The sequence below is a fragment of the Chitinophaga alhagiae genome (assembly GCF_003568665.1).
GTDB classification, from domain to species: Bacteria; Bacteroidota; Bacteroidia; order Chitinophagales; family Chitinophagaceae; genus Chitinophaga; species Chitinophaga alhagiae.
The window spans coordinates 1-57,671 of record NZ_QXMH01000003.1 but is presented as its reverse complement, the minus strand read 5'-3'; the positions used below and the strand labels follow the sequence as shown (position 1 = coordinate 57,671).

Annotated in this window: 52 protein-coding genes and 2 tRNA genes (1 of these 54 running past the window's edge); 23 read left to right on the top strand and 31 right to left on the bottom strand. The window is 52.2% G+C overall.

Annotated features, from left to right (window positions below):
* Window positions 1–1,041 carry the 3' portion of an ATP-binding response regulator gene (locus D3A97_RS16600; protein ID WP_119079649.1) on the top strand. It extends 852 nt beyond the left edge of the window, so 1,041 of the gene's 1,893 nt are visible here — the last part of the coding sequence; its start codon lies beyond the left edge, outside the window; the stop codon is at window positions 1,039–1,041.
* A gap of 94 nt (window positions 1,042–1,135) precedes the next feature.
* Window positions 1,136–2,149 carry a formylglycine-generating enzyme family protein gene (locus D3A97_RS16595; RefSeq protein ID WP_119080146.1) on the top strand — a complete coding sequence of 338 codons (1,014 nt, stop codon included), beginning with the start codon at window positions 1,136–1,138 and terminating at the stop codon, window positions 2,147–2,149.
* 21 nt (window positions 2,150–2,170) lie between these two features.
* Here D3A97_RS16595 and D3A97_RS16590 read toward each other — a convergent pair whose 3' ends face one another.
* On the bottom strand, window positions 2,171–3,007 hold the full coding sequence (locus D3A97_RS16590) for a universal stress protein (RefSeq protein ID WP_157986593.1): 837 nt from the start codon (window positions 3,005–3,007) through the stop codon (window positions 2,171–2,173).
* A gap of 267 nt (window positions 3,008–3,274) precedes the next feature.
* Here D3A97_RS16590 and D3A97_RS16585 point away from each other — a divergent pair, with 267 nt between their 5' ends.
* Window positions 3,275–4,363: a phospholipase D-like domain-containing protein gene (locus D3A97_RS16585; protein ID WP_232826000.1), complete on the top strand. Its 1,089-nt coding sequence runs from the start codon at window positions 3,275–3,277 to the stop codon at window positions 4,361–4,363.
* 46 nt (window positions 4,364–4,409) lie between these two features.
* Here the strand turns inward: D3A97_RS16585 and D3A97_RS16580 are convergent, their stop codons facing one another.
* Both D3A97_RS16580 and D3A97_RS24870 read right to left on the bottom strand, forming a co-directional pair.
* Window positions 4,410–4,652 carry a hypothetical protein gene (locus tag D3A97_RS16580; RefSeq protein WP_157986592.1) on the bottom strand — a complete coding sequence of 81 codons (243 nt, stop codon included), beginning with the start codon at window positions 4,650–4,652 and terminating at the stop codon, window positions 4,410–4,412.
* Window positions 4,653–4,671: 19 nt separating this feature from the next.
* On the bottom strand, window positions 4,672–4,851 hold the full coding sequence (locus D3A97_RS24870) for a hypothetical protein (protein WP_157986591.1): 180 nt from the start codon (window positions 4,849–4,851) through the stop codon (window positions 4,672–4,674).
* Window positions 4,852–5,078: 227 nt separating this feature from the next.
* Between D3A97_RS24870 and D3A97_RS16575 the strand changes: the two genes are divergently transcribed.
* A complete protein-coding gene (locus D3A97_RS16575) occupies window positions 5,079–6,140 on the top strand; it encodes a response regulator (protein ID WP_119079646.1) in 1,062 nt (353 codons plus the stop codon).
* Between the two features lie 77 nt (window positions 6,141–6,217).
* Complete coding sequence (locus D3A97_RS16570; protein ID WP_119079645.1) at window positions 6,218–6,982, top strand: LOG family protein; 765 nt, start codon at window positions 6,218–6,220, stop codon at window positions 6,980–6,982.
* 8 nt (window positions 6,983–6,990) lie between these two features.
* On the opposite strand, the gene D3A97_RS16565 is transcribed toward D3A97_RS16570, so the two are convergent.
* The gene (locus tag D3A97_RS16565) at window positions 6,991–7,824 is read right to left on the bottom strand and encodes a hypothetical protein (RefSeq protein ID WP_119079644.1); all 834 of its coding nucleotides are present in this window, start codon (window positions 7,822–7,824) and stop codon (window positions 6,991–6,993) included.
* A 152-nt stretch (window positions 7,825–7,976) separates the two neighbouring features.
* Here D3A97_RS16565 and D3A97_RS16560 point away from each other — a divergent pair, with 152 nt between their 5' ends.
* Window positions 7,977–8,816: a universal stress protein gene (locus D3A97_RS16560; protein WP_119079643.1), complete on the top strand. Its 840-nt coding sequence runs from the start codon at window positions 7,977–7,979 to the stop codon at window positions 8,814–8,816.
* 18 nt (window positions 8,817–8,834) lie between these two features.
* Here D3A97_RS16560 and D3A97_RS16555 read toward each other — a convergent pair whose 3' ends face one another.
* The 9 genes from D3A97_RS16555 to D3A97_RS16515 all read right to left on the bottom strand — a co-directional run bounded on the left by D3A97_RS16555 (window position 8,835) and on the right by D3A97_RS16515 (window position 16,895).
* Window positions 8,835–9,434 (bottom strand): hypothetical protein, encoded by a 600-nt coding sequence (locus D3A97_RS16555; protein WP_157986590.1) that lies wholly within the window; start codon window positions 9,432–9,434, stop codon window positions 8,835–8,837.
* On the bottom strand, window positions 9,431–9,832 hold the full coding sequence (locus D3A97_RS16550; RefSeq protein WP_119079641.1) for a hypothetical protein: 402 nt from the start codon (window positions 9,830–9,832) through the stop codon (window positions 9,431–9,433). The genes D3A97_RS16555 and D3A97_RS16550 overlap by 4 nt, the downstream gene beginning before the upstream one ends.
* Before the next feature lie 12 nt (window positions 9,833–9,844).
* Window positions 9,845–10,363 carry a flavodoxin domain-containing protein gene (locus D3A97_RS16545; protein ID WP_157986589.1) on the bottom strand — a complete coding sequence of 173 codons (519 nt, stop codon included), beginning with the start codon at window positions 10,361–10,363 and terminating at the stop codon, window positions 9,845–9,847.
* 10 nt (window positions 10,364–10,373) lie between these two features.
* Window positions 10,374–11,204, bottom strand: coding sequence for a universal stress protein (locus D3A97_RS16540; protein ID WP_119079639.1), 831 nt, complete (start codon window positions 11,202–11,204; stop codon window positions 10,374–10,376).
* A gap of 200 nt (window positions 11,205–11,404) precedes the next feature.
* Complete coding sequence (locus D3A97_RS16535) at window positions 11,405–11,845, bottom strand: Hsp20/alpha crystallin family protein (protein ID WP_119079638.1); 441 nt, start codon at window positions 11,843–11,845, stop codon at window positions 11,405–11,407.
* Window positions 11,846–11,985: 140 nt separating this feature from the next.
* Complete coding sequence (ppsA, locus tag D3A97_RS16530; protein WP_119079637.1) at window positions 11,986–14,361, bottom strand: phosphoenolpyruvate synthase; 2,376 nt, start codon at window positions 14,359–14,361, stop codon at window positions 11,986–11,988.
* A 6-nt stretch (window positions 14,362–14,367) separates the two neighbouring features.
* A complete protein-coding gene (locus D3A97_RS16525) occupies window positions 14,368–15,435 on the bottom strand; it encodes an AI-2E family transporter (RefSeq protein ID WP_232825999.1) in 1,068 nt (355 codons plus the stop codon).
* Between the two features lie 162 nt (window positions 15,436–15,597).
* Window positions 15,598–15,667: transfer RNA gene (locus D3A97_RS16520), tRNA-Cys, on the bottom strand.
* Window positions 15,668–15,671: 4 nt separating this feature from the next.
* Complete coding sequence (locus D3A97_RS16515; RefSeq protein WP_119079635.1) at window positions 15,672–16,895, bottom strand: sterol desaturase family protein; 1,224 nt, start codon at window positions 16,893–16,895, stop codon at window positions 15,672–15,674.
* A 150-nt stretch (window positions 16,896–17,045) separates the two neighbouring features.
* Here D3A97_RS16515 and D3A97_RS16510 point away from each other — a divergent pair, with 150 nt between their 5' ends.
* The 8 genes from D3A97_RS16510 to D3A97_RS16475 all read left to right on the top strand — a co-directional run bounded on the left by D3A97_RS16510 (window position 17,046) and on the right by D3A97_RS16475 (window position 24,461).
* Window positions 17,046–18,170 carry a hypothetical protein gene (locus D3A97_RS16510; protein WP_157986588.1) on the top strand — a complete coding sequence of 375 codons (1,125 nt, stop codon included), beginning with the start codon at window positions 17,046–17,048 and terminating at the stop codon, window positions 18,168–18,170.
* A 66-nt stretch (window positions 18,171–18,236) separates the two neighbouring features.
* The gene (locus D3A97_RS16505; RefSeq protein WP_119079633.1) at window positions 18,237–18,860 is read left to right on the top strand and encodes a Crp/Fnr family transcriptional regulator; all 624 of its coding nucleotides are present in this window, start codon (window positions 18,237–18,239) and stop codon (window positions 18,858–18,860) included.
* Between the two features lie 59 nt (window positions 18,861–18,919).
* A complete protein-coding gene (locus D3A97_RS16500; protein WP_119079632.1) occupies window positions 18,920–19,720 on the top strand; it encodes a sulfite exporter TauE/SafE family protein in 801 nt (266 codons plus the stop codon).
* Between the two features lie 67 nt (window positions 19,721–19,787).
* Window positions 19,788–21,200, top strand: a complete 1,413-nt coding sequence (locus tag D3A97_RS16495) for an MBL fold metallo-hydrolase (protein WP_119079631.1) — start codon at window positions 19,788–19,790, stop codon at window positions 21,198–21,200.
* 24 nt (window positions 21,201–21,224) lie between these two features.
* Complete coding sequence (locus D3A97_RS16490; protein ID WP_119079630.1) at window positions 21,225–21,788, top strand: YeeE/YedE family protein; 564 nt, start codon at window positions 21,225–21,227, stop codon at window positions 21,786–21,788.
* 10 nt (window positions 21,789–21,798) lie between these two features.
* On the top strand, window positions 21,799–22,299 hold the full coding sequence (locus tag D3A97_RS16485; RefSeq protein ID WP_119079629.1) for a YeeE/YedE family protein: 501 nt from the start codon (window positions 21,799–21,801) through the stop codon (window positions 22,297–22,299).
* A gap of 141 nt (window positions 22,300–22,440) precedes the next feature.
* Window positions 22,441–23,304, top strand: a complete 864-nt coding sequence (locus D3A97_RS16480; RefSeq protein WP_157986587.1) for a hypothetical protein — start codon at window positions 22,441–22,443, stop codon at window positions 23,302–23,304.
* Between the two features lie 338 nt (window positions 23,305–23,642).
* Window positions 23,643–24,461: a hypothetical protein gene (locus tag D3A97_RS16475; RefSeq protein ID WP_157986586.1), complete on the top strand. Its 819-nt coding sequence runs from the start codon at window positions 23,643–23,645 to the stop codon at window positions 24,459–24,461.
* Between the two features lie 480 nt (window positions 24,462–24,941).
* Here D3A97_RS16475 and D3A97_RS16470 read toward each other — a convergent pair whose 3' ends face one another.
* On the bottom strand, window positions 24,942–25,160 hold the full coding sequence (locus tag D3A97_RS16470; protein WP_119079626.1) for a hypothetical protein: 219 nt from the start codon (window positions 25,158–25,160) through the stop codon (window positions 24,942–24,944).
* Between the two features lie 194 nt (window positions 25,161–25,354).
* Between D3A97_RS16470 and D3A97_RS16465 the strand changes: the two genes are divergently transcribed.
* Window positions 25,355–25,594 (top strand): helix-turn-helix transcriptional regulator, encoded by a 240-nt coding sequence (locus tag D3A97_RS16465; protein ID WP_119080144.1) that lies wholly within the window; start codon window positions 25,355–25,357, stop codon window positions 25,592–25,594.
* A 62-nt stretch (window positions 25,595–25,656) separates the two neighbouring features.
* Here the strand turns inward: D3A97_RS16465 and D3A97_RS16460 are convergent, their stop codons facing one another.
* The 4 genes from D3A97_RS16460 to D3A97_RS25045 all read right to left on the bottom strand — a co-directional run bounded on the left by D3A97_RS16460 (window position 25,657) and on the right by D3A97_RS25045 (window position 31,755).
* Window positions 25,657–26,385: a hypothetical protein gene (locus D3A97_RS16460; RefSeq protein ID WP_119079625.1), complete on the bottom strand. Its 729-nt coding sequence runs from the start codon at window positions 26,383–26,385 to the stop codon at window positions 25,657–25,659.
* 93 nt (window positions 26,386–26,478) lie between these two features.
* Window positions 26,479–27,717, bottom strand: a complete 1,239-nt coding sequence (locus D3A97_RS16455; protein ID WP_232825998.1) for an MFS transporter — start codon at window positions 27,715–27,717, stop codon at window positions 26,479–26,481.
* Between the two features lie 142 nt (window positions 27,718–27,859).
* Window positions 27,860–30,256, bottom strand: coding sequence for a glycoside hydrolase family 31 protein (locus D3A97_RS16450; protein WP_119079624.1), 2,397 nt, complete (start codon window positions 30,254–30,256; stop codon window positions 27,860–27,862).
* 314 nt (window positions 30,257–30,570) lie between these two features.
* The gene (locus D3A97_RS25045) at window positions 30,571–31,755 is read right to left on the bottom strand and encodes a WD40/YVTN/BNR-like repeat-containing protein (RefSeq protein ID WP_198674036.1); all 1,185 of its coding nucleotides are present in this window, start codon (window positions 31,753–31,755) and stop codon (window positions 30,571–30,573) included.
* Between the two features lie 115 nt (window positions 31,756–31,870).
* Between D3A97_RS25045 and D3A97_RS16440 the strand changes: the two genes are divergently transcribed.
* Window positions 31,871–35,002 (top strand): ligand-binding sensor domain-containing protein, encoded by a 3,132-nt coding sequence (locus D3A97_RS16440; RefSeq protein ID WP_198674035.1) that lies wholly within the window; start codon window positions 31,871–31,873, stop codon window positions 35,000–35,002.
* Window positions 35,003–35,086: 84 nt separating this feature from the next.
* A complete protein-coding gene (locus tag D3A97_RS16435) occupies window positions 35,087–35,716 on the top strand; it encodes a response regulator (RefSeq protein WP_232825997.1) in 630 nt (209 codons plus the stop codon).
* Between the two features lie 53 nt (window positions 35,717–35,769).
* On the opposite strand, the gene D3A97_RS16430 is transcribed toward D3A97_RS16435, so the two are convergent.
* The 4 genes from D3A97_RS16430 to D3A97_RS24865 form a co-directional block, all read right to left on the bottom strand.
* On the bottom strand, window positions 35,770–37,905 hold the full coding sequence (locus D3A97_RS16430) for a c-type cytochrome domain-containing protein (protein ID WP_119079620.1): 2,136 nt from the start codon (window positions 37,903–37,905) through the stop codon (window positions 35,770–35,772).
* Between the two features lie 3 nt (window positions 37,906–37,908).
* Window positions 37,909–39,366: a DUF1501 domain-containing protein gene (locus D3A97_RS16425; protein ID WP_119079619.1), complete on the bottom strand. Its 1,458-nt coding sequence runs from the start codon at window positions 39,364–39,366 to the stop codon at window positions 37,909–37,911.
* Window positions 39,367–39,414: 48 nt separating this feature from the next.
* Window positions 39,415–41,700 (bottom strand): PSD1 and planctomycete cytochrome C domain-containing protein, encoded by a 2,286-nt coding sequence (locus D3A97_RS16420; protein WP_119079618.1) that lies wholly within the window; start codon window positions 41,698–41,700, stop codon window positions 39,415–39,417.
* 404 nt (window positions 41,701–42,104) lie between these two features.
* Window positions 42,105–42,260, bottom strand: coding sequence for a hypothetical protein (locus D3A97_RS24865; protein ID WP_157986585.1), 156 nt, complete (start codon window positions 42,258–42,260; stop codon window positions 42,105–42,107).
* A gap of 435 nt (window positions 42,261–42,695) precedes the next feature.
* Here D3A97_RS24865 and D3A97_RS16415 point away from each other — a divergent pair, with 435 nt between their 5' ends.
* The 4 genes from D3A97_RS16415 to D3A97_RS16400 are packed head-to-tail and all read left to right on the top strand — an operon-like array spanning window position 42,696 to window position 48,459.
* Entirely contained in the window at window positions 42,696–44,591 is a 1,896-nt protein-coding gene (locus D3A97_RS16415) for a DNA topoisomerase IV subunit B (RefSeq protein WP_119079617.1), read from the top strand.
* Between the two features lie 4 nt (window positions 44,592–44,595).
* Complete coding sequence (locus D3A97_RS16410) at window positions 44,596–45,489, top strand: DUF1835 domain-containing protein (RefSeq protein ID WP_232825996.1); 894 nt, start codon at window positions 44,596–44,598, stop codon at window positions 45,487–45,489.
* Window position 45,490: 1 nt separating this feature from the next.
* A complete protein-coding gene (locus D3A97_RS16405; RefSeq protein WP_119079616.1) occupies window positions 45,491–45,892 on the top strand; it encodes a hypothetical protein in 402 nt (133 codons plus the stop codon).
* A gap of 32 nt (window positions 45,893–45,924) precedes the next feature.
* Complete coding sequence (locus D3A97_RS16400; RefSeq protein WP_119079615.1) at window positions 45,925–48,459, top strand: DNA gyrase/topoisomerase IV subunit A; 2,535 nt, start codon at window positions 45,925–45,927, stop codon at window positions 48,457–48,459.
* A gap of 77 nt (window positions 48,460–48,536) precedes the next feature.
* Here the strand turns inward: D3A97_RS16400 and D3A97_RS16395 are convergent, their stop codons facing one another.
* The 9 genes from D3A97_RS16395 to D3A97_RS16355 form a co-directional block, all read right to left on the bottom strand.
* Window positions 48,537–48,992: a hemerythrin domain-containing protein gene (locus tag D3A97_RS16395; RefSeq protein ID WP_119079614.1), complete on the bottom strand. Its 456-nt coding sequence runs from the start codon at window positions 48,990–48,992 to the stop codon at window positions 48,537–48,539.
* Window positions 48,993–49,017: 25 nt separating this feature from the next.
* On the bottom strand, window positions 49,018–49,404 hold the full coding sequence (locus D3A97_RS16390; RefSeq protein WP_119079613.1) for a group III truncated hemoglobin: 387 nt from the start codon (window positions 49,402–49,404) through the stop codon (window positions 49,018–49,020).
* A 122-nt stretch (window positions 49,405–49,526) separates the two neighbouring features.
* Window positions 49,527–50,156, bottom strand: coding sequence for a VOC family protein (locus D3A97_RS16385; protein WP_119079612.1), 630 nt, complete (start codon window positions 50,154–50,156; stop codon window positions 49,527–49,529).
* A gap of 5 nt (window positions 50,157–50,161) precedes the next feature.
* A complete protein-coding gene (locus D3A97_RS16380) occupies window positions 50,162–50,641 on the bottom strand; it encodes a DUF1905 domain-containing protein (RefSeq protein ID WP_198674034.1) in 480 nt (159 codons plus the stop codon).
* A 56-nt stretch (window positions 50,642–50,697) separates the two neighbouring features.
* Entirely contained in the window at window positions 50,698–51,678 is a 981-nt protein-coding gene (locus D3A97_RS16375; RefSeq protein WP_119079610.1) for a hypothetical protein, read from the bottom strand.
* A gap of 26 nt (window positions 51,679–51,704) precedes the next feature.
* Window positions 51,705–52,823, bottom strand: a complete 1,119-nt coding sequence (locus tag D3A97_RS16370; protein ID WP_119079609.1) for a glycosyltransferase — start codon at window positions 52,821–52,823, stop codon at window positions 51,705–51,707.
* Window positions 52,820–53,773, bottom strand: a complete 954-nt coding sequence (locus D3A97_RS16365; RefSeq protein ID WP_232825995.1) for a glycosyltransferase family 2 protein — start codon at window positions 53,771–53,773, stop codon at window positions 52,820–52,822. The genes D3A97_RS16370 and D3A97_RS16365 overlap by 4 nt, the downstream gene beginning before the upstream one ends.
* Window positions 53,774–54,259 carry a DUF4199 domain-containing protein gene (locus D3A97_RS16360; RefSeq protein WP_119079608.1) on the bottom strand — a complete coding sequence of 162 codons (486 nt, stop codon included), beginning with the start codon at window positions 54,257–54,259 and terminating at the stop codon, window positions 53,774–53,776.
* Window positions 54,260–54,271: 12 nt separating this feature from the next.
* Window positions 54,272–55,540, bottom strand: a complete 1,269-nt coding sequence (locus tag D3A97_RS16355) for a dihydroorotase (protein ID WP_119079607.1) — start codon at window positions 55,538–55,540, stop codon at window positions 54,272–54,274.
* Between the two features lie 200 nt (window positions 55,541–55,740).
* On the opposite strand from D3A97_RS16355, the gene D3A97_RS16350 reads away from it, so the two are divergent.
* Together D3A97_RS16350 and D3A97_RS16345 are read left to right on the top strand one after the other, a co-directional pair.
* Window positions 55,741–55,814, top strand: a tRNA-Pro gene (locus tag D3A97_RS16350).
* A gap of 301 nt (window positions 55,815–56,115) precedes the next feature.
* Window positions 56,116–57,384 (top strand): site-specific integrase, encoded by a 1,269-nt coding sequence (locus D3A97_RS16345; protein ID WP_119079606.1) that lies wholly within the window; start codon window positions 56,116–56,118, stop codon window positions 57,382–57,384.
* Window positions 57,385–57,671: the final 287 nt, after the last annotated feature.

Genomic DNA, 57,671 nt, shown 5'->3' with positions numbered 1-57,671 from the left:
GAAGCCCGTATCAGAGAGATGGCCAGGAACCTGCATGCCACCAGCCATAATATACTGGAACTGGTGAACAGCGTGCTGGAACTGAGCAAAATAGAGGCCGGTAAAACAGACGAAGTGAAAATGAGCGATTTCTCCCTGCGGGAATGGCTGCACAACGCCGTTAATATTTACCAGAGCATAGCCAGCAAGAAATCCGTCTTCATCCACCTGGAAATAGACAGCCGCTTCCCGGAAATGATCATAGGAGACAAGCTGATGCTGGGGCAGGTGGTGAACAACCTGTTGTCCAATTCCATCAAGTTCACCCCCGCGGGAAAAAACATCCGCGTGCGCTGCTTCCACAACCTCCGCAACATGTTCATACAGGTATGTGACGAGGGCAGGGGTATTGCCGCGCAACAGCTCAATGCCATCTTTAAGCCCTTTGAGCAGGGAGACAGCGATGTGTACCGGGAGTTTGGCGGCAGCGGCCTGGGCCTGGCCATTGCCAAGCGAAAGGTAGAGCTGATGGGCGGTTCCATTGAGGTGAGCAGCCAGCAGGGAGAAGGTACTAATTTCCTCATAGCCCTGCCCCTGCAGGTCAGCACCGAGAACGGCCCGCAGGCCGCGGGAGAGCTGCCGCTGCTGCCCGCCGGCGCCAAAGTGGTGGTGATGGATGATAACGCAATTGACCATACCATCATGAAACACTTCCTGGCCCGCATCGGCATTGCCCAGGCCGGCTTTGCCAAAAATGGCCTGGAAGGTATTGAACTGGCCCGCCAGATGCAGCCAGACGTGATCCTGATGGACCTCCATATGCCGGTAATGAGCGGCCGCGAAACATTCTTCAACCTGCGGCAGGAAGAGCTGCTCAAGCATATCCCCATCGTAGCCGTATCTTCAGACGCCTTCAAGGAGCAGGAACAGGAATACATTGCCATGGGCATGGACGGCTATATCCGCAAGCCCGTTGAAATAAGGGTGCTGCACGGTGTGCTGGAAAAGCTGTTGTACAGGGCCCCCAATGCGGCCAGGGGTGCGCAATCTCATGCGTGCTGACCGGATAATTGCCGCCGTCGCCAATATTTGTTTGTTTTTTGCGGAAAAAGTTATTTGTTTTACACAGCCGCCCGCTCACCCGAAAAACATCATCATGCGTTTAATTCAATTTGTATGGCCAGTGCTGGCACTGGCTGCCTGCCAACCACGTACCACCACAACGGAAAAGAACAACACAGACAGCGTAGCCACTGTAAAACCAGCCAATACCGGCTCTACTGAAGGTATGGTGCTCATTAAAGGCGGCGCTTTTGAGATGGGCTCAGACGAGTTCCCTGACAGCCGGCCCGTACACACCGTTACAGTCAGCGATTTCTGGATGGACGAGCACGAGGTCACCAATGCCCAGTTTGCGGCGTTCGTAAAGGCCACCGGCTATAAAACCGTGTCGGAACTGCCGCTGGACCCCGCAGACTACCCTGGCGTTCCCACAGAAAAGCTGGTGCCTTCTTCCGCCGTGTTCACCCCACCGGCCCAACCGGTTTCCCTGGATAATCCCCTGCAATGGTGGGAGTATGTGCCCGGCGCCAACTGGCAGCATCCGTTCGGGAAAAGCAGCAGCATTGCCGGGAAAGATAATGACCCGGTAGTACACATTGCCTATACCGATGCCGCCGCCTACGCTAAATGGGCCGGCAAACGCCTGCCCACGGAAGCGGAATGGGAATATGCCGCCCGTGCCGGTGCGCAACACGCAAAATATTACTGGGGCAATGAGCTGAAACCCGGCGGTAAATGGACGGCCAATATTTTCCAGGGCAACTTTCCCTCCGGTAACACCACGGAAGACGGCTACGCCGCCGTGTCCCCTGTAAAAAGTTTCCCGCCTAACGCTTTCGGCCTGTATGACATGGACGGCAACGTGTGGGAATGGTGCGAAGACTTTTACCGCCCTGATTATTACGCCCGCAGCGAAAGCCAGAACCCCAAGGGCCCGGCAGACAGTTACGATCCGGACGAGCCCGGCGCCGTAAAGCGCGTACAGCGAGGCGGGTCTTTTCTCTGCAGCGATCAGTATTGCATCCGCTACCGCGCCGGCAGCAGGGGAAAAGGGGAGGTCACCAGCGCCAGCAACAATCTTGGGTTCAGGTGTGTGAGGGATAAATAGTTCGTGGACTGAATGGATTTGTTATGGATGGGTGATGAACACCGGGATGTTAATAGTGCTCAATACACTGTCCGCATCACTGCGGTGAAAGAAGTTGGATAGCCCGCTTCTGCTGTATGCTCCGTATGTAACAACACAATCGTTCCGGTAATATAACATGGCAAGGAACTCCGTGGCAGGGTCTCCTTCCAGCACAGTATATCTGATATCGTCGTAATGCGCTGCCAGGTATTCCTGCAACAGTGTTTCTCCGGGAATACTTTTGTTCCCATTCTCTATAACATAAACAATGTTAACGGGCATGTCCGAAAGCTCGGGGAAGAGCTGTGTAAACTGACGGATGGCATACATTGAAGAGGAAGACCCGTTGTACGCAAATATTATTTCTTGAATGCGGATAACTTTATCGGGCAGTATCATAACCGGGCATTCCGCGGCAGCCAGTACATTTTTTACAAATCTTGGAGGGTTGCTGTCGGAAACAGCGGAAAATGAAGTGGTGTGGTGGAGCATGATCAAATCTGCGAACCGGCTTTCTTTCAACACCTCCTGTACCGGTGAGCCAGGGTTGTTATGGAGGGCAACGGCCACCCCTCTTTTGATGTAATAGTCGCGGACGTGCTTCATATTATCCGAAATTTTCTTTCTGCGTTCCTCCAGGCTTCTTGTGAAGAGTTTATCGTAGTCCATAAAACTGGCCCCCGGGGTGTTGCTCATCAGCGGCACCGGATCGCCGGTGATGTCTTCGAGCATGGAAATTGTCAGTGAACCGTGCGTCTTTTCTATGATATAGCTGAAGTCTGAGAGCGAGTTCTCTGAAAACTCAAGCCCGTTTATAAAGGCAATTATTTTTTTCATAAAGCATATTTTAAGCACCAAGCTATTCCCTTGCCAATGAATGGAAAATGACGGCTCTCTGATGTTGGATGACCATTGTCATTGAAATGGCAGAATGTTGTGGAGATATTTGTCTATAAAAAGAAAATGATGACCGAGCGGGTTCCTGTCGGGATGTTGCCGGCCTTGCATGCGGGAGATCACAGGCATGCGGGCGCGTATACAGCCTGCAACAAAGCGGAAGTTATATGGAGCGGGAGGCCGTATTTCAGGCTCCTGGAAAAATTGTTGAACGGGGCCAGGGAAACCGTTCACCTGCAAACCTATATTTTCGGGAACGATGCAACCGGCCAGCAGGTAGCGGATGCCCTGATAAGGGCTGCGCAACGGGGCGTTCAGGTATACCTGCTTACAGATGGTTATGCATCCCAGCACCTCAACGGGCAGCTAAAACAAAGGCTGATTGCCGGCGGGGTACATTTCCGGTGGTTTGAGCCCCTGTTCCGGTCCCGCAGATTTTATGTGGGCAGAAGGTTGCACCATAAGGTTACTGTGGTTGATGGCCGGTATGCCCTGGTGGGAGGTATTAATATCGGTGACCGGTATAACGATGTTCCGGGAGATCCCGCCTGGCTGGATGCCGCGCTTTATGTGGAAGGCGAAGTATGCGCCGGCTTATCCGCAATTTGCTGCAAGATGTGGAACGGCAGCTACTACGGCCGGCGGGAATTACCGGCAATTGTACCGGATGGCGCTTTTTTTCCCTCCCTCCCTCCCGGAGAAAGGTGTTCTGTCAGGGTCAGGCGGAACGACTGGGTGGGACGAAAGGCGGAAATATGGAAGAGTTATTTCCATATGTTCAGCCAGGCCTCGAAAGAAGTTATTGTGATGTGCAGCTATTTCCTGCCCGGGTGGCGGTTTCGCCAGCAGATGGCCAGAGCTGTGAAGCGGGGCGTGAAGGTGAAGGTAATCGTAACAGGTCCGTCGGATGTAATGCTCGCAAAATCAGCCGAACGGTATTTGTACCGCTGGATGCTGGAAAACGGAATATCGGTATTTGAATATGCCAACGATGTGTTGCATGCAAAGCTTGCTTTAAGAGACGGGCGCTTTATGACCATTGGTTCCTATAATGTCAACAATTTCAGCGCCTACGCCAGCATTGAACTTAATCTTGACGTGAGAAACCGCCCCCTTGTGCGCGCGGTACGGCAGCGGATCGAAACCATTATCGATAAAGACTGCCGGGAGATAACGGAAGAGTACTGCCAGCGTTCCTATGGCGTTATACAAAAATACTGGCAACGTTTCGCTTATGAGATCGTTAAGGTACTGCTTTATTTTTTTACCGTCCGCTTACGCCGGAAGGGTAGATGAAGGAGTGCGGAGCTGTTGTTTGCACTGCATAAGGGGGTGGCTGTCTTTATCTGCTCAATTGATACATGCGCTGGATCTCCGACGCCAGCAAATAGAGAAATTGCGGGTCAAAATCTTCCTGGTGGTTGATGGCGCGCAACCCGTTATGGTCATCCCGTGCAAAACAGATCTCTTTTTCCTCTACCCTGGCACTGATCTTGAAACCTGCTCCCAATTCTTCCACCTTTACCGGGAGGTTCCACTTTTTACCCTTGTGGAACAGCTGAACAACGTATGACTCGGTTTTCATCATTCAAGATTTTAAGGAACTAATGTACAAACAGGAGGAACCAGTCGTAAATTCTTTCCAGTATGAAAATTAATAATGCCCGTAAATAAGGCAGTCCCAGCCAGGCGGCCACAATGGTGATACCCCAGGCAATTTCATCGGCGGTGAGCATTGGCTGCTGCCGGCGTGCGGTGCTTTCGCGTGGATAAGTGAGTTCCATATGGCAGATTTTAGAGGTGAATGATACCGCTAATTTCCGGTATAACAGGCATACAGGCAATGACCTGGCTGAAGGCATGCCATGATCCCCGTCATGAATTTCCCACCGCCAGAATAGAATAGCGGGGTCAAAATGCGCAAAATGCTATAATTTAGTAAAAGAAATCCCATATCCCGGAACGAATCCCAGGCTTATTAGACATTCATCTCACGCGTAATTTTTTTCTTATGTATGCAACTATTCTCGTTATTGACGACGCGGCAGAAATAAGGGAAAATATCTCCGAAATCCTGACAATGGATAATTACCGCGTTCTTACCGCCGCTAATGGCCGTGAGGGCGTTCAACTTGCCCTTGATAAACACCCGGACCTGATCATTTGTGATATTGTTATGCCGGTGCTTGATGGTTATGGGGTGCTGTACACGCTACAGAAAAAGGGTTTTTCGAGCCATACGCCTTTTATTTTCCTGTCAGGCCGCACAGAACGAGCAGACATGAGAAAAGGCATGGAGATGGGGGCGGACGACTACCTGCCGAAGCCATTTGACCCCGTGGATCTGCTTCATTGTATTGAGGTACGCCTGAAAAAGAGCCGCCAGCTCAAAAAAGGCTTTGCACCGGATATTCAGGGTTTATACTCCCTCATGCAGACGGTGAGCCCAAAAGATGCGCTAGACGGGCTGTGGCGGAACAAACATACAAATATGTATGGCAATGGGCAGCATATTTATGCTTCGGGAAATTACCCGGATTACCTGTACTACATTGTAAAGGGAAAGGTCAAGACAAGCCGCCGGAACGAAAGCGGAAAAGAAATTATCACACGTGTTTACAACGAAGGAGAATTTCTTGGTTACAAGGCATTGCTTGAGAACAGTAAATATGAAGACGATGCGGAGGTTATTGAGGAAGCGCACCTGGTGCTGATCCCCCGGAAAGATTTTGAGTTGCTGCTCTATAACAATATGGAAGTAACGAAGGCGTTTGTACGGATGCTGACAGCCAATATTGACGAGAATGAGAACCACCTGCTGGGACTGGCGTACAGTTCCCTCCGGAAAAAAGTGGCTGAAGCGCTGTTATACCTCTATGGGAAATACAATCCCGCTAAATCCCCCGGGTTCAGCCTTGACGTTGGCCGGGACAACATTGCCGCCATAGCCGGCGTGGCAAAAGAATCCCTGATCCGTACATTAGGCAGCTTCCGCGACGAACGGCTGATTACGATCCGGGAGGGGATGATCTCGCTTGAGGATACCCGGAAGTTGGAGCGGATGCTGAATTGACGGCAATCATGCATGATTATGACAGGCACTCTTTTCTTGCCCCGATATAGCAGCTACCTTCCCGAAAAATTATAATAATGTCAGTTACCGTTCAGTCTCCCCCGGCCGGCGCGCCGCAAGAAGAAGCGTTGCATAAAGAGGAAAAGTATTTCCTGGAAGGACCCAGATCGCGGTTGCGTGAGTTTTTTTTCCTGTTGCAGATCATTTTCGAGTTTATACGCGGGTTCAGGGTCTTCCACTTCGTGCGGCCATGTATTGCCGTATTCGGCTCCGCGCGGGTGAGGGCGGGAAGCGTTTATTACAATAATGCTGTGGCCATGGGCAAAGGCATTGCAGGACTTGGGTTTGCCGTGATGACGGGAGGCGGCCCCGGCATTATGGAAGCTGCCAGCCGCGGTGCTGTGGAGGCTGGCGGCACGGCCGTAGGATGTAATATCCGCTTGTTGCACGAGCAGCAACCCAATCCCTGGCTAAACGCCTATTTCAACTGCCGTTATTTTTTTGTAAGAAAAGTGCTGATGTTCAAATATTCTTACGGGTTTGTTATCATGCCCGGCGGCATTGGCACGCTGGACGAATTTTTTGAAGCGCTGACCCTCATCCAGACGCAAAAAATATTGGATTTCCCGATTGTGCTCATGGGCTCCGACTACTGGCGTTCCATCACGGATATGTTGGATACCATGGTCAGGGAAAGAATGATCTCGCCTGCAGACCTTAACTACATTCTTGTAACGGACAGCCCGGAAGAGGCCCTGTCTCACCTCCGCCATCATGCCTCCATGAAATACCAGGCCAAAAGAAGGAAGACCTTCAAGCGGTTCACCTTGCTGGGAGAATAAAGATGCTCTTACGGATGGGAAATGAAGAAATAGGCATGCCCGAGCTCCAGCAGGTTATCCGCCTGGCTCTCCCTGAAAAATCGGGAGGCCCGGCTTCTGCCATAGGCGCCAAGGGTTATGATCACGTTCTTCCTGTATTGAAGGCATAATTTAAGGGAGGCCGGGGGGGTGCCATGCAATACCTGGAATGTCAGCTTCCGGCAAATACCTTCAAGATACAGCCGCAGCAGCTTTTCATCTGGTATGGTATCATTTCCGCTCTCGCTGACGTGCATAACAGTTACGTTTCGTAAACCCAGGGCGGGGAATAATCTGAAAAAATTCCGGATGGCGAGCATAGAAGAGTGGGTGCCGCTATATGCCAATATGGTCTCTTTAATAGGCTGCATGCTGCCGGGAAGCGTCAGCACCGGGCACTCGGCCTTTTCCAGTATTTGCCGGATGGCGCGTGGCGGCTCACTGTCCCGGATGCCTGATAGTGATAGCGTATGCGGAATAAGCAGGATATCTGCAAAACGGCTCTCCCGTACCACCGTTTCAACGGGATCGCTGGTAATTGCGGTGAATGTAAATTCCAGCCCTTTCGCTGAAAGTGCGGCTTGCAGTTCCTCCGCATGCTGCCGCACCTCCTGCTGGCGCTCCGCTATATGTTCCACCGCGGCCTCGTTACTGTAGTACATGCTGTCAACAACGGCCGGCAGCAACGTAGGAAGGGGAGGAGGGATAACGCCCAGCAGCATGACCCTCAGTTTTCCCCGCGCCAGCCGTGCAATATATTCAACAGGCCCCACCTGGGAAATGGAGAAATTAAGGCCATCCAGAACAACCAGAACGTTTGTCATATGAGGTGTTTGATGGTGTAAATGTAGGATATGCCGGCGATGAAAATGCAAAGTGCATGCTATTTATGTAACAAGCTCAATCACCGGGTGGTATGACAGCCATCATCGGCCGGAAGCCCGCAGAAGTGTAACTTTTATAAAATGTTTGCACTATGAAAAAGATACTTTTCCTGACGGATGCCATGAAACCGAACATCCGTGCCATTGACTTTGCGGCATTTGTCTGCAATATGCATCATACGACCCTGACCTGCCTGCTGCTGGGCAACGCCCAGCAAGGGGAGCGGCCTGCTGCTGTAGTGAGGAATGATATAACCTGCGCGGGAATGCAGGTTACGGAAGACAGACCTTTTGAAGAACAAGTGCTGGAATGCATGCAGCGCAATATTCAACGGGTGGAAGACGGGTGCGAATGCCGTGAAGTGGCGCATGAAACTATATTGATATCCGGCAAGATTACGGAACGGGTGCTGATGGAAGCAAGATACGCTGATATGCTCTTGCTGGACGCTTCTTTTTCGTTCGGTAACAAAGGTGACGAGGTACTTTCCGATATAGCCCATCAAATACTTCATAACGCGGAGTGCCCTGTTGTACTGGTGCCTGACCATTTTGAAGGACTAGACCAGGTCGTTTTTGCTTATGATGCCAGCCCTTCGTCTGTATATGCCATCAAACAATTTACGGCCGCGTTCCCCATGTTGTCAGACAAGCCTGTGGTGGCTGTCACGGCAAACGGCTCCCGGGCCGTTCCGCTGGTAGAAAAACTGAAGATGAAAGGCTGGCTTGATCTTTATTATCAGAGCACGGCATTTCATCAAATAGAGCACAACAGCTACGCAGGTCTGCTGAACTATGTACTGGGAAAAGACAAAATCATGATGGTAATGGGGGCTTACGGAAGGAAGGGGCTTTCGGCGCTTATTTCATCAAGCCATGCAGATATGATCGGGAAATATGTTTCATGGCCTGTTTTTATCAGCCATATCTGAATGGATGTGTTCCGGTGATTATTGCCGGGACACAATGCCGTGCTTACGCAGTTCCCTGGTTATCACTTTGCCGTATTCATGCGCCATTTTTTCCAGGGATTCGGGATCGAATGTCATTGTTTGGGTGGCAAACAGCCGCCCGCCTTTTTTTACGTTGTAGAAGTTGCTTTCAAAAAGGTACTGGTCCGCCTCTTTATAAAATTCAGGAGCAAACAGGCGGAAATAGTCCTTTGCGTATTGATCTGACAGGAGATAGTAAAGGCTGCCCGGAAGAAAGAAACCTTCGGTGCTTTTGTTCAGCAGGGAGATGGTCAGTACGCCGTCTATCCCGGCTTCCGAAAATTGCCGCATTACATCCTTGTCTTCTGTACTGATGAAGGAAAATATATCAAACCCGGCTCCCGCTGTTATGGCGGGAATGCCCATGTCAGTGAGGTCTCCGGCAACATGGGCTTCCATTCGTCCCCTCAGGAGTGAATCAGGCATCATGCCTACTACCAGTATTTTCTGATAGGTTTGTCGGGTAAGTACCGGTGATGTCCAATAGCCGGTAGGCCTGGTGGAATAACATCCGGCCATGAATAAAGCTGTACCCAGCAGCAATATTGAATATTTCATGTTTGTTCGTTTAGGTCGGTTTCCGGGATCTCCGGCCCGGCTTGCACCTGGGCCGCCAGCGCTTCCAGTTCTCCAAGGGTACGGTCGTCAGTTGCGGTGGTTTCCAGCCATACTTTACCGGAGCGCCTGAAAACCTGGGCATTAAGCCCCAGCAAGTGCTGGAACTGTCGTTCCAGTTGCCTGGCTGTTACTTGCGGCCCTACGTCGATCCAGCCGGCGGAATGAATGTTACGGATCTCGTCTATCGGTGTGCCTGCGGGCAGCAGCTCGGATGGCAGGCTTCCTTCATAAGGGGCATGAGGGTTCTTGAAGAACAGGATCTTCAGGTTCGGGTAAATTGCCCTGAACTCATTCTGGATGGACTCCAGCAGAAACTCTTCCGTAATGAATATTTTCATGATGATACCGTATTAGTGTTGCAGTTCCGGTTGAAGGTTATGGAGCTCATTCAGAATGGGCTGGATATGCTCCCTGGATACGCTGTTATAATCTTTCGTATTGATATTTTCTCCTCGCCACTTTGCCATACGGGAACCCATTGTGAGCAATAGCTTGTCCATTAAAGACAGCTTTTTGAATCGCAGGCTGCCGGGTAAAAAATGCACGCCTGCCTGGTCCCTCAACAGCGCGGGTACGCCGCCTTCGTAGTAACTTCTGAGCTTCTCCGTTTCGTGAAGCGGAGTGCCGGCTACGATGAAGAAGATCAGCTTTTTCCCTTTCAGCCACGCCGCATGCTGCCTGAGCCAGTTGGCGAGCTGGAGTTTCCCGATGTACACGCTTGTTCCAATAATTACGTAGTCAAGCCCGGAAAGGTCTTTTTCGCTGACAAATTCGGCTTTGATGGCTTGCGTGTTCAATGCGGCTGCTACCCAGATGGCGTACTGCATGGTGGCGCCGTATTTTCCTTTGAAAAGTACTATCCCTTTCATGATCGCGGGTTTATGGATGTGTAATGAACAAGGGGATGTCGGCCGTTCGCAAAATGCTGTCAGCATCGCTGCGGTGGAAGAAACGGGAGGCCCTGCTGCGGCCATAGGCGCCGAAGGTCATTATGCTGTCTTTTTTGTGTATCACGGTTGCCAGCAATTCGGCCGAGGGCACGCCCTGCAGGGTCTCAAAAGTTATGTTCTCAAAATGATGGCGCAGATAGCCTTTGAGCAGTTTCCCCTCCGGTATCTGAACCTGGCCCTTTTCAACTACATATATCACCCTGACCGGAACATCGCTAAGTTCTTCAAAGAGCTGTGAAAACTGGCGCAGGGCATATGTTGACGAATCAGAGCCATTGTAGGAGAATATGATCTCACGGATGTAATGTACATGTTCGGGGATGACCATTACCGGGCACCGGGCGTCTGCCAGCAGGTCTTTCACAAAGGCGGGCGGATTGGAATCAGGCAGCATGGCAAAAGATGTAGTGTTCCGGACCAGCAGCAGGTCAGCAAAGCGGCTCTCGGCAATAACTTCGGTAGCCGGCATGCCGGCCAGTTCCCGCACCGTCACGTCCATACCACTGTCCCGGTAAAAATTCTTCAGCCGTTGTACGTTGTGATGGGCTTTTTCCTGCCTTTCTTTTATATTTTTCCGGAAGATCTCATCATAGTCTATCAGGCCGGTTTCCAGGTTTGCGGGAACGGCATATTCACCCACAATATTCTCCAAAAACAGCACGGTTAGCTTACCCCGGGTTTTGTCAGCCAGGTATTTGTAACTGCGCAGTTCCTGTTCTGAAAAGTTAAGTGCGTCTACGGCGGCTATTATTTTTTTCATATCGCAAGATTTGATACGAATGTAGCCGAAACCGGCCGCAGGGGAAATGACGGGAAGAGGAGCGCTCCATGATCCTGGTCAACGCGGTGTTATGTTTCATGCCGGCAGTGGCGTGATGATCATGTACCGGCTGGCTGCGGGACGTCAAGAGAAAGCCCCGGCTAACCAGCCGGGGCTTTGCGATGCGGGTTGCTGTGCTCTTATTTTACCGCTATCTGTACGCTGGCGGGTTGCTGTTGCGCTTCTTCCTTTTTGGGCAGGGAAAGATGCAGCACCCCGTCAGTATACGTAGCACTGATCTTGGAAGCGATCACGGAAGCGGGCAAGTCGAAACTACGGTAGAAACTGCTGTAGTTGTATTCTTGTTTGGTAAACTTCTTGCCTTTTTCTTCCGAGGAAACCTCCTTTTTGGCACTTACGGTCAGTTCCTGGTCCGTTACATCAATTCTGAAATCTTCTTTTTTCATTCCCGGAGCAGCCAGGGAAATCTCAAAGCGGTCTTTTTCTTCAACAATGTTCACTGCCGGAACGGTCAGCAGTGCGGACGTCTTTTTTCCATTGAATTCGAACCATGAGGGCAACAGCTCTTCCAGCACGGAAGGCAGCAGGCTTGATGGCCTTGTTAATAATGAAGTTTGCATTGCAGGAATTTTTTAAGATGATGGATTGAATTTTATATGATCAAAATTACAGCAGGGCCAACGAGAAAAGTATGATGGGCGTGCATGCAGCGGTTGATTGTTGTCAATGCCATGCCCTTGAAAAACGGCCCTGCGCCGTATTATTGCCCGGTGACCTGTTTTTCAGCGGCCCTTACCCGGCTCAGGCCCTGCAGCAGCGTATCCGGACTGAAAGAAATACTGCTGATGTTGCGAGATACAAGGAACTCTGCGTAGCCGGGGATATCACTTGGGGCCTGCCCGCAGAATCCTGCCGGTACACCGGCTGCCGCTGCCGCGCTGATCAGTTGGTCTACCATCAATTGGCAAGCCGGATCTTCTTCCGAATAAGCGCCTGACAGTATGGCGGAATCCCTGTCTATGCCCAGTACCAGCTGCGTGAGATCATTGGAGCCGATGGAGAACCCGTCGAATATTTCAGCGAATCCGGCTGCGCAAAGTACATTGGAGGGCAACTCGGCCATAACGTATACTTCAAGGCCGTTCTGGTTCCGCTCAAGTCCGTATTCTTTCATCACTTTCAATACCTCGCGGCCTTCCGGCACCGTTCGGCAAAACGGTACCATCACCTTTACATTGGTGAGGCCCATGTTGTTCCGTACCTTTTTTACGGCTTTGCATTCCAGCCCGAACCCTTCTTTATACAGTGGATGGTAGTAACGGGACGCTCCGCGGAAACCCAGCATGGGATTTTCTTCATGCGGCTCAAAAGCGGCCCCGCCAATCAGCATGGCATATTCATTCGTTTTGAAGTCACTCATGCGCACTATCACGTCTTTGGGATAGAATGCGGCCGCTACTGTGGCGATGCCGGAAGCGAGCGTTTCAATAAAATATTCCTCACGGCTGGCATACCCTGCTGTGAGCCTGTCTATTTCCGCTTTGGCGTCTTTATTCGCGAGCTCATCATAATTGACCAGGGCCATGGGATGTATTTTTACGGTGTGGGTGATCATGAACTCCAGCCGCAGGAGGCCAACGCCGTCATTGGGGAGGCCGGCCAGCCTGAACGCCCTGTCCGGGTCACTGAGGATCAGCATTACTTTCGTGTTCCCGGGCATTTGCTGTGCTTCCGCGGTTATTGTTTCTGTTTCGACCGGCAGCATCCCTTCATACACAAAACCCGTTTTGCCTTCGCTGCAGGAAATAGTGACCGGCTGCCCGTTGTGGATGCGTTCGGTGGCGTTAGTTGTTCCTACAATGGCGGGAACACCCATTTCCCGGGCTACAATGGCAGCATGGCTTGTTCTGCCCCCGGTGTTGGTGACAATGCCGCCGGCCTTTTGCAATAGCGGGTCCCAATCCGGAGAGGTATTCGTTGTTACGATAATGTCTCCGGGGAGGAGGGCAGATGCTTCCAGCGGAGAAGCCAGGAGCCGGGCCGTTTCGGCTGCAATGCCGCTCCCGACTGCTTCTCCCTGCACCAGCACAGGCCCTTTCTTTAACAGCCGCTGTGTAGTGGTCGCTGGCCCCTGGCGTTGGGCAAACACCGTTTCCGGCCTGGCTTGCAGAATGAACAACTCTCCCGTTATACCGTCTTTGGCCCATTCAATGTCCATGGGTTGCCGGTAATGCGTTTCAATGGCCAGTGACCAATGGGCAAGCTGTACAACTTCCGGCTCGGTCAGTACCCTCATTTTGCGGCGTGCCGGTGCCGTCACGTCCCTGCGGAGGTTGCCGCTTCCCGGATCGTAGCGCATGGTCGTTTCTTTTTCACCTGTTTTCCGCCGGATAACGGCTTCTTTTCCTTGCAGCAGGCCAGGTTTAAAAACATAATATTCATCAGGTTGCACTGTACCCTGTACAATATTTTCGCCAAGCCCCCAGCAACCGGTAATAAGCATTACTTCCCGGCAGCCGCTGTCCGGTTCCAGTGAAAATACTACTCCCGAAGAACCTTCATCCGCATTTATCATACGTTGTATGCCCACGGAAATAGCTACTTCTGCGTGGTTTATTTCCCGTTCTTCCCGGTACTTGATAGCCCTGTCTGTGAAGAGGGAGGCGAAACACCGGCGTACAGCGTCCAGCACTTGCTCCTTTCCGGTAATATGAAGAAAGGAATCGTGCTGCCCGGCAAAGCTGGCTGCAGGAAGGTCTTCCGCCGTGGCGCTGCTTCTGACTGCCATCGGCTGCGGCTCGCCATTACACAGTTCTTCATACGCATTGCCGATGTCTGCTGCCATGGCGGCGGATAAAACACCCTGCAACATCCGCTGCCGTATTGCCATGCCTACCTGGTGAAGGTTGGCATAGGTCTGCCGGTCCAGCTCTTGCAACAGGGCGTAACAGTCTTGCAGCGTGTTCTCCTCCATAAAGGCCCGGAAGGCTGCCGTGGTAACAGCGAAGCCTTCCGGCACCCGGATGCCTGAGCGTTGCAGGCCGGATACCATTTCACCCAGTGAGGCATTTTTACCGCCTACGGTGTTGATGTCTTTCAGACTGATATCGCTGAATTTTTTGATAAATGCGCTCATGATAGATCAGTTGTTTTTAGGAAGTTCTGCGGCATTCCTGGAAAGGAGCGTTCTGAGCACTTCCCAGTTTTCCATATGGTCTGCCATAATTTTCAGAATGGCTACGAAAGGAATGAACAATACCATGCCTGCTACTCCCCAGATGATGCCCCCGGCCAGAATGGCCACCAGCGTGGCCCATGTGCTGACGTTTAATTGTGTGGCTACTACTTTCGGGAATATCACATTGGCTTCCAGGTATTGAACAAACGAGAACACGCCAATAACGCCAAGCGGGTACCAGATGGAGGCATGGGAGATCCAGGCCGCTGAAATGGGGAGTAATGCACTGATAATGATGCCGATGTATGGAATAATGGTCATCACCGCCGTCAGCACGCCAAACAGGATAGCATGGGGGATTCCCAGCGCCGCCAGCCCGATGCTGTTCAATATTCCGACAATGAGATATACGATGACCATGCCCTTGATGTATCGGAAATAGGTATTCGTTACTTTAACAAGCGCTGCTTCCAGCCGCTCCCTGTATACCGGGCCGGCGTACTGGAGCAGGGCGCGTACAAAAACTTTGCGGTGGTAAAGGAACAATGCCGCAAAAACCGGGGTCATGAACAGTATGAATAATGTACTGACCGTAACGCCCAGGGTACCCCGCAGCAGCGGGGCGGCTAAACTGCCAACCTGGTCGGAAAGCTGATGCCACCAGGGAGCCTGCGCTGTTACCGTAATGCCCAGCCGGCTTGCCAGCCAGGCCTGCAGCTGCCGGAAGGCGAGATCCAGTTTTTGGGAAATAACAGGCCAGTCTTCCAGGAAAACCCGCAATTGCCAGTAAAGCAGAAAGATCAATATAAAGAAGAGGAGCACTACTGTTGAGACAGACAAGGTAACAGCCATTGTGCGCGTCCACCCCCTGGCTTCCAGCCTCCGGCACACCGGGAACATGACCAGGGCCACCAACAGCCCCATGAATAGCGGGATAAAGAGGGTTTTCCCAAAATACAATATTACCGAAGCCACCAGCACTATATGCAGCCATTTCAGGAGTGAGGCCATATGACAAGAAACCTGCTTCATGTACCGAATTTCGCGATTGCCCGGCACGCGGCTGATGACAGTGATGCCCTTCGGCCATGATCTACATCACTGGTAACCAGGAGTGCTTTTCAGTGGCTGCGGGGAGGCGGCAAAACAAAAAGCCGGAAAAACGCGCAATTCTCCGCGTTTCCCCGGCTTATGTAGCCGTGGGTGGATTCGAACCACCGTGAAAGGCTTTGCAGGCCTTTACCTAACCACTCGGCCACACGACAATATCATTGCGCCCGCTGGAACAGCAGGCGGTGCATAGACCTTTCAATACGAGAGAAATAGAACGTTACCAGGCCCGCAAACAGCAGTACGCTCGCAAATACGTACAGGTGCGGGAAGTACACCAGGAACGTAACGGCAATGAGCATCATGCGCGCGTATTCCAGGTAAAAGAACCATTTTTTCTGCTCCAGTATGGCCCCGGTATTAACAAGGCTGAGCAGGATGAACAGCACAATGAATACGTTCAGGCCAGCGGGTATGTAGGCCTCCAGCAGGGTGGCCGTAAACAGCAGGCTGATGCTGATCACTGTTTGTATGACAATGTAAATGCGCTGGAACTTTGTTTGTTTGCGGGCTGCCGTTTTCCGCAGCCATACCGCTTCCAGCTGCTCCCTGATATCCGGGTCTATATCGTCAGGTTTGCCAAAGATCACCTTCCAGCGCGCTTTCCAGCTGCCGGCCCGTTTAAATGCGGTCAGCAGCTCCAGCATAAAGTGGAATTGCTGCCAGAGGAAGCTGTGGCTTTTCAGCGGCTTGGTGAGGCCATACACGCAGAGCTCTTCATTTTGTTCCGGTGTGAAGGTGCCGAACATCTTGTCCCAGATGATGAGTACGTCCCCATAATTTTTGTCGAGGTACTTTTCATTGGAGCTGTGATGTACGCGGTGGTGGGAAGGCGTTACCATAAAGTATTCCAGGATGCCCAGTTTGCCGATGGTCCGGGTGTGGATAAAGAAAGGGTAGAGGCCGTGTACCAGCAGGAGGGAAGTGATCATGGCCGGTGGAAAGCCCGCCAGCGGCAATATTGCCCAGAACAGGGAACGGGCCGCGGCCTGGAACACGGTGATCCTGGCAGACACTGTGTAGTTGAAGTCTTCGCTTTGGTGATGCACTACGTGCGCCGCCCAGAGAATGTTCACTTCATGCGCGAGGCGGTGGTACCAATACCATACAAAGTCCGTGGCCAGAAAGAGCAGGAACCAGGTATACCAGGTGGGCCTGATATGCCACAGCGCAAAGTTGCGGTAGATGTAATCAAAAAAGAAATAGAACAATCCTGTCACAAAAATGTCCAGCAACCGCTCGGCTATGCCAACATTGAGGTTGGCGATGGATTCTGCGAACTGGAAGTAGTTCTTTCCCGTTCTGCGGGATAGGAGATATTCCAGCGCAATGAAAAACAGGAACCCGACAATGGATAGTGCGATCCAGTTGAAGTGATGCATAATATGGTTAGTCTATTGATTTTGTAGACAAATATAATTGTTTAGGATAATTGCAGCAAGTTTTTTTTACGTCTTGCGGATCGTCCTTGATTATTTTTGTATTTTGAAGGTTAGTGACCCAATACCTATTGTTAACTTAAAAACCACTTTATGAAGCTCTGTACCTTATTCTTTCTCGTACTTTTATTTCCGCCTATATTGTACGCGCAGGCCTATGGCCCTGATAGTTGGCAAATGCTGGGAAGTACCAATGATGGTGCGGCCCCATACAGGTATTACTACTACAAAATACTTGAAGTAAAAGGAAACGCGGACCGTTATGCTTATGTTGCAGATATCAATGTTCAGGCAGATGCCAATTCCTTTAATCAACAAGGAACCTACCGTATCCGGATAGATAAATACGAAGGAACAGTAGGGCGTTTTGATGGGGTAGAGATCCGGTGTACTTCGGGTAACCCTGAAGCCGCAACGTTCTACATTTTTGACAATGCCATATGGATGCGCTCCAATAATCGATGGGGCGCCATTTTTTACAAGACAGAAAGTAATGCTGGTTATAGCTCACCGCTTACCGGCGGGCAATGGGGCAGCACCGTTGAACCGCCTGCAGGACATCTTGCTGAAACTTCAAACTATGGGTTGAAGTGTGATTTTGACAATAACCAGATTTTCAGGCTACCCTACGTGAATACAGCCGGTGACTTGTACACGAATGGAAAATTAGGCGTTGGCGTTGCAAATGCTACTAATCAGCTGGTATTGCCCAATGCAAGGCATATTGCCTGGAAAAGCCCGGATGGAACCGCGGAGAACGTAGGCATTGTTACAAATGCGAGCAACGATTTAAGCTTTTACGTAGGAGGGCCGGATAAAATGTATATTAAAAATGCAACCGGCAACATCGGTATCGGAACCAATGACCCCGGCAACTATAAGCTCGCAGTTGAAGGCGCTATTTGCGCGCGGAAAGTGAAAGTGACCCAGCAGCAGACCTGGGCAGACCATGTATTTGAAGACAACTACGCTCTTTCAACGCTATATGAGCTGGAAACATTTGTAAAGATAAATAAACATCTTCCCGAAGTTCCAGCAGAAAAGGAAGTTAGCACCAACGGCATTGACCTGGGAGAGATGAACAAAATCCTGCTGCAAAAAGTGGAAGAATTGACACTATACCTCATCGGGCACCGCAAAGAGCTGGATTCATTGAAAAAGGACAATAAAATCATGAAGGAGGAACTAGACAAGCTCAGGCCTACTGCAGCCAAATGACCAGTGCCAGTCACCCCAATGACAGGGATCACCCGTTCTCCCGCCCCGAAAGCGTAAATTTGCGATATGGAGCATCTTGAACAGATACCGGAGTTCCGGTCTTCCCCGGAGCTAAGGGAAGAATTATACAAGTACGGCCTGCAAAAGGAATACAAGGCAGGTACCGTCATTTTGAACGAGAACGCTTCCATCCGTTCCATCCCCATTGTTACCAGGGGGGTAATGAGAGTGGTCAGAACGGAGGAAGACGGAAGAGAGATCCTGTTGTATTACATCAAGGCCGGTGAAAGCTGTATCATGTCTTTCCTGGGAGGGTTGCATAACGAAACCAGCAAGGTGAAAGCGGAGGTGGAGGAGGATGCGGAAATACTCTTCCTGCCTGTTGAAAAAGTACCGCATTTTATCAGGTTATATCCCCAATGGCTGGACTATATCTTCCGGCTGTATCACAAGCGTTTTGAGGAGCTGCTGGAGGTTGTCAACGCCATTGCCTTCAAGAAGGTGGATGAACGGCTGCTTGGCTTGCTCCGCAAGAAATCAGAGCTGGCTTCGTCCCAAACCGTGCAAACCACCCATGAGCAGCTGGCCAATGAGCTGGGTACCGCAAGGGTTGTAGTGTCGCGGTTGCTGAAGCAGCTGGAGGAGAACGGTGTTGTGGCGCTCGGGCGGAACAAAATTACCCTTCTGTAACTAAAGTAGCTGTAGCAGTTGCCAGGTTGATGCATTTTTGCGGTATTAATCTGAAACATATGGACATACCGGGCTACATAGCATCTATCCTGATAGGGGTATCACTGGGCATCATCGGCGGCGGCGGCAGTATCCTGACCGTGCCTGTGCTGGTGTACCTGTTCAGGGTAGACGCCGTGCTGGCAACGGCTTATTCTCTTTTTATTGTAGGCGTTACCAGTATTGCCGGCGCTGTTCCCTATTTCCGGAAAGGGCTGGTAAATGTCAAAACGGCTGTGGTGTTCGGGATACCTTCCATTGCAGCGGTTTTTTTAACAAGGGCCTGGCTGGTGCCGGCCATTCCCCGGGAGATCATGCGTATAGGAGACCGCACCGTTACCAGCAGCAGCTTGCTGATGTTGCTGTTTGCGCTGCTCATGATCGGGGCTTCTTATTCCATGATCAGGAAGGAGCGGCAGCGGGAAGACGCGCCGCCCCAACAACAGCAATTTAATTATCCGCTCATTCTGCTGGAAGGCCTGCTGGTAGGGATGCTGACCGGCCTGGTTGGCGCGGGAGGCGGTTTCCTGATCATACCCGCTCTGGTGGTATTGAGCAAGCTCCCTATGAAGGAAGCGGTCGGAACGTCTCTGGTCATTATTGCAGCCAAATCATTGATCGGTTTCCTGGGAGAAAGTGGTGAAACGCCGGTGGACTGGAGCTTTCTGCTGCTTGTTACCGCGTTTGCCATTGCAGGTATTTTTATCGGTTTCGTTTTGTCCAAAAGGGTGAACAGCGAGCAGCTGAAACCGGCCTTTGGCTGGCTGGTGCTGGTAATGGGCGTTTATATCCTGCTCCGGGAAACAGTAGCGGCTATGTAACAAAAGTAGCTGTACGGTAAAGCCAAATAAAAGACCTTTGTAAAATAGCATATAAAAATAATCAGCCATGAAGATAGAACAGATCTACACGGGGTGCCTGGCGCAGGGGGCCTATTACATCACTTCAAACGGAGAGGCCGCTATTATAGACCCGTTGCGGGAAACGCAGCCTTACCTTGACAGGCTGGAAAAAGACGGTACCACGCTTAAGTATATTTTTGAAACACATTTTCATGCGGATTTTGTGAGCGGGCATCTTGACCTGAGCCAGAAAACGCAGGCTCCCATTGTTTACGGGCCTACGGCAGCGCCCGAGTTTGATGCAATTGTTGCGGAAGACAACCAGGTATTTGAGCTGGGAGATGTTAAGATCAAAGTGCTGCACACGCCCGGCCACACGCTGGAAAGCTCCTGCTTTCTGCTGATAGACGGCAACGGGAAAGCAACTGCTTTATTCAGCGGCGATACGCTTTTCCTGGGAGATGTGGGCAGGCCGGACCTGGCGCAAAAAGCCGCTAATATGACGCAGGAGGAGCTGGCGGGACTGCTGTATGAAAGCCTGTACCATAAGATCCTTCCCCTCCCGGATGATGTCATTGTGTACCCTGCGCACGGGGCGGGCTCTGCGTGTGGAAAAAACATGATGAAAGAAACCGTTGATACGCTCGGGAATCAGAAAAAGATGAACTATGCGCTGAACCAGCCCGGCAAAGAGGCTTTTGTAAAGGCGGTTACGGACGGGCTGCTGCCGCCGCCGGCGTATTTTGGCATGAACGTGGCCATGAACAAAAAAGGGTATCACAGTTTTGACGAAGTGCTGAGCCAGGGCATGAAAGCGCTCTCAGTGCAGGAATTTGAGCAAGTAGCGGAAACAGCCGGCGCCCTGGTGCTGGATACCAGGAGCGACAAATCATTTGCCCTGGGCTTTATCCCGCAATCCATCAATATAGGTTTGAGCGGCGACTTTGCTCCCTGGGTTGGCGCGCTGATAAAGGATGTGAAGCAACCTCTTTTATTGGTAACAGAGCCCGGCAGGGAAGAAGAAGCGGTAACCCGCCTGAGCCGCGTTGGTTTTGATCATGTGCTGGGATATTTGCAGGGAGGCCTGGAGGCCTGGGAAAAAGCAGGTAAGGAAACGGATACCGTTCACCGGATAACGGCAGAAGAATTTGCCGCCGCGGTGAAGCCCGGCAAAAGCAGGGTGGTAGATGTGCGGAAGGAAAGCGAATATGCGGCGGAACACGTTGAAGAGGCGCTTAGCAAACCGCTGGCCTATATCAATGACTGGATGAACGATGTTGACCCGCGCGAACATTTTTATCTGCATTGCGGCGGCGGTTACCGCAGCATGATAGCCGCAAGCATTCTGCAGGCAAGGGGATACCGCAATTTCACGGAGATTGAAGGTGGGTTCAACGCTATTTCCGGAACAGCTGTTCCCCGTACAACATATGCCTGTCAAAGTAAAACAGCCCGGTAATTCCATAAAACAGATAATCAGAAAATGTTCGAGTTCATAAAACAGCCCTGGCCCTGGTACATTGCGGGCCCGCTGATCGGGCTAACTGTGCCCTTGCTGCTCATCATGGGCAATAAATCGTTCGGTATCAGCTCATCACTGCGGCATATTTGCGCATCGTGCATGCCCGCCAACATCCCGTTTTTCAGGTATAGCTGGAAAAAGGAAGTATGGAACCTGTTTTTTGTAGCAGGCATTTTCCTGGGTGGGGCAGTGGCCGTCAACCTGCTTGCAAATCCAGACCCGGTGGTGGTCAACCCCAGCCTGGCAACAGAACTGGCAGGGTACGGCATCACAAATTACAACAGCCTGGTGCCGGAGGAACTTCTCAACTGGCATACCCTGTTTAGCCTGAAAGGGCTGATAATGATGGTAGCGGGTGGTTTCCTGGTGGGCTTTGGCACCCGCTACGCGGGCGGCTGCACCAGCGGGCACGCTATCATGGGCTTATCCAACCTGCAGTGGCCATCTTTGGTAGCCACCGTCAGCTTTATGGCCGGTGGCCTTGTGATGGCCAACTTTATACTGCCGGCAATCCTTTCACTTTAAATACAATAGCATGCAGGAGAATATAACGGCCCGCGCGGGTGATGACGTGCGCAGGCAAGATGCGGTATGCATCAATGAAAGCCGCCTGGAACACAAATGGTACCACAATATCAAATACCTGATCGCGGGGTTGCTGTTCGGTATCGTATTCGTAAAAGCGGAAGTGATCAGTTGGTTCCGCATACAGGAAATGTTCCGTTTCCAGTCCTTTCACATGTACGGCATTATTGGCAGCGCGGTGATAGTAGGGATGATCTCCGTATGGGTGATCAGGAAGCTGAACATCAAAACCATCTACGGTGAACGGATAACCATCGCGCCCAAAACATTCAATAAAGGCCAGATATACGGCGGTGTGCTATTCGGCTTCGGCTGGGCTATTACAGGCGCATGCCCCGGGCCCCTTTTTGCACAGATAGGCATGGGAGCGTCTGTTGTGGCGGTTACGCTTTTGAGCGCTGTAGCGGGCACCTGGGTTTATGGGTATTTCAGGGAGCGGTTGCCGCATTGATTAGACAGGTATAGGTTTTAACCGTGGATTTCCGTATCTTGACAGGAGAGAACCCGACTAAACCCGGTTGTATAATGCCCTTTACCTTTCTACCCTCAATAGGCCCGTATGATTAAATCAATGTTTTTATTTGCAGCTGTCATGGTGCTGACAGCAACTATTGCATTTTCCCAAACTCACAGTCTTTCTTTCAATGATACGCGGAGTGTTAACTATCCGCCGGATTCATTCCGTTTTGAGACCCGTTTCGATTTCAAGTATCGTTCTATAATCGGCGTACCCGGTGACGGTACTTATTCCGGTTTAATGACGGTGGCGCCCTGGAGCGATGCTTCCGGGGGCAACGTTCACCAGGTAAATTTCAACAATGAAGGCCTCTTTTACCGGCAGGGCGCGCAAGGCGGAAGCTGGCAGGAGTGGTCAAAACTGCTAACCAGCCGCGGGGCGCAGGCCATGAACGGCCCGTTGCAGATACGTACGGATCACGATGCTCCCATTACCCTTTACAATACAGAGGCGAACAGCTGGCAGTATATACAGTTTATGGGGCCTGACAATGCCAGGTCTGCCTACATGGGGCTTTCAGCAAGCAACCATTTTCATCTTGTTACAGAACGGGGAGGCAACATTGTGTTTAAGGGTGGTAATGTGGGCATCGGAACAGAAACTCCCGGCACCTGCAAGTTGGCTGTAGAAGGCACCATTGGTGCCCGCAAAGTGAAAGTGACACAGCAAGTCTGGGCAGACCATGTGTTTGCAGATACTTATTCTCTTCCAACGCTATACGAGTTGGAAGCCTTTGTCAAAGCGCATAAACACCTTCCCGAGGTCCCTACTGAAAGAGAGGTCATCGCCAACGGCGTAGACCTGGGAGAGATGAACAAAACCCTGCTGCAAAAGGTGGAGGAACTGACACTTTACCTTATTGAGCACCGCAAGGAACTGGATGCGTTAAAGGCAGACAACAAGAGAATGCTAGAAGAATTGAGCAAATTGAAGAAATAGCAGCAGAAACCTGTCATGCTTGCAAGAGGAACTAAATTTTCTCTTCAAAAGTCTTTGCTTAATAAAACCCTTGTAAGCGATGCCGATCACAATGTCTGAATATCCTGGTCAACCGCATAAACGGCAGCGCTTAATTGGAACAGTCCCGATTTCTGTCTTTCGCCGCGCCATTTTTCGATAACTTCCATCCCTGCAGGCTTTCCTCTTCATCAATATCTAATCCCAATCTAGTTGCTCTTGGAAAATATTTAACGCCAATCGTTCGCCTTTTAGAATCTATTGAATCCCCCTTACCGCCCTGCCCCGCCAAATGCCTTACATTCAATAAAAAACATGTTATGGCAACGCAAACAAGTTTGTTAAAATTCACCGGGAAGGTGGGGAACCTCATCGGTTACCGGGTGGGCAAAAAGTACTACCTGCGCAGCGCGCCGGAGCAAGTACGGCAAAGCCCGCACAGCAAGGTGAGCAGCCGCCACTTCGGGAAGGCCAGCCGCCTGGGGGCTACCGTGCGCCATGCCCTGCACGGGCTGCTGCACGTAAAGCAGGAAATGACGCTGATCAACAGGCTGAACAGGAGCCTGCTGCACGTATTGCGGCAAGATGACCTGCACCGGCAGAAACGTTTTATACCGCGGTACTTCCGTGACCTGGAGCGCTTCTGTTTCACTACGCATGCAGACCTTTCCCATGTTTTGCCCGTACAGGCCGCCGCTATGCGCCATGCGGACGGCAGCATTGGCGTAACCGTTCCCGCCATCCGGCAGCATTTGTGCAACCCCAGGGCCACGCATGTGGGCTTCAGGGCGGTGGCCGTATGCCTGGAGCGCGGTTTTGCCACGGCAAAGGCCGCGGCGTCAGATATGGTGATGCTGAAGGCGGATGAGCCATCGGCGGCGTTTTCGCTGACGGTGCCGGCTGACGGCAACACGGTCACCTGCGTGATACTGGAGGTGACCTGCTGGCAGGTGGAACATGGCCGCCCGTACCTGCTGGCCAACCGGAAGTTTATGGCGGCGCAGATCATTGCCGTGCTGCAGCCGGAGGCAGCGGTGGTAGTGCGGGAAGAGCCTGTTCCGTATGGTACGCAGCGGCAGCCGCGGGTGCAGCCGCCGGTTGTGCCGGGTCTGGTCATTCACCATCCGCAACGGGAATAGCGTACACAACGCCTGGAGTGCCGGGATCGGTCATTCACCATCCGCAACGGGAATAACCTCCGCTTCGCAGATCTTTTTTATACCCTTTACCGCCTCACCAGCCTCGCTGAACGCCCCTTCATGCCCAAACCTCACTTTTTCTTCCTTAAAACACCCTGAAAACACTGTTCCCCGCTGCTTTTTGCCTCGCGCGTGATATCCTGAACATATTTCCGCACCCTTTTTTAGCCGGTGTTAGCTCAAAACGGCATCGCCAGATCATCCCTACACCATTTGCAGGGCATTTCCGCATCAAGTCCACCTACCGTTCGCTTTCCCTTCGCTTACCCTACGGTATTCCCTTTATGTTGACCCGGTGATGCCGGCGTCTAACCTAGGTACGATAGGCCTCACTTATAGGTCTGGCTATGTTTCAACTGCCAGACATTGCCGGGGACTGCCCCAGCGGCGAGGTGTTCGACGTTGATGTTGTTCAACAACCTATTTTGATATCTTTCGACGAAGGTCATTCGCTAGTTCCCAGCCGATTCCCTTGATAGCGTCCCTTTCTACTGGTGAAAGTTTCGCGGGGGATTTCTGCCTTTCGTGGAAGGTTGCCTTCCGCCAGGCAAGCTCTTTGCAAACACGTTTGCGAAAAGTGGTTTCCAGTGCTGTAAAATATTGCGATAACGTTTTCAGTTCGTTTTTCTTCTTTTTCATGGAAAGCCGGATTAATGAACAATGTGAGTAAAGTCAGAAGAGGAGCCATGATTGTCCTTGATCACAACCATGACTTTGCATTTAAAAGTTGCCATCTTAAATGAGTTTTTAATACTCAAATACAATACATATACTTGTACGTGTGAAATATTTTTTCAGACAATGATTCTTTGTGGATCAAAATATACCCGCAAATGCCTGATCCATTACTTAGTCCAATTGAACAATATGTTATAGATACAGTGAAAGCTAAAAGAATAGAAAAAGACTATTCCCAAAAGGATTTAGCCTATATGCTGGATGTGTCTGTAGGTTTTATTGGTGACGTGGAAAACCCTAAGTACCGGGCCAAATACAACCTCAATCACCTCAATGAACTGGCGAAGATATTTGAATGCTCACCGAAGGACTTTTTACCTGATCGTCATATTTAATAACATGTGAAATGAGCTAAATTCCAATGTCTTGATCTTCGCGTATTTGCTTGCGGGCGGAATTAAATTCTCTTCAAAAACCTTTGCTTGATAAAACCCTTGTAAGCGATGCCCACCGCAATGTCTGAATATCCCACGCCCAGGCTGGGATGTACTTTCTTAAAGTTAGTCAGGCCGTAGCCGTATTTTGCAAATACAGATAAAAACTGGAAGTCCTTCAGGCGGAAATACTTGTTTAAGGTTGTGCCAACTGTGAATCCTTTTGTTCTGTTAATGTGGTAGTTTTTACCCAATTCTTCTTCATTGATAACAATAAAGCTATTTGCAGTTAATGCGATGTAAGGTTCCAGTGAAATGTTGTGTTTGAAATTGACAGCATAACCAAAATCGAAGTCTATTTTGTTAGGATTTAGTTTTGCGCTGTTAGTCAGCTGTTCCCCATGAAAGTCCAGGTTTTGTTTGGGGCTTATCGTTGCCGGTTTAAATTTCACTCCGAAGTTGAAATTCCCGTATGCGATTGTCAATCCTACAAGCGGCCCACTGTGGCTTCCTAACCAATTTTCAGTTTTAGCATTGTATTGATAATGATTAAACCCGATGTCTATCCTGATCCCCAGCTTGGCAACCTTTGTACATTCAAAGGCTTTGTATTGAACGCTTTCCCCGGTCTTTATACTTATGTAATCCACCTCAATGGTGTCATTTCCGCAAATACTATTTCGTTCGTAGTGCTGGCCAAATGCGTGTGTTGAGAGCAGTACGGATATCAGGAGGAGCAGGCGATGTATCATAAGGTATTGTGAGATAAATATGCAAATACTAAAGGAACGCGGGAGTACCTTGTACCCTCCTTCAAATATATTAAGCCTGATCTATACATGCAACTAACGGCTGTACTTCTGCAGCAAAGGCCGCCGGTCACCAAACACCAACAACACGGCAATAAGCCCGATGATAAAGAAACTCAGCACCAGGGGAAATACGCCGTATACCATAAAGTGGCTGATAACCGCACCCAGTGATGAGCCGATGAAAAAGAAAACGGTGCCGTAAACAGCCGCCGCAATGCCGGCTACATGGCCCAGTGGTTCCAGCGCCAGCGCTCCGCTGTTAGGCTCTATAGCCAGGTTGAGCGCCATCATCAGCGAAACGGCTATAAAGAACACCCGCATGTCTGGCGGATCATTGGTCAGGAAAGTGAAGAGCAGCAGCAGGCCGGCCAGCACCAGGTAAATGACCAGCAGCCACCTGATGGCCCGCCGGGCGCCGTACCGGGTAGAAAGGCGGGAGTTCATCAGCGCAAAGAACGCCATCAGCAGCCCTATGCCCGCAAATATCCACGAGAACAGCTCCGGCCTGCCGTAGATCTCGCCCACTATCCGTTCGGAGCTGGAAACGTAGGAGCTGAGGGCCGCAAAAAGCAGCGTGGTGGTTACCATGTATCGCAAGAACACACGGTTGCCGGTCACGCGCTTTACAGACTGGCTGATGTTTGCCCATTTGAGCACAATGCGCCGTTCCCGCGGGAGGGATTCTTCCAGCCTGAGAGACCATGCAAAAACAATGACCGCAAATATGGGCGGCGTAAGGAATACCATGCGCCACGATGAAACGTGGAGAATGGCCTGCCCCAGGAAGGGCGCTATAACAGGGGTGAAAAGGAAGATGGTGAGTATCAGGGACATGGTGCGGGCCATCTGATCTCCCACAAACCGGTCACGCACACCGGCAATGGTGGTCATAAATACGGCGGAAGCGCCGGCGCCGGCCACAAAGCGCGCCGCATACATCAGCTCCAGGCTGGGGGCAAAGGTAGCAGCAACGCCGCCGGCAATATAGAGCGGAAACCCGGTGCGCAGTATGGCCAGCCGGCCAAAGCGGTCAGACAGCAGGCCAAAAACGATCTGGGCCACCTGTCCCATAAAAAAGAACTCAATGATATGCGCCGTGGCCGTTGCGGTTGTACCAAGCCCGAAGTGTGCGCGCAGCTCGGCAAACACGGGCAGCATAATGTCTATGCCCAGTGCGGTCAGCATCATGCTGCAGGCGGAGAACGCAATGAACTCGGCCGGCCGCATGGCGCGTTTCTTTTTTACTGGCTGTACAACAGGATTCCCGGTCATTGTTTGCGGTTTTTTGTCAGGCCACACAAAGCTAGGGGCTGCATGTTAACCCTGGGGGGGGGTTATTGGACATTATTACGGGCAGATCTGGACAAAAAAAGGGCCGGGATAGTTTCCCGGCCCGTATAAAGGGAAAGAATGCCTATTTTATCACCAGTTCCTCAAACTGCCTTTCCAGCGCAATTTCCACTACGCCGTTCTGCAGATGCTCCGGTTGCAGCGGCTTTGCTTCCCCGCCGTCTACAATATAGTGGGTGGGCGTAAAGGGAAGGCCGTGTACGCGTACGCGGTGATGCGTATAGTCTGCTTCAAAACGGCCTACGAACTTTTTCTTCAGGCGGAAAAGCGCCGGTTCGGACATTTGTTTGAAACGCACCAGGTTGTACTGGCCCGTTTTGTAGGCGTAGTGGTCACCGGCATCTTCATACAGGATGCTGTGGGTGGTGCCTTCGCCAAAGTACACCTGCAATATCATCTCCATGATCTTCTTTTCGCCCACATATTGCAGGTCAGGGTACTGGGGCACCACGGCGCCGCCTTTCACGAACAGCGGCATTTCTTCAAGGGGGGTGGGCACGGTTACGGACTGGCCGCCGGTGTGGCGCTGGTCATTAAAGTAGTAGTACCAGGTACCTTCGGGCAGGTAAACGGACTTTTCTTTCATACCGGGCTCGCTGACGTGGCTGACCAGCAGGCTGTCTCCCATGAGGAACTCGTGGTTCAGGTCATGGGTATTTTCGTCGTGCTGGGCTACGAAGGCCAGCGGGCGCAGCATGGGCGTGCCATAAGCGGCATATTGCCAGAAAGTGGTGTACATATAAGGCAGCAGGCGGTAACGGAGCTGGATGAACGATTTTATCACGGCTTCGTATTCCGGGCCAAAGCTCCAGGGTTCCTGGTTAAAGCCGGTATCGTTGCTGGCGGAGTGGGTGCGCATGAGCGGGTGGAAGGCGCCCAGCTGTATCCAGCGGGTGTACAGTTCTCCGTCAGGCTCGCCAATGAAGCCGCCAATGTCGCTACCGGCAAAGGAAAGGCCGGAAACGGCCAGGCGCTGGCATTGTACGGAGGCCAGCCAGAGGTGTTCCCAGGAGGCAATGTTATCTCCCGTCCATACGGAGCTCCAGCGTTGTGTGCCGGAGTAGGCGGAGCGGGTGATCACAAAGGGGCGGTTGGGCATCAGGTGTTTTTTGAGGCCCGCCGCGGTGGCTTTGCTCATGAGGTGGCCGTATACGTTGTGCGCCTTGCGGTGGCTCACGTTTTCACCGTCATAATCGTGCCGCACGTCTTCGGGGAAGGTACCCAGCTCAAATACGGCGGGCTCGTTCATATCGTTCCATACCCCGCGCACGCCGGTTTCCGTCAGGCCGCGGAAAAGGCCGGCCCACCATTCCCGTACCTTGGGATCTGTAAAGTCGGGAAACACGCATTTGCCGGGCCATACGTCTCCCTCCATGGGGGCGCCGTCTGCCCGTTTGCAGGCAAAGCCTTTTTGCACCAGCTCCTGGTAAATGCTGTATTCCGGGTCTACTTTAATGCCGGGGTCTATGATCACTACGGTCTTAAAGCCCTGGTCAGACAGGTCTTGCAGCAGCCCTTTCGGGTCAGGGAAACGTTCCTGGCTCCAGGTAAAGCAGCGGAACCCTTCCATATAGTCAATATCCAGGTACAGGGCGTCGCAGGGGATGCCGCGTTTCCTGAATTCCTGGCCTATTTCTTTCACTCTTTTGTCTGGGAAGTAGCTCCAGCGGCACTGGTGGTAGCCCAGGGCCCAGAGGGGCGGCAGTTCCGCCGTACCGGTAATGCGGGCGTAAGATTCCGCTACTTTCAGCAGTTCGGGGCCGTAAATGAAATAGTAGTTCATTTCCCCGCCTCTTGCCCAGAAGCTGCTCACATCGTCCCGCTCGCTGCCAAAATCGTACAGGGTGCGGAAGGTATTGTCGAAAAATATACCGTAGCCTATGCCGTTGTGCAACCCGTAATAGAAGGGGATGTTGCGGTAGAGCGGGTCGGTATCTTTGGCATAGCCGTAGGCGTCCGTACCGAAGTTTTCCAGCCGCTTGCCCCGCAGGTTCAGCTCCGTGGGTTTGTCTCCCAGGCCGTAAAAGGCCTCGCCTTCCTGCACCAGCTTGGTGCAGTAAACGATCTTGCCGCCTTTCTGCAGGTAATATTGCCAGTGAAAGCCGGTCTCGTCCTGGTTAATGACGCGGCCTTCGGTATCTGTAATGGTAATGCGCAGGTTTTCACGGGCAACGAACACCCTGATGGCGGTGGTAATGATCTCGAAAGAGTCCGGCCACTCGCGGATGTCGAAAAATTCGGGCGACTCTTCCAGTTTTTCGCTGAGGCCGTAGGAGAAATCCCGCTGAAAAGTGCCGTCTGCCGCATAGCGGAAACGCACTATCTTATCTGAAATAACCCGCAGTTCAAGTATGGTCTCTGACGTATAGAAGTAAAAGTAATTTCCTTCCTTTTTCCACGATTGAATGTTGTCCGGGTAATGTTTTACCGAGTATTTACCCGATGATGTAGCCACTTGCATCGTGCCGATCTGATTTTCTGATACTATAAAATACAGGCCCGCCGGGGCCCTGTTCCAAACTAAATTATAAAAAAAAGAGGGTTGCCACACATTTTTTTACTGCATTGACCGCCCCAATACCGCCTTTAACAAAATAAATTGCTGCCTTGGCGAACTTTGCCGGAATTATTGCAGTGGAAAATGGTAATTTCAGGTATATGTACTTTTTGCTTTAACCTATTGTTCCGGTTGTGATACAATAAGCGTATTAAAAAAATACAAGGCGCTTCTTTCCAGGGCGCCTTTTTTACGGCCGGGCGTTTTTACCGGTACTGCTACCGCGAGCCTGATGTTCCCTTATCTCCGTGGCTGCTTTCCAGCACGGCCATCTTCCCCTTACTGCCGGCCAAATATACGGTATTCCCTTTTTTCGCCTTTTTTACGGCATGATAGCCCTCCCCGGATATTTCCACCCAGGTAAGCCCCCCGTTGCCCGAAAAATCGGTGCCGGAAGGGCCGGTAGCCACCACATCACGGGCGCTGATGAACTCCACGGCAGACCGGTACCCGCCGGGCCCCTGCGCGGCAATGTTCCATGTAGCGCCGCCGGTATTGGTTATCACGCAGTTAAGGCGGGTCTGTTGCGGCTGCAGGTAGTCTCCGCCTACGGCCACGCCGTGCAGATCATTGCTGAAGGCAAAGGAAAAAATGCCGGTGCTGTTGCCGCCCTGCAGTACCGGGGTGGGCGTTACCGTCCATTTTTCGCCCCGGTAGCGGAAAAAACGGCTCCGGGCGCCGCCGCTGCTGAAAGCGTAGCCGCCTCCGGGCAGGGCCCTGATGCTGGTGCCGCTGGCGGCAAACACGGCCTCGCCTTCCGCGGCTTCCGGGCCGGGGAGGGGTTGCCAGCTTTGCCCGCCGTCTATGGTGCGTATGATGGTGAAGCGCCCGCCGATGGCGTCACCCACGGCCATACCTTCTTTTTCGTTCTGGAAATCCATTCCGTCAAGGAACATGCCTTTGGTATCGTTATAATACACCTGTTGCCAGCTTTGGCCGCCATTGGTGGTGAGGTAGATGCGGGCGGGCTCGGCTATGGCCATTACAATGGCCTTGTCTACGCTGAACGCCTCAATATCCCTGAAGTCGCAACTGTCACAGCCGGGAATGTTGAACCATTGCCAGTTTTTCCCGCCGTTCAGGCTTCGGCCGGCCTTTCCCCCGGTGCCGGATACCCATACTACGGCATCGCTGACCACGCTCAGGCCGCGGATGCTGCTGACAGGAGCGGGCTCCAGCGGCCGCAGGCGCCAGGGAGCGGGAGTTGACGGAGCTTCGGGCAGCGGGGGTGTTGGCTGTACAGTTGCCCTGCTAGGCGGCGCCACACTGGTGGCCTCCAGCCGGCCAGGCGTTGGCGTTCCGGCCACACCGGTAAGCGTCACAGTACCATCGCCCCCTGTTTGCCCGAACGCCGGCGTTCCGGCAACGGCCAGCAGCCAAAGAAACACAACGGCAGGTTTCATATTCTTCCGTTTTGGAGCAATATTAATTAAGAAAAATATAAAATCATTAGAAAGTGTATTACAGAATTATATATTTGCATGTACCGCAAACCCGCAAACCATTATCCATCAATTGATGATGCACCCGAAATTCCAGATAGGCATCCTTACCCTGTGGTTCTGCACCATTTTCTCAATTGTGTCCGCGCAGGAACGAAATTATAATTTCGATTCCTACGGGGTGGAGAACGGCTTGTCTCAAAGCAGCATCAGCGGGGTAATACAGGATGAAGAGGGTTTTTTGTGGATATCCACTTTTGACGGTATCAACCGGTTTGACGGTTATGTGTTCAACGAGTACCGCTACAATCCCTCCGGGAAAGACCGGCTGGCCAATAAACCGGAGGAAAGGGTGTTGTACAGTTCCGTTTCCCAGCAGGGCCGGGCGGTGGTCAAGAGCTTTGGCCTGATGGGCACCCGCAGCTACTCCTTTTACCGGGATTCCCGCAAGCAGGTGCTGCTGGCGCATAACCTGGGCATCAGCCTGTATGACCGGTACAAGAACACTTTCCGCCACGTATTTATAGACACGGCGTATATCAATGAGGCGGAAAGGGATTTCATCCCCAAGTTCCAGATACTGGGAGAAGACCCCGCCACGCAAACGCTCTGGGTCTGGCGGCCGCTGAAAGGCCTGTACGTGCTGGACAATATCACCTACGAACTGAAAAAGACCATCCTGTACCCCCCGGCCTTTACGGCCAAAAAGCAACGCCCGCTCACCATCATCAAACAAGACAGCAACATCTGGATGGTATTTGAAAAGGAGCAGCTGGTGAAAATGGACATCCACACTGCCCGCCTCACCACTTATTGCCTGCCCACCCTGCAAGACAGACCGGTGATCAAGGTGCTCAACACAGACTCGCTGCTGCTGGCCAGCAATGGGCACATCACCATTTTCGACACCAAACGCAACAAGTATACAGACCTGCCCTTCCATCACCGCAACGAGCTGAAAGAACCCTTTCTGCCCACTGCCGTAGAGCTGGACGACAGGGGCAATGCCTGGATAGGGGGCAACAACGGCGTGCTCGTCTACAACATCGGCAGCCACGAGATCATTAATCACATCACCAGCTTCAATACCTTCGAAACCAACTCTTTCAACAAGATCATCTGCCTCTTCCGGGACCGGAACGACAATATGTGGGTGGGCACGGATGGAGACGGGCTGAAGAAATATGCGCCCAATAAAAAAGTATTTTCCCTTTACCGCTCGCCCCGCATGTCTCACAACGTGGTGAAAGCCGTGTACAAGCACGACGATGGCCGGTTGTATGTGGGCCTGCTGCAGGACGGGCTGGATATTTACGAAAAAGGCGGCAAGTACCTCAAGCGCATCTCCAACGAAGAAACGCCCGGCCGCTTCCCCGGCAACAACCTGCACGCCATTTGCCGGGAAGACTACGGCACGCTCTGGTTCCACTTTGTAAAAGGCAGCATTGGCCTGTTTGACGTGAAAACGGAGCAGTTCCGTGACCTCACGGGCGGCGTACTGGCATTGGGCCTGCCCCCGCAGGATGATATTTACCCCTTTGTGTCCAAACGCCCCAACGGGGAAACCTATTTCAATTACGGGGAGTACCTGCTCCTGTTCTCCGAAGCGGAAAAAGGCTACAAGGCGGCCATTGTACACCGTTTTGCAGATGAGCAGCTGACCTGTTATTTTGAAGATTTCTGGGGCAACCAGTATGTGGGCACCAAGGCGCACCTTTACTGGCGCAAGGCAGACAAGAGCATATGGGAAATGATACCCCTGCCGCTGAAAGACCTGGAGATCAAGTCTATCAACAAGAATGCCCATAAACACCTGCTGCTGGCCACCAACAAAGGGCTGCTCATACTGGACGATCAGTACCGTGTCAAGGAGCATTACAACAGTTATGATTACCGCGGCATGCCGAGCGACTATGTGTACGCCGTGCTGCTGGACGATAAAGACGGCATCTGGGTGAGCCACAACCGCGGCATCACACAGATACGGCAAAACACCAACAACCTGGTAACATACAATTTCGAGGATGGCCTGCAATCCAATGAATTTAATACCGGCGCGTATTTCAAGTCGATGGACGGCGAGCTGTTCTTTGGCGGCGTACGCGGCGTAACGGGCTTCTATCCCCGCAATTTCAAGAACAATCCCTACACGCCCAAAGTGATCATCAAGCGGCTGGAAGTGCTTGACAAGCCTTATAAATCAGATACCGCCATTTCCCTGGTCACCAAGGTGGAGCTGCCTTATAACCAGAACACCATTGCCATTGAGTACGTGCCGCTGGAGTTTACCAACCCGCTCAAGAACAAGGTGCAGTACATGCTGGAGGGGGTAGATGAAGACTGGCTGATGGCCGGCAACCAGAGCGTGGCGCGGTACACCAACCTGCGCCCCGGCAGCTACACCTTCAAGGTGAAGGCCTGTAATAATGACGAGCAATGGAACATGGAGCCCACCACGCTGCAGATCGTGATCAAAATACCCTTCTGGCAATCTTTGTGGTTCCGTTTCTTGCTGCTGTTGCTGATACTGGGCATTGCGTATTATTTCTCCGCGCTGTACCTGGATTACAAGATACGCAACGAAAAGCTGAAGCTGGAAAAGGAACAGGCGGTAGACCAGGAGCGGGCGCGTATCTCGAGCGATATGCATGACGATCTCGGCTCCGGCCTTTCCACCATCAGGCTGCTGAGCGAAATTGCCAAACGCAAGATCAAGGATACCGGCCAAACCAAGGAAATAGAACGTATTTCTGAAGCGGCGGGCGAGCTGGTAGATAAAATGAGCGAGATCATCTGGGCCATGAACTCGTCTAACGACTCGCTGGCCAACCTCATAGCCTATATGCGCAGCTTTGCGGCAGACTTCCTGGAGCATGCGCACATACAGCACCATTTCATCATTCCTGACAATATTCCCAACCTCAAGCTCAGCGGCGGCACCCGCCGCCACATTTACCTGGCCGTAAAGGAGTCCCTTCACAACGTAGTGAAACATTCCGCCGCCACAGAAGTGATCATTGAGGTAAAAGTTTTTAAAAATATGACCATCATGGTCAAAGACAACGGCAAGGGCTTTGACCCCGAAAAGGTACGCCTGTTCGGCAATGGGCTCAAAAATATTGAGAAACGCATGCAGCAGGTAGGGGGCCAGGCAGACATCATCTCTCAAAACGGTACCACAGTTTTCTTAGATATACCATTAAATTAATTTAAATTTGATTTTTATAACATCTTGGTGTTATGACTTTAAATTGAAATGATGGTATATTCGAAAAAAAAGCTGCAAAATAGCATGGATATCATCTCTGTGGCTATTGTTGAAGATAATCATGATATCCGTTCCGCCATGGAGTTGTTGATCAATGGTTCCGAAGGGTATGCATGTATTGGTGCTTTCAACAATGCGGAAATGGCACTGGAAAAAGTTCCTCAATTGTTACCCAATGTAGTGTTGATGGATTTTAATTTGCCGGGAATTAACGGAATTGAATGTATTGCACGTTTGAAAGCCGAATACCCCGACATGCAGTTTATGATGCTGACCGTGTATGAAGATGATGACAAGATCTTTATGGCCCTTGAAGCCGGCGCCAGCGGTTATATTCTGAAGAAAACCTCTCCCGGCGATCTGCTGGACGCTATCCGCGAGCTGCATGACGGCGGCTCTCCCATGAGCTCGCAAATTGCACGCAGGGTAGTGGCCTACTTCCAGAAGCAGGCCCGTCCCAACCCCGCGCTGGAAGCGCTCACCTCCCGCGAAAAAGAAATTCTCGACCAGTTGTCCAAAGGGTTCCTGTACAAGGAAATTGCAGGCAACCTGTTCATCAGTATAGAAACCGTGCGCAGGCACGTACATAATATTTACGAAAAGCTGCATGTACGCAGCCGTACCGATGCGGTAAACAAGTATTTTAACCGGTAAAACCGCATACAACGAAAGAGGGGGCTGCACGCCCCCTTTTTTGTGTCATATTCTTAGTTCAGCAGTATCTCATCTACAAACACCCAGGCTTTCTGCCCCTTGCCATCGTGCCACTGCGGCAGCTTGCCCACCGGTACCGCCACAATTTTCAGGCAGTTGATCTCCCGCTCCGCGAACTGGCAGGTAATGTCAATAATAGAATTGCCGTCTTTCTGCCCGGGCTGGGCGGGGGTTACCTTTTTCAGCAGCTGCAGCTGGTCCGGCTGCGGGCCGCCCCATATTTCCACTTGCTGCGGCGGGAATATGTAGCTGCGGGGGAGGCGCAGCGTATTGAGCGTAACGGCTTTCATTTTAACCGGCTGTTTGAAGAGCATCATCAGCTCCATGTTGTTATAGCGGAAGCCCATCCACTTGCCGCTGCCTATTTCAAAATTTCCCGTTTGCTGGTCTGTAAGGCTTTTGGGGCCTTCCGCTACGTATTTTTCATTGGCCGGCTGCAGTAGTACCGCACTGTCTGGCAGGTAGCTGGTTTTCATGAAACGCATCCTCACCGCGGCGCTGCCGTACCAGCCCGGTTTGTAGGCTTTTGCCCTGATGGTGAAAGACGAATCTATCAACAGCGAATCCTTGAAAACAGGAGAGAGCAGGCTGTCTACGTCAGACCCGTCCAGCGTATACCGTATTTCCGTGCCGCGGATGGGGTGGCGGAGCACCAGCCCCATGCTGTTCCTGAACACGGTCTGTTCGTTTTCTATAATGGGCGGGTTCAACCGCAGGGAATCACTGCCATCGTCCACATACCCTTTTTCGAAGCGGATGTGTTTGATAGCGGCCAGTTGCTGCCAGCCTTGGCCCGTGATGCCGGTATTCCAGCAGTAAATTTCTTTCAGGCTTTTGCTGGCGGCCAGCGGCTGCAGGTGCGCGGCCGTTACCCGCGTGCCGGACACGGCCAGGGAACGCAGGTGGGGCAAGGCGCTCAGCTCTTTTAACGTAGGCCCGGTAATGGCGGTAAAATCCAGGTTGAGCCTGCGCAGGTTGCTGAACTGTTTGATAATGGCAAGGTCTGCGTCTTGCACCGGCATTTTCTGCAGGTGCAGCTCTACTACCTGCGTTTTCAGCGGCAGCAGCTCTTCCAGGGCCTTGGCCGAGTATTGTGTTTTGTTGTAGAAGTTCACCACCAGCGCGGGAGAGTGGCGGGCCACGGGATAAATAACGCGGTAGTTGTTGTTGAGTTTTTTGAGGGTGCTTTCATCAGCCGCCGCAAAGGCGTATGTTTCTTCTACCTCCGGGGCCGCCAGCTTTTGCAGGGCCAGCAGGTAGAGGCTGTCATCAGCGGGCAGTTCCGTCACCTTGCGCTTGAAGTCTGCGCCCGACCGTACCCAGTGTTGCAGAATGGTTATTTCATCCGGTTCCAGTTGCGTTTTATTTTTGGGCGGCATGTGTTTCTTTTCTTCCATGGGCAGGTGTATCCGTTGCAGCATGAGGCTGGCGGCGGGGTTGCCGGCTACGAAGAGCAGCCCGCTTTTGCCGCCTTTGAGCATTTGCGCGGGCGTTTCCATCAGCAATTGCCCCTTGGCCTTGGCGGCGTTGTGGCAGCTCACGCATTTCTGCTCCAGGATGGGTTTTACCAGGTGCTCATATACCAGCGCCTGTTCTACCGGTACCACGATCTTTTGCGGGGGCGGCGTTACCGGCGCCAGCAAAAAATCCGTGCCGTGGGTGAGGTTGGCGCCGAAGTGCCCGGCCATGGCCAGCCCCGCCAGCATCAGCACGCTGCCGGCCATAAATATGGGTTGTTTGTAATAACGCAACATGTATAGCAGGGAAGAAAGCCACACAATGCCCAGCCCCGTCCATTTATGCCAGGAAAGCATGCTGCCGCTGTATACATCTTCCACAGAAAGGAACAGCCCTGAAATGGCGGTAATGGCGGCCGTAAGCGCGCCCGCCAGCCAGAGGTTGCTGATAAGCGGCTGGTAGCCGCGCAGCGCGGCGTTGCGCAGCATCATCACGTCAAGCACCAGGGCCAGCAATAATAGTACGATGGGGAAGTGCAGGAGCAGCGGGTGCATTCTGCCTGTTACCTGTACCCAGGCCGGTAACCGCAACGCGGGATGGAACAGCAGGATAAACAGGATGAAAACATTGGCGGCAAGCAGCAGATTTTCAGCCAGGCGTTTGATCTTCATTTGTTATGCTATAAGGTCTTTTACCACGTTGCCGGCCACGTCTGTAAGGCGGTAGCGGCGGCCCAGGTGTTTGTAGATGAGTTTTTCATGATCAAGCCCCAGCAGGTGCATCACGGTGGCCTGGAAGTCGTGCACATGCACGGGGTCTTTTGTGATGTTGTAGCCGAAATCGTCTGTTTCCCCGTAAACAATACCGGGCTTCACGCCGCCGCCGGCCATCCAGATGGAGAAACAGCGCGGGTGGTGGTCTCTCCCGTAGTTGTCTGCGCTGAGTTTGCCCTGGCTGTAGTTGGTGCGGCCAAACTCGCCGCCCCAGATCACCAGTGTTTCATCCAGCAGGCCTCTTTGTTTGAGGTCTGTGATCAGCGCGGCGGAAGCCTGGTCAACATCCAGCGCTTGGCCGGCCATTTCCCTGGGCAGGTTGCCGTGCTGGTCCCAGCCCTGGTGGTAGAGCTGAACAAAACGTACGCCGTTCTCAGACAGCTTGCGCGCCAGCAGGCAGTTGGAGGCAAAGGTGCCGGGCACCAGGCAGTTGGGCCCGTAGAGTTTGATGATATCGTCAGGTTCTTTGGAAAGGTCTGTAATGTCTGGCACGGCCGTTTGCATGCGGTACGCCATTTCGTACTGCTGTATTTTGGCGGTGATCTCCGGGTCTCCAAATTCGCTGTAGGAGAGGTGGTTCAGCTCAGAGAGCTTGTCCAGCATTTTGCGGCGGCCGGTAGAGTCCATGCCGGCGGGGTTGTTCAGGTACAGCACCGGGCTTTCGCCGCTGCTGAACTGTACGCCCTGGTGAATGCTGTCCAGGAAGCCGTTGGTCCACAGTTTGGAGTACACGCCCTGGCCGTTGCCCTTGCCGCGGGAAAGCAGCACGCAAAAAGCAGGCAGGTTCTTGTTCTCGCTGCCCAGGCCATAGCTCACCCATGCGCCCATGCTGGGCCGGTTGCCTTGCTGGGCGCCCGTTTGGAAGAAGGTGAGGGCGGGGTCGTGGTTGATGGCCTCGGTGAACATGGAGCGAACAATGCAGATATCGTCTACCACTTTGGCCGTATAGGGGAACAGGTCGCTCACCCATGCGCGGGCCTCGCCGTATTGTTTAAAATCGTAGAAAGACCCTACCAGCGGAAAAGAGCTTTGCCCGGAGGTCATGCCGGTAAGCCGCTGGCCCATGCGTACGGAGGCGGGCAGTTCCTGCCCCATCATTTCGCGCAGCTTGGGTTTGTAATCGAAAGATTCCAGTTGAGAGGGCGCGCCGTTCTGGAACAGGTAGATCACCCTTTTTGCTTTTGGCGCAAAGTGGGGTATGCCCGGCGCCAGGCCCATTTCTTCCACACCGCTGCCACCGCCGAAAAGGTCTGGTATCAGCAGGGAGCCCAGTGCCACGCTACCCAGGCCAAGGCTCAGCCGGGAGAGGAAGCGGCGGCGGTTCATGTTCAGGCCGTGTTCCAGAAATTCTTTGTCCATGATGAACTGTTTTATGATGCTGCCGGCGTGATAACTACGGCCGGTATGCTATGTTTTAGACAATGTTTCCTCCAGGTTGTAGATGGTGGTCACCACCTGCATCAGCGCCGCAATGGCGGGCTTGTCTGCTTTTTCCGGCAGCGGGTATTCGCCGTAGGAGAGCAGTTTGGCCGCATCTCCGGGCTTGCTCCTGAAGTGTTGCTGTTGTTCCGTATAATAAGACCGGAGCAGGGCCAGTTCCTGCTCGCTGGGCTTGCGGCATACAATGCGGCGGAAGGCCGTTTCTACCGGGTCCGCTTTTTCCTGCAGCAGCCGCGCCGCCAGCACGCGGGAGGCTTCCAGCACCTGCGGGTCGTTGAGCATTACCAGCGCCTGCAGGGGCGTGTTGGTAGCCGTCCGTTTTATCTCGCACTGGTCCCGGTTGCTGCCGTCAAATATCATGAGAGAAGGCGGCGGCACCGTTCTTTTAATGAAGGTGTACAATCCGCGGCGGTAGAGGCTTTCTCCATGGTCCTGCACGTACCGGGCCAGCTGCCCGCGGCCGGAGGTGGCCAGTTCCCACAGCCCTTTGGGCTGGTAGGGTTTTACGCTGGGGCCGCCTATCTTTTTCACCAGCAAGCCGCTGCTGCTCAGCACCATGTCACGCACCAGCTCCGCCGGCAGGCGTTGCCGCGGCGCGCGGGAAAGCCAGATGTTATCCGGGTCCGCGGCCAGTTTCTTTTTGGTGGCTACGGCGCTCTGGCGGTAGGTGGCGGAGGTGACCAGCTGTTTCATGAGGCGCTTGATGTCCCAGCCATGCTGCGTAAAATCTACCGCCAGCCAGTCCAGCAGCGCGGGGTGGGAGGGCAGCTCGCCCTGCATGCCAAAATCACCGGAGGTTTTTACAATGCCTTTGCCGAACACTTCCTGCCACATGCGGTTCACGAATACTCTCGCCGTGAGCGGGTTTTGCGGGCTGAAAAGCCATTCCGCCAGTCCCAGCCGGTCTGGCCGGCCCTTGAAGGAAAGTATGGAGCGCGGCGTGCCGGCGCTTACTTCACGGCCATGCCCGTCATACACCCCGCGTTCCAGGATATACGTTTTCCGTACCGTATCCTGGTCGCCCATCACGGATACAATGAGGCGGTTCGTATCAGGCCTGTTGATGAAGCTGAGCACGTCTTTCACCTCTTCATTGGAGATTTCCATGAAGGGCTTCTTGGCATAGGTTTCCGGCCCGCCAACGGTAGATTCCAGCCCTACTTCCTTTACGTTGTTGAAAAAGGCGTATAGCTTGTAGTATTCTTCCTGTGAGAAAGGATCGTATTTATGATCGTGACACTTGGCGCATTCTATGGTAACACCGAGGAACGCTTTGCCGAAGGTGTTGGTGCGGTCTGAAACATACTCCACCCGATATTCTTCGTCTATGACCCCGCCTTCTTCCGTGATCTTGTGGTTGCGGTTAAAGCCGGAGGCCAGCAGCTGTTCCCGTGTGGCGCCGGGCATCAGGTCTCCCGCCATTTGCCAGGTCACAAAGCGGTTGTAAGGCATGTTGGTGTTGAAGGCATGTATCACCCAGTCCCGCCAGGGCCACATGGAACGGTAGTTATCGTCCTGGTAGCCGTGAGAGTCCGCGTATCGGGCTACGTCCATCCAGTGTACGGCCATTTTCTCGCCGTACTGCGGCATGGCCAGCAGGGTGTCTACCATGCGCTCGTAGGCGTCCGGGCGGTTATCCGCCAGGAAGCGGTCCATCATCTCTATAGTGGGCGGCAGGCCGGTAATATCCAGCGAGGCGCGTTTGAGCAGATGCTCGCGGTCTGCTTCCTCATTGGGTTGCAGCCCGGCGTTTTCCATGCCTTCCAGGATAAAATGGTCTATTTCGTTGCGGGGCCACCGGTCATTGTCACCGCCCGGCGGTTTCACCGCTTTAGGCGCTACAAAGGCCCAGTGCGGCTTGTATTGCGCGCCCTGTTTGATCCATTTTTCTATGAGCCTGATCTCCCGCTCCGTCAGGTGCAGGTTGGAATTGACGGGCGGCATGCGCAGCGAGGTATCTTCGGAAGTGATCCTGTTGTATACTTCAGACTGGTGGGGCTTGCCGGGCACAAAAGCAAAGGCGCCGGGCGTTTCCTGCAGGGCCTTGAAGGCGCTGTCCCCGATGTCCAGCCGCAGGCCTGCCTCGCGCTTGTTGGCGTCAGGGCCATGGCAGGTAAAACATTTGTCTGAAAGAATAGGCCGGATGTGGAAGTTGTAGTCTACCTCATCCGGCAACCTGCTGGCATCCGCGGTGGGTTGCGGCCGGTTACAGGCAAGGAACAAGAGTAGGAGCAGACAATATTGTTTTTGCATATCGGTGGAATCTATTCCCGCTGTTTTTGGTAATAAACGGTGTAATTACTGTAGTGCTGCGTCTGTAACAATATATGCTTTTCCGGCGGAGTTAACAAGCCCCTGGGGCGTTTTTAAAATAATACTGCAAGAAATGAAGAAAATAATACAAAAGAAAAAGGGCTGACCGGAAAGCGTAAAAACTTTTCCAGTCAGCCCGAAGCCAATGCCTGGATAATCGCATCAGCCTGCAGAACGGACCTTTACCATGCGCGTTCTCATATATTTACGCGCAAAATGGGCGATCAGCACTACAGAGGCGATGCACAGGCACGCCAGTTTGAACAATAAGCCGGTTTTCATAGGTATAGGGATTTAATCAGTTTCTGAAAATTGGAAAAAACGAGTGCAGAGGGGCGCTCCCTTCAACGGAGCATCTGCCAGGAGTCGAATTTCTGCGCCACCCGGATGCAGATATCCTTAATGCGGTACATCGCCCGCTGCTCATGTCCTATTAATAAAGTAACTATGATAGCTACCACCAAAACCGCCGCTACAAGGGTAAAGAACAGTGTTTTCATCAGGATAGATTTAAGGTTTTACCAAGGGGATATGCTCTTACAGATGCATTCCGGCGGGTCTTCAGCTAATGGATGCGGATGTAAATATAGATAATTTAATTATATAAAATAATATTTGAATAGAAATTTATTTGATAGCAAATCAGTGTTGCATTCATCTAAAAAAATATGACTTTTATTGTAGTTAATCATTATACGAAAGTGTGATTTTTGCGGAAGAGGGGATGTGAATTAAATATCCAAGGCGCTTGTAACCAGCAAGATAGGTATAGTGCATAAAATCTACTTGGGATTTTATCCGAATCCTTTATTTTTGCCAACGACCGGATTTTGCTAAAAGATTTAGTAAGCACCGGGCGGACGCACTCCCCCAACGCTTTCTACATCAGGTATTTACCCGGTTGACGATTTGCTTTCTCAGATTAATTGAAAACTATGGCAGAAAATAAAGAGTTGTTCAATGCCTATACGGAAGAGTCTATCCGCTCGCTTGACTGGCGGGAGCACATCCGCCTGCGCCCCGGCATGTACATTGGCAAGCTGGGAGACGGCAGCAGTATGGACGATGGCATCTACATCCTTATTAAAGAGGTGGTAGATAACTGTATAGACGAACACATGATGGGCTTTGGCAAGCAGGTAGACATCAAGGTAACGGAACACAGCGTAACGGTGCGGGACTTTGGCCGGGGTATTCCCCTGGGCAAGGTGGTAGACGTGGTGAGCAAGATCAACACCGGCGCCAAATATGACAGCAAGGCCTTCCAGAAGTCCGTAGGCCTCAACGGGGTAGGTACCAAAGCGGTAAACGCCCTGTCCAGCTATTTTAAAGTGTCCTCCTTCCGGGACGGGCGGGTGAAAGCGGCCGAGTTTGAGCGCGGCGTGCTTGTCAAAGACCACCGCGAGGCCGATGCCAGGGAGCCCAACGGTACGCTGGTCACTTTTGTGCCGGATGATACCGTGTTCAAGAACTATCATTACATACCGGATTTCCTGGAGAACCAGATCTGGAATTACTGCTTCCTGAACGCAGGCCTCACCATCAGTTTCAACGGGCAGAAATACCTGTCCAAAAACGGGCTGCTGGACCTGCTGCAGCGTAAAACCACCGCGGATGACCTGCGTTATCCCATCATCCACCTGAAGGGAGAGGATATTGAAGTGGCCATCACGCACGAGAACCAGTACGGTGAAGAATATTACTCCTTTGTGAACGGCCAGCACACCACCCAGGGCGGCACGCACCTGGCCGCCTTCCGGGAGGCCTTCGTAAAAACCGTGCGCGATTTTTATAAAAAGGATTACGACGCTACAGATATCAGGGCTTCCATCTGCGCGGCCATTGCCGTAAGGGTGCAGGAGCCGGTGTTCGAAAGCCAGACCAAAACCAAACTCGGCTCCCTGGCCGTTGCGGAAGGCGGGCAAAGCATGAAGGCCTTTGTGCTGGAATTTCTGGCCAAACAGCTGGACGATTACCTGCACCGTAACTCCGCTGTGGCCGATGCGCTGAAAAAACGCATTGAGCAAAGCGAGCGGGAACGCAAAGAGCTGGCCGGCATTAAAAAGCTGGCTAATGACAGGGCCAAGAAGGCCAACCTGCATAACAAGAAGCTGCGCGACTGCCGGGTACACCTCAATGAAGAGTACAGCGGCAAAGGCAAGGAAGAAATGGAAAGCCGTCAGAAAGACACCACTATCTTCATTACGGAAGGAGACTCCGCCAGCGGTTCCATTACCAAATCCCGCAACGTGGAAACGCAGGCCGTGTTCAGCCTGCGCGGCAAACCGCTGAACTGCTACGGCCTCACCAAAAAAATTGTGTACGAGAACGAAGAGTTCAACCTCCTGCAGCACGCGCTGAATATTGAAGAAGGGCTGGAAGGGCTGCGCTACAACAATATCGTGATCGCTACAGATGCTGACGTAGACGGTATGCACATCCGTTTGCTGATGCTTACCTTCTTCCTGCAGTTCTTTCCTGACCTGGTGAAGAACGGCCACGTATACGTGCTGGAAACGCCGCTGTTCCGCGTGCGCAACAAGCAGGAAACCATTTACTGCTACAGCGAGGAAGAGAAACAGAAAGCCGTGAAGAAACTGGGCGGCAAGCCGGAGATCACGCGCTTTAAAGGATTGGGAGAAATTTCACCGGAAGAGTTCGGGCAGTTCATCGGTGAAGACATGCGCAAGTCTCCCATCATCCCGTCTAAAGACATGCCGGTGGCAAAGATACTGGAGTACTACATGGGCAAGAACACCCAGCACCGGCAGGAGTTTATTATTGAAAACCTCCGCTACGAGAAAGACCTGGCGGAAGAAACAGTGAGCTGAGCGTATGATATTACACATAGTATTCGGACAATCATCGGCCACCAACCTGAAGGCCGCTTTTGAGCTGGACCCCAACCTGGCGGGCGATGTATTGTGTTTTGAAGATGACCTGGCCGTAGGCCCCCTGTTCATACTGGACACGCCAGACGGGCGCCGCGCGCGCAAGGAATGGTGGGCCGTCATGCAGGCCGCAGGCCCGGCCATGGCAGGCACACAGGCAGCCCTGGCGGTAGATGCCGCACCGGGAACGGACGCGGAGCCGGTGTATGAAGACATAGACCCGGTGCGCGCGCTCAAGGGCCGCCTGCGGGAAGAAGAGGAGCTGACCGTGTGGATATGGGCCGGCCAGAACGCTGCGGACGTGTGCGGCTATTATTGGCTGGTGAGCCAACTGGACCGTTTCTCCGGCCGCATCCACCTCATCTATCTCAACAACCTGCCTTTCCTCAACGAAAAGAACGCCGTATTTTATCCCACTCACCTGCACCAGATATTGCCCAAAGAGTTCCTGAAAGCCAAAAAACTGGCCCGGGAAGTGTCTCTGGCGGAGTTTGAGCTGGATGGGGACGAGTGGCGCCGCCTGATGAACGAGAACGCGGGCGTACGCCTGCTGGAAGGCGGTAAAAAGATCAGGGGGGAGGCCGCCTCATTTTATGACAAAGACCTGCTGCACGCCGCAACGCCCGAGTTCCAGAAAGCGAACAAGGTGATTGCCCAGGTAACCGGCAAGTTCAAATACCCGGTGATGGACCAGTACCTCAACTGGCGGCTGAAAGAGCTGGTGCGGGAGGAAAAGCTGGAAGGCCGCGGGGAACTGAAAACGATGAAAGATTACGAAGTGAAACTGCCCGGCAGCCCCGCGCCGGAGGCAGACGCTGCAGAACAGGCAACCAGTTGATATGTCACAGATCATAATTACACCGCTGGAGCTGAAAGGCGAAGATGACAGGGGCCGGAATTACGAATGGCAAACCTTCCGCACCGGCACCTTCATACTCTGCTACCGCAACGCCGGCAGCAGCAGCGGCCAGCATTACCACAACGGCCACAGCGATTATAAGAATCCCGAGATCATGTACCTGCTGAGCGGCCGCGCCGCCATACACTGGTGCCCCATAGAAGAGACCGCCATCCGTACAGACGTGATAGAGGCCCCGGCGCGGGTAGAGATACCCGTGCGCATCTGGCACCAGCTGGAAGCCCTTACAGATTGCTCCTTTATGGAGCTGAACACGCTGGAAGACGTGAAGATAGACTCCGTGCGCGTATGGCGCGATGATTTTCTGCGGGGCAAGCGGTAAACAACATTTAGGAAAGTTTTTTAAAGGATCATATGAGTACTATGAACGAACAGACGGACGAATCACTGCACGGCATGGAGCATGTGGATGAGAAGTACAAGGACTGGTTTCTTGATTATGCATCTTACGTTATCCTGGAGCGTGCCGTACCGGCAGTGGAAGACGGCCTGAAGCCCGTACAGCGGCGCATTTTGCACGCCATGAAGGAAATGGACGACGGCCGTTTCAACAAGGTGGCCAATGTGATAGGGCAAACGATGCAGTACCACCCCCACGGAGACCAGTCTATCAGCGACGCTATTGTGAACCTGGGGCAAAAAGACCTCCTCATTGAAACCCAGGGTAACTGGGGCGATGTGCGTACCGGAGACGATGCCGCCGCCGCCCGTTACATTGAGGCACGCCTCTCCAAGTTTGCGCTGGATGTGGCCTTCAACGCCAAAACCACGGAATGGCAACTGAGCTACGACGGCCGCAAGAACGAGCCCGTGGCCCTGCCCATGAAATTTCCCCTGCTGCTGGCACAAGGCGCCGAAGGCATTGCCGTGGGCCTCAGCACCAAAATACTGCCGCATAACTTCTGCGAGCTGATAGACGCTTCCATCAAGTACCTGCGCGGCAAAAAATTTGAGCTGTACCCTGATTTTGCCACCGGCGGCATGATAGACGTGACCAACTACAACGATGGCCGCCGCGGCGGTAAAGTACGCGTGCGCGCGCATATTGAGGAGAAAGACAAAAAGACCCTCATTATCCGCGATGTGCCCTACGGCGTTACCACCACCGGCCTGATGGAGTCTATTGTAAAAGCTAATGACAACGGCAAGATCAAGATCAAAAAGGTGGTAGACAGCACCGCCAGGGAGGTGGAAATAGAAGTGCAGCTGGCCCCCGGCATATCGCCAGACATTACCATAGACGCCCTGTACGCCTTTACAGACTGCGAGGTGTCTATTTCCCCCAATGCCTGTGTGATCATCAGTGACAAGCCCCGCTTCATCGGTGCGTCAGACCTGCTGCGCCAGTCTGCAGACCTTACCAGGGAACTGCTGAAACAGGAGCTGGAAATAAAGCTGGAAGAGCTGGAAGGCAAATGGCACTATACCTCGCTGGAAAAGATCTTCTTCGAGAAAGGTATCTACAAGGAACTGGAGCAAAAGCATAAAGACTGGGAAACGGTGCTGACGGCCATAGACAAAGGTTTCAACCCGTATAAAAAACAGCTCCGCCGCGAGATCACCCGGGAAGATATCCTGAAGCTCACGGAAAAACCCGTGCGCCGCATCTACCGGCTGGACATCAACGAGCTGGCGGAACAGATCAAGGGCATTGAAGCAGACATCAAGCAGGTGAAGCACGACCTCGCCAACCTGACAGACTTTACCGTACAGTACTACGAGACCCTGCTGAAAAAATACGGCCGCGGCCGCGAGCGTAAAACAGAGATCAAGCTGTTTGACACCATACAGGTACAACAGGTAGCCATTGCCAATACCAAACTGTACGTAAACCGCGCAGACGGTTTCATTGGCACCTCCCTGAAGAAAGACGAGTTTGTGGCAGATTGCTCCGACCTGGACAATATCATCGTATTCCGGAAAGACGGGGTGATGCTGGTCACAAAGGTGGCAGACAAGACCTTTGTAGGAAAAGACATCATTCACGTAGACGTGTTCCGCAAGGGAGACGAGCGTATGATCTACAACATGATCTACTCAGACGGGAAAACAGGCTACAGCCTGGCCAAACGCTTCAACGTAACCGGCATTACGCGGGATAAGGAGTATAACCTCACCAAGAGCGAAAAAGGCTCCAAAGTGCATTACTTCACCGCCAACTCCAACGGGGAGGCGGAAGTAGTAACGGTAAAACTGAGCCCCAATTGTCCCGCCAAGAAAAAGGAATTTGACTTTTACTTCGAGACCATTCCCATCAAGGGCCGCGGCTCCATGGGCAACGTGGTGACCAAGTACCCCATCCGCTCCGTGAAGTTCAAGGAAGCAGGCGCCTCCACACTGAGCGGTATCAAGATCTGGTACGATGATACGGTGGGCCGCCTCAACACAGAACAGCGCGGCCTGTACGTAGGTTCTTTTGAGGGAGAAGACAAAATACTGGTGTTTTACAAGAACGGCACCTACGAACTGACCAACTACGAGATCACCAACCGTTATGAGTCTAACGATGCGGTGTACATTGAGAAGTTCAACCCGGAAAAGCTGGTAACCGCCATCTATTACGACGGAGACAAAAAACAGTTCAATGCCAAACGTTTCAAGATAGAAACGCAAACGCTGAACAACAAGTTCCTGTTCATCAAGGAAGGGGCCAACAATTACCTGGAGCTGGTGACCACGCAGGAAGACCCTGTTGTACTGCTGAAAACCGGCAAGAAGCGGGACCCGCAGGAAGAAGAAATAGCCCTGGCGGAAACCATTGAAGTAACCGGCTGGAGGGCCGTGGGCAATAAACTGGCGGGAGATGACCTGATCAGCGCGGAGCTGCTCAACGAAGAAGAGGAAGAAGCGCCGGAAGACGACGGCAATATACAGGGAGAATTATTCTAGCATAACAGGGGCGCATCTGAACAGATGCGCCCTTTTTCTATCTATCAACTTACGCTGCCTCGCTGGCAGTGGCGCTGTCAGCGCCAGAATTCATCTTTATAGTCATCTTTATTTTCCGTTTCGTGCAGCCTGGCCAGCTCCGCGCCGGTGCGGGCCAGCGCTTCCGCCGGCAATATGGCTTCCAGGCGGGGGAACAGCTCCCTTTCTTCAAAGCGGATGTGCTGGTCTACCTGGGCGGCCAGCGCTGCCAGTGAGGCGGCATCCCGCTCTTTCACCAGCTCCGCTATGGCCTTGTGCTGCTGCAGCGCTTTGGCGCAGCCTTCGTCTTCCACCTGGTTGAAAAGCAATGTTTCCTCTTCCCTGAAATGCTGCAGCAGGTGCGTGTTCCAGAAATAATCCACGTATGCGGTTATCCTGGCCGTATCCACCTGTTTTTTAAGCCCCTGTTTTATTTTCCAGGAAAACAGCAGGCCATGATGATGGTCCCGCGAGAGGGGAGCAATATGTTCGCTGCGTTTGATGGGCTGTGTCATACTTGAACAGGTATATGTGCGCTGGTCATAACAGCGGTTTTGAACCGGTATTCCGGTAATATTCTATTTTGGAGAGGAACATGCCCGCCATTTTATGCGCCCGCCATTTGGCCTCTTCCGCTTTGATGCCCGAAAAATGCGCATCCACCGTTTCGTGCCAGAGCTGCAGCCAGGCATCAAAGTGGCGCTGGTCCAGCGGCATGTTGGCGTGGGGGAGGAAGGGGCTGCCGTGATAGGTATGTTCTTCCAGCAATACCGTTTGCCAGAAACGGTACATCTTGTCCAGGTGCTCCGGCCAGCGGTTGCCGATGGCGCCGTTAAAAATGGGTCCCAGCAGCGGTTGTTGCCGTATTTTTCCGTAAAAGGTGTCTACCAGCAGCCGGATGTTCTCTATTGTTGAAATATCCTGCATATCAAAAAAATGTGAGAGAGCGTAAATTGATATACTGTAAAGGTAGGAACTTCCGGGGAATAAGGACTATGATATCTTTTATTTGCGGACATGATTTTGCTCATGTTCCGGTATGGCTGTTGTTATTCCTCAAAGCGGTAGCTGGCATGGGTATCGTAGTCAATACCATGCTTTTTCTTCAGCTCCTGTATATAATCCAGGGTGCTCATGGTATGCGGGCTGGCCACGGTATCGCCCACGCGCTCAAAGGTATGCAGGAGCGTTTCTTCCAGGCAGCTGCTGAGGCTCATGCGTTTATGCTTTGCCAGGTCTTGCAGCAGGGCGGCCAGCCGTTTTTCGAGGCGTACCGGCACGTCTACCCGCTCAATTTTGACGCGGGGGCCCTGGTGGTAGATGTATTGCCCGAAACCGATGCAGTTGCCCCAGGGGTCCCTGATGGAATAATCCCGTATGTCATAAGGCCTGTCATCTACCGGCACTACTATTTCCACGCCGTTGGCCTGGTGCAGGGCGTACAGCCCGTCTACATCGTCTACTATAAAATTCACGGCACAGTGGCCGGTTACAACGGGTGTGCCTTTTTGCAGGTGGAGGGTGATCTTGCCGAGGTTCACGCCCGCATAGGTGGGCGGTTCTCCCCAGGTGAAGCCGGGGGCAAAGCCCAGGCGGTTGTTATAGAAATCGACGGCGGCAGGAATATCACCTACTACAAGCGTGGAAAAAACATACTGACAATCGATATTTGAAGCCATAACGGTTAATTTTCAAGTTTTTTGCCCAGTGCAATTTTATCAACAGCGGCAGCCATGCGTTCAATCCTGATCTTTTCGTCTACCGGTTCGTTCACCCACTGTACCCAGGCTTTCTGTTCCGCTTTGGTGAAGGCCTGGTAATGCTGCCAGGCGGCCGGCTCGTCTTTCAGGCAGTCTGTAAATTCATCTGCCGCTACGGCGCTGCTGCTCTCGTTTACGTAGAGAACAATGTGTACCTTGTCTCCGGCTTCCTTGCCGATCTTTTTGCGGATGCCGGCGTTCACCGGCAGAAAGTATTGTTTGTTGCCCATAGACATCAGCGAAACATGGCTGATCTCATGGCTGTCTATAGTGCCGGATAGTTTGGTGAATACGGAGTACTTACGCTTGCCGTTGCTGAACTCGGGGATGCGCGCGTACGTCCATCCGCCTTTGCCGGGGAATTTTTCCAGGAGGTATTTTTTATTGCAGAGCGGGGTTTGCATCAGGCGCAATATAACAAAAAACAGGGAGGTGGCGGGCATGCCGCGTTGCGGCGCCGCTACCGGTCTTTTTTCTTCTTCCTGCCTTTCTGCGCGGCTTTTTCCGCTTCTTCCGCCATAATATCTTCCGCGGTGCGGGGGCGGGTGAGGTCTATGCGCTTGCGGTCAATAGGCGCTACTACGGGGGCTTTGCCCTGCTCTAAAGCATCGTGGAACACTTTTTCAATATGCACCCACTTGCCGGCTTTCCATTTAAAACCTTCAAAGTCCAGGTCAGGCACGTAAGTGTATTTTTTATGCTCTTCCCCTGTTTCGGAGATCAGGTGGTCGTATACCACCATGTCCATTTCAGGATTGAAGTTGAGCGCGGCCACGGCATCGCGTTTGTACTCGATGATGAAGCGGTTGCGGGTGGGCTTGCGCACCGTATCTTCCGCAAAGCTGAAGTAAGGGCCGCCAAACACCGGCTCACCGTTTTTGAAGGTGAGCATTTCCATTATTTTTTTCTGGGAGGTCTGGGAGTTGGCGTCCCAGCCAAAGAGGGTGTAATACTCGTTGTTGAAGAAGCGGCGCTGGATCATGGCGTAGTAGAGGCAGCCGTACCAGCCTTTTGTGTTGGTGATGGTGTCGGTGTTTTTGGAAAAGTCTGAATTGTCGAACAGGGGGAACAGCTTCAGCGAACCGTCTTTTGTGTTCATCTGTATAACGCCGAAGTGGCGGAAAGTACTGTTGTCGTGTTCCAGCGGCCAGGTGATAACGCGGAAGGTGCTGTCTGCTGCGTATACCTTGGCCATGGTAAGGATGGAGTCAAAAGGGTAGTAGTAAGAGTAGGGCGTTTTGAGCGCTTTTACCAGTTTGGGAATGAACTCGTCGTTACTGCGCTCGCGCACCGCCTGTTCCTTGCCGTGAATGATGTTGTAGCTCAGTTCGCGGAGGGTGTCTTCCACGGTGCGCAAGGCAGTCTGGCTGGTGCTGCTGATGCGTTGGGCGGTAGCGGTGAAGGTCAGGAAACTGAAAAGTGTGGCAATCAAAAACTTCATAGTGCAATAACAATAAAATGGGCGGATTATTGTGCCAGAGAACTGAGCACGTCCGTAAAATGCTTCCAGGAGTACAGTTGTTTCTGCTCCCGTATAAAGTTACTGAAAACGCCGGAAGGTTGCTCCAGGAAACGCAGAATGCCATCTGCAATGGCCCGGGGCGTAGTGTCCGTTACATACCCCGCCTTGCCGTTGGGCACAATCTCCGGCAGGCCGCCTACGGCGGTTACCAGCATGGGTTTTTCAAAATGGTAGGCCATTTGTGAAATGCCGCTCTGGGTGGCCGTTCTGTAGGGCTGCACTACCAGGTCCGCCGCGGAGAAATAGTATTTCACCTCGTTGTTGGGAATGAAGTCTTCCACCACTTGCACACGCGGGCCCAGCAGGGGCTCGTATTTCTTCCTGTCTTCATAGAACTCCCCGGCCACCAGCAGCCGCAGGTTGTCAATGGCCTGGAGGCGCGGGTCTGCAAAGGCTTCCAGCAACAGGTCAAGCCCCTTGTAGGCGCGGATGAAGCCGAAGAACAGCAGGTAACGGTTGTTTTCGTCCAGTTGCAGGTGCTGCAGGGCCGTTTGGCGGGGTACGGCATCCCCAAAGCTGTCATACACCGGGTGGGGCGCAAAGGCTACCGGGGCGGTAGTGAGCGTGCGCAGGTCTTTTTCCACTTCGCGGCTCAGCGCAATAAAAGCGTGGCACTGGCGGATGAAGTATTTGGTGAACGGCACGTCTCCCGGCCGTTTTTCGTGCGGAATGAGGTTGTGTACCAGCCCGATGATGCGGGAATGGCCGTTCTTCCGGATCATTTTGGCCACCGTGCCCAGGCTGGGCGCCATCATGGGCAGCCAGAAGGCCACTATCACCACATCCGGCCGCTCTTTGGCAATGGCCTTGCCCGTGCGCAGCCAGTTGAGGGGGTTCATGGAGTGTATGCTGCGTTTGATGCGGAGGCCCTCCGACGCGGGGCCGCCGGCGTACTGCGTTTTGCCCGGGAACATGAAGCCGGGGTACTGGAAGGAAAAAGTATGGATAGTTACCTCGTGGCCCTGGCGCTGCAGTTCCAGCGCCAGGCGCTCGTTAAAAGCAGCCAGCCCGCCCCGCAAGGGGTGGGCCGGGCCTATGATCGTTATTTTTTGCGGGCGGGTCATGTATGGTCAAGCGTTTCTTCCACCAGGTAGGCATTACGCTCAGGGGCGTTGCGGCCTACCATTTCGGCAATAAAACCGGTGAGGAACAGTTGCGAGCCTATGATGAGCAACAGCAGCGCCAGGAAGAAGATGGGCCGCTCCGTCATTTTATACTGTAAAAAGAAAACTTTGGCAAAGGCGAGGTAGCCGGCTATAATGAAACCCAGCAGGAAGAAGAGCGTGCCCAGCGCGCCAAAAAAGTGCATGGGGCGCTTGCCGAAGCGGCCAACAAAGGTGATGGACGCCAGGTCAAGGAACCCGTTGATGAACCTTTCCAGCCCGAACTTGGTGCTGCCGTACTTGCGCTTGCGGTGCTCCACCACCTTTTCCCCGATCTTGCGGAAACCGCTCCATTTGGCGATAACTGGTATGTAGCGGTGCATTTCCCCGTACACTTCAATGGTCTTCACCACTTTTTTGCGGTAAGACTTGAGGCCGCAGTTGAAATCGTGCAGCTTGATGCCGCTCATTTTCACCGTGGCCCAGTTGAAGAGCTTGGAGGGGATGTTTTTGGTAAGGGTATTGTCGTACCGCACTTTTTTCCACCCGCTCACGAGGTCATACCCATCGTTCACGATCATGCTGTAGAGGCCGGGAATTTCATCAGGGCTATCCTGCAGGTCTGCGTCCATGGTGATCACCACGTTGCCCTGGGCCTTGCGGAAACCTTCGTTCAGCGCGGCAGACTTGCCGTAGTTGCGCTGGAACTTGATGCCCTTGATGCGCGGGTTTTCAGCGGCCAGGCGTTGTATGACCAGCCAGGATTCGTCCGTACTGCCATCATCTACCATCCACACTTCGTAAGAGAAATTGTTTTCCTCCATTACACGGGCTATCCACGCCGCCAGTTCAGGCAGCGATTCTTCTTCGTTTTTCAGAGGAACAACTACAGATATATCCAGTTGCTGCATTTAGGCTTTTCTTTTTTTAGCTACGGCGGCGCCAACGAGAGACGCAATAACGCCGGTGAGCAGGTTCATCAGGAGCGCGCCGGCCACCATCATGATGGTGAAGTTCTTGCGGGTAAATTCCATGCCTTGTTCCATTTGCTCCTGGTTCATGTTGCCTGGTGCATTGGCCATGGCCTCTTCAATGGCCCTTTCCTTGAAATCAGGGAACAGGCTCACAAAAATACCGTAGAACACGCAAGTGATCACCGTAATGATGGCCGTTATTTTAAAACCGTTGCCGAACACTTCCCCGAAGGTAACGTCCGCATCATTGATCTTGCTGTAGTTGATGCAGCCGGCAATGACCACGCCTACCAGTACCAGCATGGGTACCCAGCGCATCACCGGGTTCTGGGACGAGATCTTCGCAAAATATTGCACCATGAACAAAACGATGAGCACGAGGGCGCCAACAAGGCCGTAAACAACATGGTTCTTGTTCTTCATGGGAAATACGTTTTAGTGGTTTTCAAATAATAATTTGTTATGAACAATTGCTTTTGCCTTACCGGTCAGCTCCGTGCCAAGGAACGGCGTGTTGCGGCTTTTGGAGCCGATGTGCTGCGCCGTGAAGATATATTTTTCATCCGGCTCAAAGCAGGTGAGGTCTGCCACGGCGCCCTTCTCAATTTTAGCCTCCGGCAGCCCGAAAATGGCGCGCGGGGCGGTGGTGAGCATCTCCGTGAGCCTTTCCACGCTCACTGCCGGCAGCGCGTTGCGCAGCGCGCCGAAGCAGCTTTCCAGCCCTATCATGCCATGCTTGGCGTATTCGAACTCCACCTGTTTGGCATCCCAGTCTTGCGGCTGGTGGTGGGTGGCAAAGCAGTCTGCCGTACCGTTCCGCACCGCTTCTTTCAGGGCGGCCACATCATCTTCGCCGCGCAGGGGCGGGTTCACCTTGAGGAAACTGTTGTAAGAGGCCATGTCCGCATCTGTAAACAGCAGGTGGTACGGCGTTACGGAACAGGTTACGCGGATGCCTTCCTTTTTGGCCGCGGCTATCAGCTCCACGCTCTGGCGGGTGGTGATGGCGGTGAAGTGGATGGCGGAGTCTGTGTATTTAGCCAGCTCCAGGTCTCTCCGGATCATGATCTCCTCCGCAATGGCCGGTTTGCCGGGCATGCCGAGCTGCGTGGAGAAGATACCCTCGTTCATGAGGCCATGGCCGGAAATGCTGGTATCATCAGGCAGCTGTATGATGGTGCCGTTGAACGCTTTTACGTACTGGAGGGCTTTGAGCATGATGCCGGAAGACTGTATCGGCTTGAGCCCGTCAGAGAAGGCAATGGCGCCGGTTTGGCGCATTTCGTACATTTCCGCCAGGGAGGCGCCCTCCAGGTTTTTGCTGATGGCGCCAATGGGCAGTACGGATACCGCGCCGTAGCGGGTTTTGCTGAGCACGTATTCTATCTGCGTTTTGGTGTGCAGGGCGGGCTGGGTGTTGGGAACGATCATGACCGTGGTAAAGCCACCTTTGGCGGCGGCATTGGCGCCGGAGGTGAGGTCTTCCTTGTATTCCTGCCCCGGGTCACAAAACTGTGCAAAAACGTCCATCCACCCGGAAGAAACATGCAGGTTATTGCCGGAGACCACCCTGGCGCCGGCCGGGGCGGAGATGTCCGCGGCTATGTTGGCAATAGCGCCGTTGTCAATTAAAATATCCTGAGTTTGCCCGTGAAAGGGGGAGAGAGGTGCAATGATTTTTGCGCTTTTGATTAAAATCTGCATTGTATAAATTTGGCCCGATCAGGGGCAAATGTAAGCAATTATGCTTTCATACGTATGCAGGAATACATGAGGTTTTTTGAGCATCGGATAAAAAAACTGTACAAATTTTTCATAAAATGAAATTAATGTTTACATTTGCATCCCGTTGTAAACGAAGCGATTTGTTTGCAGGGCAGGAGCGAAAGTTTCTGTACCGGTTTCGGGACGTAGCGCAGCCCGGTAGCGCACTTGCATGGGGTGCAAGGGGTCGCTAGTTCGAATCTAGTCGTCCCGACTTTCTAGGATAATATCCTCAAACAAAGCCTGTAAATAGCAATATTTACGGGCTTTTTTGTTGCTTTCACCTACCAATTGATATCAAATCAGCACAATCTATCCGCGAGTTTTTCCGTGAGTTTATTTTATGCGTAAATTAACTCACGGCGCTGCCTATATACTATTGAATGCCAAATTGTTACATCGATTTGTTTTGATGCTTTTTGATGCCTTTTGATTAGTGTTTTTACTCCCCCACAGTTGGGCAGATAGCCAAAGGAGAAAAAAACATTTTCAAACCATTCAAAAAAGTATCAATTATGGCTACACACACGCTCAGCGTAGATTTCATTGCGCGCAAGACAAAGTACGACAAAACCCTGGCCGGCGTTTACGCCCGGATCACCATTGATGCGGACGAAAAGGAGGTTTCTTTACGAGAAATTGTTACACATGACAAATGGGACCCGGTCTCCGAAACCGTAAAAGGGAAATCCCAGGAAGCCAAAGACTTCAACATTTTCATTGACAAAGTTCGCAACAAGCTCACTAATATCTTTCGGGAATTATCTGATGTTCAGGAAGCTGTTTCCTCCCAGGAAGTAAAGGATGCTTACACGGGGAAAACGAAAAAAGAATACACCGTATTGAAATTAATTGATAGTTACATCAAAAAAGTTGAAAGGCGCCTGGCGCCTGGGACCATGAAAAATTTTGGAGCTACCAGACAGTATATGGAGAATTTTATCATTAAGACATTTAAATCAACAGATATACACGTCCGCCAGCTCAACTATGCTTTTATTTCCAATTGGGAATCTTTTATTCCTGAGAACCCTCTCAAAAAACACGATCCCTGTAAAGGAAATGGTATTGCCCATCACATTGAACGATTCAAGTCAATGGTAAGTTGGGGTGTCGATATGGGGTGGTTAAAGAAGGAGCCTTTCAGAAAATTTTCAGCACATAGGACTAAGCCTAAACGAAAAAGGCTACGTCCGCATCAGCTTTTCCTTGTGGAAACTAAGCTACCTAAGCGACCCGAATTGATTTTTGCAAGGGATCTTTTTCTTTTTAGTTGTTATACGGGTTTCTCCTTTGCAGAGGTATCCAGAATCTCAATGAGCGATTTTGAAATCAGTAACACTGGAGCATTTTGGTGTACTATGTACCGGAAAAAGTCTTCAGAATTGGAAGCCATACCAGTGTTGGAGCAAGCGGTGCTGTTAATCAAGAAATATAAGGACCTACCCACCTCAATAGCAAATGGTACCATTTTTCCTCCTATCACAAATCAGCAAATAAACAGGTCTTTAAAGATCTTGCAGGAGATATATGAAATCCCATTTGAATTGACATTCCATGTCGCTCGGCATACATTTGGATATATTGCAGTGAAATACGGTATCGATATTAAGATTGTGAAGGCTTTTATGGGGCACACCAAAATAACTACGACCGACATTTATACCGATGTTGATGAAGAAATGGCGGAGGAGGCAATGAAAAAAATAGAGCAAGCCCGTTTAAGAAGACAAGAATTGCCAAGTCCCAAACAATATTTGGAAAAGCCTGCAGTTGCCAGATAGATAGCGGCTATTTTGTCAAGCCTGGAAACAAAGCGGTATCATCCCAGGAGAACCAGGGGGATAGCCGCTTTTCTTTGGTAGTGATCTAACGCTTGAATCCTTAGAAACAAAATAGAAATCCGGCTGTCTTTACTGTTTGGGCCCGAAATAATCTTTCGCGGACACTATCCCAAAAACTGTGTAAACGTAGAAAATCGGAGTTCAAAGCGCTCCGATTTTTTTATTTTTAAACTTTATACAGACAATGAAAGCAGAGGAATTTTTATCAGACGATTTTTTGAAGCAAT

Bases quoted from the DNA above. Each gene is read 5' to 3' on its own strand.
- D3A97_RS16395 (WP_119079614.1), bottom strand. From the start codon at position 48,992: ATGACACAGCCCATCAAACGCAGCGAACATATTGCTCCCCTCTCGCGG.
- D3A97_RS16545 (WP_157986589.1), bottom strand. From the start codon at position 10,363: ATGAAAGGGATAGTACTTTTCAAAGGAAAATACGGCGCCACCATGCAG.
- D3A97_RS16355 (WP_119079607.1), bottom strand. From the start codon at position 55,540: ATGCAGATTTTAATCAAAAGCGCAAAAATCATTGCACCTCTCTCCCCC.
- D3A97_RS16440 (WP_198674035.1), top strand. From the start codon at position 31,871: ATGATGCACCCGAAATTCCAGATAGGCATCCTTACCCTGTGGTTCTGC.
- D3A97_RS25045 (WP_198674036.1), bottom strand. From the start codon at position 31,755: ATGAAACCTGCCGTTGTGTTTCTTTGGCTGCTGGCCGTTGCCGGAACG.
- D3A97_RS16495 (WP_119079631.1), top strand. From the start codon at position 19,788: ATGAAGATAGAACAGATCTACACGGGGTGCCTGGCGCAGGGGGCCTAT.
- D3A97_RS16485 (WP_119079629.1), top strand. From the start codon at position 21,799: ATGCAGGAGAATATAACGGCCCGCGCGGGTGATGACGTGCGCAGGCAA.
- D3A97_RS16590 (WP_157986593.1), bottom strand. From the start codon at position 3,007: ATGAAAAAAATAATTGCCTTTATAAACGGGCTTGAGTTTTCAGAGAAC.
- D3A97_RS16375 (WP_119079610.1), bottom strand. From the start codon at position 51,678: ATGAAGTTTTTGATTGCCACACTTTTCAGTTTCCTGACCTTCACCGCT.
- D3A97_RS16405 (WP_119079616.1), top strand. From the start codon at position 45,491: ATGTCACAGATCATAATTACACCGCTGGAGCTGAAAGGCGAAGATGAC.
- D3A97_RS16365 (WP_232825995.1), bottom strand. From the start codon at position 53,773: ATGCAGCAACTGGATATATCTGTAGTTGTTCCTCTGAAAAACGAAGAA.
- D3A97_RS16345 (WP_119079606.1), top strand. From the start codon at position 56,116: ATGGCTACACACACGCTCAGCGTAGATTTCATTGCGCGCAAGACAAAG.
- D3A97_RS16400 (WP_119079615.1), top strand. From the start codon at position 45,925: ATGAGTACTATGAACGAACAGACGGACGAATCACTGCACGGCATGGAG.
- D3A97_RS16450 (WP_119079624.1), bottom strand. From the start codon at position 30,256: ATGCAAGTGGCTACATCATCGGGTAAATACTCGGTAAAACATTACCCG.
- D3A97_RS16490 (WP_119079630.1), top strand. From the start codon at position 21,225: ATGTTCGAGTTCATAAAACAGCCCTGGCCCTGGTACATTGCGGGCCCG.
- D3A97_RS16435 (WP_232825997.1), top strand. From the start codon at position 35,087: ATGGATATCATCTCTGTGGCTATTGTTGAAGATAATCATGATATCCGT.
- D3A97_RS16550 (WP_119079641.1), bottom strand. From the start codon at position 9,832: ATGAAAATATTCATTACGGAAGAGTTTCTGCTGGAGTCCATCCAGAAT.
- D3A97_RS16500 (WP_119079632.1), top strand. From the start codon at position 18,920: ATGGACATACCGGGCTACATAGCATCTATCCTGATAGGGGTATCACTG.
- D3A97_RS16415 (WP_119079617.1), top strand. From the start codon at position 42,696: ATGGCAGAAAATAAAGAGTTGTTCAATGCCTATACGGAAGAGTCTATC.
- D3A97_RS16535 (WP_119079638.1), bottom strand. From the start codon at position 11,845: ATGCAAACTTCATTATTAACAAGGCCATCAAGCCTGCTGCCTTCCGTG.
- D3A97_RS16480 (WP_157986587.1), top strand. From the start codon at position 22,441: ATGGTGCTGACAGCAACTATTGCATTTTCCCAAACTCACAGTCTTTCT.
- ppsA (WP_119079637.1), bottom strand. From the start codon at position 14,361: ATGAGCGCATTTATCAAAAAATTCAGCGATATCAGTCTGAAAGACATC.
- D3A97_RS16470 (WP_119079626.1), bottom strand. From the start codon at position 25,160: ATGAAAAAGAAGAAAAACGAACTGAAAACGTTATCGCAATATTTTACA.
- D3A97_RS16565 (WP_119079644.1), bottom strand. From the start codon at position 7,824: ATGACAAACGTTCTGGTTGTTCTGGATGGCCTTAATTTCTCCATTTCC.
- D3A97_RS16380 (WP_198674034.1), bottom strand. From the start codon at position 50,641: ATGCAAACCCCGCTCTGCAATAAAAAATACCTCCTGGAAAAATTCCCC.
- D3A97_RS16455 (WP_232825998.1), bottom strand. From the start codon at position 27,717: ATGACCGGGAATCCTGTTGTACAGCCAGTAAAAAAGAAACGCGCCATG.
- D3A97_RS16465 (WP_119080144.1), top strand. From the start codon at position 25,355: ATGCCTGATCCATTACTTAGTCCAATTGAACAATATGTTATAGATACA.
- D3A97_RS16515 (WP_119079635.1), bottom strand. From the start codon at position 16,895: ATGCATCACTTCAACTGGATCGCACTATCCATTGTCGGGTTCCTGTTT.
- D3A97_RS16360 (WP_119079608.1), bottom strand. From the start codon at position 54,259: ATGAAGAACAAGAACCATGTTGTTTACGGCCTTGTTGGCGCCCTCGTG.
- D3A97_RS24865 (WP_157986585.1), bottom strand. From the start codon at position 42,260: ATGAAAACACTGTTCTTTACCCTTGTAGCGGCGGTTTTGGTGGTAGCT.
- D3A97_RS16430 (WP_119079620.1), bottom strand. From the start codon at position 37,905: ATGAAGATCAAACGCCTGGCTGAAAATCTGCTGCTTGCCGCCAATGTT.
- D3A97_RS16580 (WP_157986592.1), bottom strand. From the start codon at position 4,652: ATGAAAACCGAGTCATACGTTGTTCAGCTGTTCCACAAGGGTAAAAAG.
- D3A97_RS16555 (WP_157986590.1), bottom strand. From the start codon at position 9,434: ATGAAATATTCAATATTGCTGCTGGGTACAGCTTTATTCATGGCCGGA.
- D3A97_RS24870 (WP_157986591.1), bottom strand. From the start codon at position 4,851: ATGGAACTCACTTATCCACGCGAAAGCACCGCACGCCGGCAGCAGCCA.
- D3A97_RS16475 (WP_157986586.1), top strand. From the start codon at position 23,643: ATGGCAACGCAAACAAGTTTGTTAAAATTCACCGGGAAGGTGGGGAAC.
- D3A97_RS16425 (WP_119079619.1), bottom strand. From the start codon at position 39,366: ATGGACAAAGAATTTCTGGAACACGGCCTGAACATGAACCGCCGCCGC.
- D3A97_RS16460 (WP_119079625.1), bottom strand. From the start codon at position 26,385: ATGATACATCGCCTGCTCCTCCTGATATCCGTACTGCTCTCAACACAC.
- D3A97_RS16560 (WP_119079643.1), top strand. From the start codon at position 7,977: ATGAAAAAGATACTTTTCCTGACGGATGCCATGAAACCGAACATCCGT.
- D3A97_RS16385 (WP_119079612.1), bottom strand. From the start codon at position 50,156: ATGGCTTCAAATATCGATTGTCAGTATGTTTTTTCCACGCTTGTAGTA.
- D3A97_RS16570 (WP_119079645.1), top strand. From the start codon at position 6,218: ATGTCAGTTACCGTTCAGTCTCCCCCGGCCGGCGCGCCGCAAGAAGAA.
- D3A97_RS16510 (WP_157986588.1), top strand. From the start codon at position 17,046: ATGAAGCTCTGTACCTTATTCTTTCTCGTACTTTTATTTCCGCCTATA.
- D3A97_RS16505 (WP_119079633.1), top strand. From the start codon at position 18,237: ATGGAGCATCTTGAACAGATACCGGAGTTCCGGTCTTCCCCGGAGCTA.
- D3A97_RS16390 (WP_119079613.1), bottom strand. From the start codon at position 49,404: ATGCAGGATATTTCAACAATAGAGAACATCCGGCTGCTGGTAGACACC.
- D3A97_RS16525 (WP_232825999.1), bottom strand. From the start codon at position 15,435: ATGAAGCAGGTTTCTTGTCATATGGCCTCACTCCTGAAATGGCTGCAT.
- D3A97_RS16420 (WP_119079618.1), bottom strand. From the start codon at position 41,700: ATGCAAAAACAATATTGTCTGCTCCTACTCTTGTTCCTTGCCTGTAAC.
- D3A97_RS16370 (WP_119079609.1), bottom strand. From the start codon at position 52,823: ATGACCCGCCCGCAAAAAATAACGATCATAGGCCCGGCCCACCCCTTG.
- D3A97_RS16410 (WP_232825996.1), top strand. From the start codon at position 44,596: ATGATATTACACATAGTATTCGGACAATCATCGGCCACCAACCTGAAG.
- D3A97_RS16595 (WP_119080146.1), top strand. From the start codon at position 1,136: ATGCGTTTAATTCAATTTGTATGGCCAGTGCTGGCACTGGCTGCCTGC.
- D3A97_RS16540 (WP_119079639.1), bottom strand. From the start codon at position 11,204: ATGAAAAAAATAATAGCCGCCGTAGACGCACTTAACTTTTCAGAACAG.
- D3A97_RS16575 (WP_119079646.1), top strand. From the start codon at position 5,079: ATGTATGCAACTATTCTCGTTATTGACGACGCGGCAGAAATAAGGGAA.